Genomic DNA, 55990 nt, shown 5'->3' with positions numbered 1-55990 from the left:
CGTAAGGCAGCGCTGTGGCGTGATTGCTTTGCTTGCGGATTCGCGACGTGTCGGAACGCGATCGACTGGACACATGACCGGTCGACAGTTCCAACGGGTCTGGCTTCGAGATGCCGCCAACCGCGACGCCGAACGGAAGCGGATTCAGCGGTTGGCCGTGTTGAGGTACGCGCCACTCCCGCCCTCCGGCGCGACACGCGCGGAAGGGCGGGGCAGGACCCCGGCCGTCAAGCCGGCAACGCGAACCGCGTAACGGCGTCGCGCAGCGCTTCGGCCTGGTCGCGCAGCGAATGCGCGGCCGCCGCGGCTTCCTCGACGAGTGCCGCGTTCTGCTGCGTGACCTGATCCATCTCGCCTACCGCACGGTTGACCTGCTCGATGCCCGCGCTCTGCTCGCGCGATGCATGACTGATCTCGTCGAGGATCTCGTTCACGCGCCGCACCGACTGCACGATCTCGGCCATCGTCTCGCCCGCGTTCGTGACGAGCGTCGCGCCGTGCTCGACGGTTTCGTTTGATGACTCGATGAGCGACTTGATCTCCTTCGCTGCCGTGGCCGAGCGTTGCGCGAGCGAGCGCACCTCGGCCGCGACCACCGCGAAGCCGCGGCCCTGTTCGCCCGCGCGCGCCGCTTCGACGGCCGCGTTCAGCGCGAGGATGTTGGTCTGGAACGCGATTCCGTCGATCACGCCGATGATGTCGCCGATCTTGTGCGAGCGGTCGGTGATCTCGTTCATCGTGCGCACGACATCGTCGACCACCTCGCTGCCGCGCGTCGCGACTTGCGCGGCCTGACCGGCGAGCGTGGCGGCCTGCGCGGCGCTGTCCGCGTTCTGCTTCACGTTCGCGGTCATCTGATCCATGCTCGACGCGGTCTGCACGAGCGCGGCCGCCTGTTCTTCGGTGCGCTGCGACAGGTCGGTGTTGCCCGACGCGATCTCGCTCGCGCCGACGTTGATGTTCTCCGTGCCCATCCGCACGCGCGACACCATGTCGATCAGTCCGCTCTGCATCGTGTGCAGCGCATGCAGCAGGCTGCCGCGGTCGTCATGCTTGACGTTCACGCGCGCGGTCAGGTCGCCCTGTGCGATGCGCCGCGCGGCGTCGAGCGCCACTTCGAGTTCGCCGCCGAGGTTCGCGCGCACGCTTTTCAGCACGAGCACCATCACGGCGGTCGCGATCGCGCCGAGCACGGCCGTCATCGCGAGCCAGCGGCCGACGCTCGCGAGCACGGCCGACCGCACGTCGTCCATGTACATGCCCGTCACGAGATACCAGTCCCACGGCGCGAAGCGCTGCACCGCACTGGTCTTGTCCTGCGGCTTGTCGGCACCCGGCTTCGGCCACAGATACTCGACGAAACCCTTGCCGCCTTCCATGTTGCCGGCCTTCACGATCTCGACGAACAGATGCTTGCCGCTCGGATCCGCGAAATTCGACACGTCCTTGCCGTTGAGCTCGCTCTTGATCGGATGCATCACGATCACCGGCTTCGAATCGTTGATCGAGATGTAGCCGTCGGTGCCGTAGCGCATCGCGGCGATCGCCTCGAGCGCCTTCTGCTTCGCGTCGGCCTCCGGCAATGCATTCTGTTGCGACAGCTTGTAGTAGTGGTCGGCGACGTTCGTCGCCTGCGCGACCAGCGACGCAAGCTGATCGCGGCGGTCCGTGATCATCGACGCGCGCGTCTGCCACGCGCCGATGCCGGCGATCACGAGCAGACCGAGCCACAGAATGACGATCATCGAGGCGAGTTTCTGATTCAGGGAAAGGGTGCGCATGGGTAGTGAGGTCGGTCGGTCGAACAGGCGCGCCGGAACGGCGTGACGGGATAACTCGTTGACGGCATGCAACGAACGTTGCCGTAGGCGGGAAATCCCTTAGAAACGGCAGCGGCCCGATACCGGTGAGCGCGGTGCGGGCATCTATGCATATACATATTCGGCGTCGCTATACTGTCGGGCGATGGCGCGCCGTGCCCGACGGTCGGGCGCACGGCGGCGAACGAACCTGAAAGGAGGCAACGATGCGAATTCTGGTGGTGGGGGCCGGCGCGGTCGGCGGATACTTCGGCGGCCGGCTCGCGGCGGCGGGGCGCGACGTGACGTTCCTGGTGCGCGACGGCCGCGCGGCCGCGCTCGCGCGCGACGGGCTCCTGATTCGCAGCCCGCGCGGCGACCTGACGCTCGCGAACGTGCAGACGGTGCGCGCGAGCGACACGGCCGGGCCGTTCGACCTGGTGCTGCTGAGCTGCAAGGCCTATAGCCTCGACGATGCTATTGCATCGTTCGCGCCATTCGTCGGGCCGTCGACGCTGATCCTGCCGATGCTCAACGGGATGCGCCACCTCGACGTGCTGCGCGAACGGTTCGGTGCCGCGCAGGTGCTCGGCGGCCTGTGCGTGATCGCGGCGACGCTCGATCGCGAACAGCGGGTCGTGCACCTGAACGACACGGCAGGGCTGTCGTTCGGCGAACTCGCCGGCGGCGAATCGGCGCGCGTGCGCGCGGTGGCCGACGTGCTCGGCGGCGCGGGCTTCGATGCGACGCTCAGCGACGACATCGCCTCGCGGATGTGGGACAAGTGGGTGTTCCTCGCGACGCTCGCGGCGAGCACGTCGCTGTTTCGCGGTTCGATCGGCGACATTCTGGCCGCGCCGGACGGCCGCCGCCTGCTCGAGACGATGCTCGACGAATGCAGCGCGATCGCCGCGCACAACGGTTACCGGCCCGATCCCGCCGCGGTCGAGCGGATGCAACGGATGGTGCTGACGCCGTCGCCGCTGACCGCGTCGATGCTGCGCGACGTCGAAAATCGCGCGCGGGTCGAAGCCGATCACGTGATCGGCGACCTGCTCGCGCGCCGAGACCCGCAGGCGGCGGATGCGTTGTCGCTGCTGCGGATCGCGTACAACCACCTCAAGACGTACGAGGTGCGCGTAGCGCGGGAAGGCGCGGCGGCGTAGCCGCGGCAGCGGCCGTGTCGTTTGTCAGGGCGAGTGCCGGAGCAGGCCTGATGGCGCGGGCGGATGCCGGCTAGACAGGATCCTTGCTTGGCGGTCCGTTGGGTTGCTGCGGATTGTCGTGAGGATGCCCCGGTGGCGGCGGTGACAGCGGATCGTCTTCCGGATCGCGGTTCGGGTCGGCCGGGGGCTCGGGCATCGGGGTCGTGTGGTCCATGGGGAACTCGCGCAAGGCGTGACGGCGGTGGCGCGGCGGGCGCGTCTCGTCTCCGTTATAGGCAATCGGACGGCTGTTTGCCGGGGGATTCTCGCGGCGGCATGCGGATTGCCGGCGACAGGCGAGCCGCTGCAGGTATCGCGCCGGATCGCGCGCAAACAGCGCCACGATGCGGGTGCGGCCGGCGCGCGCCGCGGTCAGCGCAGATCGGCGGGCGTATCGACGTCGCGCAGGATGCCGGGATCGTCGACCTCGAGCAGGTTCACCGGCGCGCTGGCGAACAGCGCGCGGGCGCCCGTATCGCCGTCCAGCGCGGCGAGCGCCTCGTAGTGGTGCGCGGCAAAGCCGACCGGATGGCCGCGCACGCCGCGGTGCACGGGGGCGACGATCGATGCATCGTCGGCGTCGAGGGCGCGTGTGACCGCTTCGTAGGTGGACGCAGCGATCCACGGCATGTCGCCGAGCGCGACCAGCCAGCCGGGCGCGTCCGGCGAGGTGCGAACACCGGCTGCCAGGCTCGCGCCCATGCCGCGCATCGCGTCGGGCGCATAGACGACCTGGCAGCCGGCGTCGTTCAGCAAAATCGCGAGTTTTTCGGCGCCGGGACGCACGACGGCGATCACCTCGGCCGTGGCCGCCGCCAGATGACGGGCGGCGGCGACCGCAACCGGCGTGCCGTCGGGAAGCCGCGCGAGCAGCTTGCTGTGCAGACCGCTTGGGTCGAAGCGTTGACCGAGACCGCCGGCGAGCAGGACGCCGGTGGCGAGTGACGCATAGGACATCGGCGCGGGGGGAGGGAAGGCAGGTGGCCCGATTGTGCGGGAGCGGGCGGGGATCGGCAAGTGCGGATGTTACCGACGCGGGGGCGTTGTCGTCGGAAAGAATGTCGGCGGGCGCGTTCGTCGAGCATGGTTTCCTCGACGGGGCCGTTTATGGAGTGCGATTCTCGTTACATCACGGTTCAATCGCGGTCGCTGAACGGCCAATGCCGCTAGTCCGACGGGTAATACGTGAAGCGGGTGCGAGGTAAAACCTCGATCGGTCATGGACGGCTTCGCGTGATCGCCGTCATCGGTTCCGTCAGACGAATCGTCTGTCGAGTGGCATGCGGATGTGTCGGTGTTGCGATTCGGCCGACGTGCCCATGACCGTCACCAAAGTGTCTTGACGTGCGCGTATGCACGGATCTTTTCGTCACGGGTGACGAGCGGCGCACCGAGCCGGCGCGCAGTCGCGACGATCATGCGGTCGGCTGGATCCTTGTGAAAAGTGCCGGGCAGCGCGGTGGACCTCGCGGCGATGTCGGCGTCGACCGGCACGAAGCGCATGCCGTCGATTTGCGCGACCGTCGCGAGCCACGCATCGACGTCCATCGTCAATGCGAGGCGCTCGTTGCGCACCAGCATCGCGATTTCCCATGCGGAGATCGCGGACGCAGCGAGTGCGCCCTCGCCGCGCGCGCGATCGATCGCGCTTCGCGCCTTCTTGCTGAGCGACGGATCGCCCGCCACCCACCACACCAATGCATGCGTATCCAGCACGATCACCGCGACGCCTCCCAGTCATCTTCCGCAATCGGATCGAGAGGATTGTCGTAGCGCATGACCGAGCCGCGCAATATGTCCAACGGCTGAGCCTCGCGTGCGTGATACGGCCGGATCTCGAGCGTTGGCTTGCCGTGGTCGGTGACGATCAGGCTTTCTCCCGACGCCTCGACGAGCCGGAAGTATTCGAGCGCGCGAGCCTTGAATTCGGATTTCGATACGGGAGCGTGCGGCATCATGATATGAGCATGGTCATTTGACGATGGTCATTTTAGTTGTCGAGATGAAGTGGTGCAAGTAGCGTAGTCGGCCTTCCTGGCCGAGTGGGGCGGCGCTGGGCGAGTTGCCGCCCTACGCATCCGCCCATTTCCTCAACAGGTTGTGATAAATCCCCGTCAGGGAAATGACCATCGGATCCTTCGCGCCTTTTTCCGCGGAAAGCGCCTGAATCTGCGTATCGAGCTGAAACAGCAGCGTGCGGTCGCCATCGTCGCGCACCATGCTCTGGATCCAGAAGAACGACGCGACGCGCTCGCCGCGCGTGACCGGCGTGACGTGATGCAGGCTCGACGCCGGATACAGCACGAGATCGCCGGCCGGCAGCTTCGCGCGATGCACGCCGTACGTATCTTCCACGCACAGCTCGCCGCCGTCGTACGCGTCCGGTTCCTCCAGAAACAGCGTCGCCGACAGATCGCTGCGCACGCGGAAATCCGTGCCGCGCAGCAGCCGGATCGCGTTGTCGACGTGCGTGCCGAACGTCTCGCCGCCTTCATAGCGATTGAACAGCGGCGGAAACACCTTCAGCGGCAGCGCCGCCGAAAAGAACAGCGCATGCCGGGCCAGCGCATCCTGGATCGCATCGCCCGCCGCGCGCGCGACCGGCGAGCCTTCCGGCAACTGCCGGTTGCGTTTCGCGAGCGCCGACTGCGCGCCGGACGTCGCGTTGCCGTCGACCCAGTCGGCGGCACCGAGCATCTCGCGGCATCGCGCGACCTGTGCCTTGGTCAACACGCCGGGGATATGAAGCATCATGATTCGGATTCCATGCCGTGTGACGGCAACTGCATCGCCGCCGCGCGCAACGCATCGAGCGGCGACGACGCGAGATAGGCGCGCATCTTCGCGACGAACGCGGGGGTAGCGGTGGCCGGCACGCGCGCGAGCCAGACGAGGGCTTCGTCGACGCGCCCGCGCTCGGCGAGCAGTCGCGCATGGTTGAACTGGCCGCGAAAGTCGCCGGCCTCGGCGGCGCGCCGATAGTGGTCGAACGCGGCGTCGGCATCGGCGGTCACGACCCAGCCGTCCTCGTAGAACCCGCCAATCAGGTTGATCGATTTCGCATGGCCGAGCGCGGCCGCGCGGCGAAACCAGTCGAGCGCGGCCGCGCGATCCTCGTCGATGCCGTTGCCGAGCGCGAGCGCCGTCGCGTAGTTGTACATGCCCCAGTCGAGCCCGGCCTGCGCGGCGAGCCGATACCAGTACACGGCCACCGGCGCGCATGCCGCCGTCCCCCAGCCGAACTCGTAACAGCGGCCGAGCATGTTCATCGCCATCGGGTGACCGGCCCGCGCCGCGTGCCGGAACCAGCCGCATGCGGCGGCCGGATCGCGCGCGACGCCGTGCCCGTCGAGCAGGTACTGGCCGTAGACGGCCTGCGCGTCGACGATCCCGTTATCGGCGGCCGCCGCGACCCACGCGGCGGCGCGCTCGGGCGGCCCGGCCAGAATGTCGGCGAACGCGCGCGGCGACACTGACGCGAGCGCCTTCAGCGAGACGGTTTCCATCGATCAGTAGCGTGCGTTCAGCGTGACGAACGCCGAGCGGCCCGGCGCGATCGACGCATAGTGCGCCGGATACGCCTGATCGAAGTACGTGCGGTTGAACAAGTTGTTCACGTTCAGCTGCAGGTCGAGCTTCTTGTTGATCCGGTATTGCGCCATCGCGTCGAAGCGCCAGTACGACGGCACCGCACGCAGGTTCGCGGGATCGCCGAACACTTCCGACATGTAGAACGCGCCGCCGCCGACAGTGAACTTCGGCGTCACGTCGTAGTTCGACCACATCGTCAGGCTGTGCTTCGGCGTATTCGGGAAGCGGTTGCCGTCGTTCGCTGCATCCTTGCCGTTGTCGCGCAGCTCGCTCTTCATGTACGTATAGCCGCCGAACACCTGCCACTGCTTCGTGATCTGCCCGGCGACGCCGAGTTCGAGACCCTGCACGCGCTTGTTGCCGACCATCGCGTACTGGTTGTTCGGCAGCGTCACGCGCGCATTCGTCGTGTCGATCTGGAACAGCGCGGCGGTCAGCGACAGCTTGTCGTTCAGCACGTTCCACTTCGTGCCGAGCTCGATGCTGCGGTTCTTCTCGGGGGCCATCTGATCGGCGTTCGGGCCGACGCCGCCGCGGCCCGGCGTGAGCGACTGCGTTTCGCTGCCTTCGCCGAGCAGCATGCCGGCCGGCGTCGACGACGTCGCATACGACGCGTAGATGCTGCCGTTCCGCGCGGGCTTGAACACGAGGCCGGCCTGCCAGTTGAAGAGCGTGTCGTCGCGCGTGTAGGTCTTGCCGCCGTTGGCCTTGGTGTCGGTGAAGCGGGTCGAGTAATCGTCGACGCGCACGCCGGCGTTCACCTGCCAGCGCGGCGTGAGCTCGATCGTGTCGAAGCCGTAGATCGACTTGGTCGTGGTGCGTGCATGCGCATAGTCGTTGTTGCGCGTGACGGAGCCGGCCCACGGATCGTTCGGATCAGGCGACCACAGGCTCGTGCAGTTGTAGCCGGACGGCGCGCCGATGCCTTTCTGGCAGATGGTGCCCTTGTCGGTCGCGACCGTGTACGAATCGCGCTTGCCCCATTCGCGCGTCAGCTCGATGCCGGTCGTGAAGCTGTGCTTGAACGGGCCGGTGCGGAATTCGCCGAACAGTTCGGTCAGGTTCGCGAGGCTGTTGATCGAGCTGTCGCAGTTGTTGTTGCGGCGCCAGACACGGCCGTTGACCACGTTGCCCTGGCTGTCGTCGGGCTGCGTCCAGATGTAGTCCTGCGTCGATTCCGTGTAGCGCGTGGTGTTGCGCACCGTCAGATTCGACGTGATGTCGTGCTCGATCTTGATCGTGCTGATGTCCGAGGTGGTCTTGCGGAAGTCGCGGTCGATCAGGCCGTAGAAGTTGTGACGGTCGACCGGCGCCGGATAGATCGTGTCGACGTTCGCGGGCTTGTTCGACGTCGTGTAGAAGTACGGAATGCCGCCGTCGGGCATGTCGTCGGTCGACAGGTGGTAGTAGCTCGCGGTCACGCGCGTCGGCGTGCCGAGGCCGAACGCGATCGACGGCGCGACGCCCCAGCGCTCGTTGTTGACGGCGTCGCGGCCGGCGACGTCGTTGTTGTGGCTCATCAGGTTCAGGCGGAACGCGGCGTGATCGGCGAACTGCCAGTTGCCGTCGGCGGTGAAGCGGCGGTAGCGGTCGGTGCCGAGGCCCGCGCTCGCGGCGGCCGTCGTGCCGAGGTGCGGCGCCTTCGTGATCAGGTTGATGCTGCCGCCCGCGCCGCCGCGGCCGCCGTACGCGCCGTCGGAGCCCTTGGTGATCTCGACGCGTTCCGTGTTGAAGATCTCGCGCGTGGTCGCGCCCGTGTCGCGCATCCCGTCGACGAACATGCTGCCCTGCGTGTCGTAGCCGCGGATGAACGGGCGGTCGCCGAGCGGGTTGCCGCCTTCGCCGGCGCCGAACGTGATGCCGGGCACGGTGCGCAGCGCTTCGGTCAGCGTCGCCGCGCCGCTGTTCCGGATCAGTTCCTGCGGGATCACGGTCACCGACTTCGGCGTGTCGACGAGCGGCGCGGTGAATTTCGCGGATGCGGAAAAGTCGGCCTTGTAGCTGTGCTCGGCCTTGCCCTGGACCTCGATCGGCGCGAGATGGCCTTCGGTGCCGACCGGGGCGGATGGCGGCGTGCCGTCGGCGAACGCCGGGCTCGCGGCGAGTACGCTGCACAGGGTGGTGAATTTGCCGAGCTTCTGCTCGTCAGGACGGGACTTCATGGTGCGCTTCGACCTCGCAGTATGGCCCCGGGAACGACGCGCTACGGAAATGTGCATGCCGCCCGGAATTATTACGATTTGTTTTCAGGCGGCATTCTATGTAATTTCTTTTTAAATGAGAAGCGTTCCTGTTCGCATTTGCGAGGAGAATGTTGACGAATGTGGCGGAGGGCTGCCGAGCGCGTGGGGGCCGCGGCGATGGCCGAATGGCCGAGTGGGAAAGGCGTGTCGGGCGATTTACAGTGATCGGGTCTTCACTCGTCCAAAATGACAGCAAGGTGATAATATGACTGCATTGAAAGCAAATGTAGTGAGGCGCATCATGCCTGTGATCACTGTTAGAAACCTGCCCGACGAGGTGCATCGCGCGCTTCGAATCCGTGCTGCACAACATGGCCGCAGTACCGAGGCCGAGGTGCGCGATATCCTCGAGCAGGCCGTTCGGCCCGGCGGACGTCCCAGGCTGGGAACGCTGCTGGCGGAGATCGGGAGAGAGGCCGGCGGCATCGATTTCGAGGTTCAGCGCGATCAATCGCCAACCGATCCGATGAGCTTCGAATGATTCTGGTCGATACCAACGTCATTTCGGAGCCGCTGCGACGCGAACCGAGCGCGGCCGTGATCGAATGGCTCGACGCGCAAAACGTCGAGACGCTGTTTCTTGCCGCGATCAGTCTGGCCGAGATGCGATTCGGCGTGGCCGCGTTGCCGGAGGGGCGCAGGCGAGACTGGCTGCACCAAAACATCGAGCAACGCGTCGTGCCGTTGTTTCGCGGGCGGATTCTGCCGTTCGACGATGCGGCCAGTGACGCATATGCGAGCCTACGCGGGAAGGCGCGCGCCCTGGGGCACACGATGGCGCCTGCCGATGGCTTCATCGCTGCAACCGCCGCAGCCAACGGGTTGATCGTGGCTACGCGCGACGTCGCACCGTTCGAAGCAGCGGGCCTGCGCGTGATCGATCCGTGGGCTCGCTAACTTCCGGCCGGTCGCCTCGATATCACCCGCGCCGAAAATGAAAACGCGCCGTGCAAGGCGGCGCGTCGTGCGTTGCTTCGGCGCGCGGCGCTCGATCTTCAGCAATCTCGAGTCTGGCCGCGCGACACTGGATGCGGGTCAATCGATTCCGTGAAACACCGCATCCTCCGGCCCGAGGTACGCCGGCGGGCGCCACGTCGCATCGCGCATCGAATGCTGGACGAGATTCTCGACGCCGAGCAGCACCGCGAAGATCGCCATCCGCACCGGAATGCCGTTGTCGGTCTGCCGGAAGATCGCGAGTCGCGGATCGCGGTTCAAGTCGACCGACAGGTCGTTCGCGCCGGGCCGGCTGTCGCGCGGCAGCGGGTGCATGATCAGCGTTTCGGGCTTGCAGACGGAGTCGACGAGCGCCTGGTTGATCTGGAAATCCGGCGTATAGCCCTCGAACGACTCGTCGGTGAAGCGCTCCTTCTGGATCCGCGTCGCATAGACGACGTCCGCGCCGCGCAGCCCGCCCGCGAGGTCGTTCGTCTGCTCGATCACGTGGCCGTTCGTCGCAATCTGGTCGATGATGTACGCGGGCATTTCGAGCGTCGGCGGCGACACGAGCGTGAACTTCAGTCCGCGGTACAGCGCGAGCAGCTTGACGAGCGAATGCACGGTACGGCCGTATTTCAGGTCGCCGACGAGCGCGATATGCGCGCCGTCGACGATCTTGCCGAGCCGCGAGAACTCGCGCTGGATCGTATAGAGATCGAGGAGTGCCTGGCTCGGGTGCTCGCCCGGGCCGTCGCCGCCGTTGATCACCGGCAGGTTGGTCGCGCGCGCGAATTCGGCTACCGAGCCTTTCTCCGGGTGGCGGATCACGAGTGCGTCGACGTAGCCGGCCATCACGCGGCTCGTGTCGTAGATCGATTCGCCCTTGGCCATCGACGAGAACGTGAAACCGGTCGTGTCGCACACCGAGCCGCCGAGCCGGCAAAAGGCCGCGCCGAACGACACGCGCGTGCGCGTGCTGGCTTCGAAGAACAGGTTGCCGAGCACCGCGCCCTCGAGCACGCGCGAGATCTTGTGGCGGCGCGCGATCGGCTGCATCACGTCGGCGACGCGGAACAGCGCCTCGACCGAGTCGCGCGAGAACTGGTCCACCGAGATCAACTGCGGCTTGCCTTCGAACAGGAATTGCTTTGCGAGCTCCTGTTTGTCTACGCTTTGCGTATAGTCTCCGCCGTCCGGTGCCGAGCGCTCGACGATTTCCGACACGAAGCGTTCGACGATCTCGGGCATCCCGCGCGATTCCTGCGAGTCGTCGGGCAACAGCCACGTGTCGAGCGCGCGGCGGCTCACGCCGATGCGGTTCGCGAACGCTTCGCGGGTCATGTTGAGGCGGCGCATCGCGTCGCGCAGGAAGGCTTGCTGGGGAACGGTCATCGGGGGCACCTGATGGGAATATACGCGGTGCGTATATTAGTTCGCGCGCCGACGAAGTCAAGGAAAATCTGTGCGACCGGCCGTGTCGTGCTCGGGCGCTGGCGCGGTCGGCACTGGCGCACGGCGGCCGTCTCCGTATAATCAGGTCAGGCCCCGTGTCCTGCACGCCGCAGGGCACCACGCCGCATACGATTCGCCCGGTCGGGCATGTTGACTCGAAGGAGAATGAGCATGACGCGTACGATTGCTGCAGTGCTGCTGGTGGTGACCGCCGCGCTCGCCGGTTGCAATACCGTTGCAGGCATGGGGCAGGACATTTCGAAGGGTGGCCAGGCAATCAGCGATACGGCTGAGAAGGCCAAATAAGCTGCCGGGTTCCGGAATGCAGAAGGCGCCGGGCCGTCCCGCGATTGCGGGGCGGCCCGGCGCCTTTTTCACGGTGCGTGGTGCGTGGTGTGCGGTATCAGGCGGTTTCCACGAACGCGTAACGGCCCTCGACCTTGCGCGGCGTGAACCAGCCGAAGTCGGGGAACAGCCGGTTGCGGACGAACCAGACGTAGCCGACCAGGATGACCGTCACCCCGAGGGTCGGCAGCGCGGTCGACGGATCGCGGCCGAGATCGGCGATGGTCTTCGGTACCTGCAGCAGCGACAGAATGATGAACGCGTGATATGCGCCGACGCGATGGGTCGCGAAGCCCCAGATGAACAGCAGCGACAGCGGCACCGTCAGTGCGAGGAACAGCGCCGCGGCGCCGATGCTGAGTGTGTCCACCAGGATGAGATAGGCGAGTGCGACGCTGATCACCAACTGCGCGACGCCGAGCCCGATCAGGACCCGCGTATGCACCTTGTTCTTCCTGCACAGCTCGGGGTCGGGGCGCGACGCGATCAGGCGCGCGAGCACGCGATCCTTGAGGCCCTGTCCGGCCAGCTCGGCCAGCACGTCGGCTTTCCTCGCACCCGCGGACAGCAGCGCCGCGATTCTTGTCTTGGCTTCCTTCTTGTTCATGATGATGCGAATTATTGTTCGGTGGTTGTCAAATGGCCCGGCCACGCGAATATTGCATCTTGTGCGACGGTGCGCAACGATTTTGCCGCGGGCGGATACATTCCTACAGTCGCCGCGCACGCGGATCAATCGGTAGCAGTCGACGTGGATGCCGCTGGGCGCGCTGGCGACCTCGACCGTGAGTCCGTTGCGCATGCCGGCGGCTCGCGCCGCCGCGTCGCGCCCACCAGCATTCCCGCGACGACGAGCGCGATGCCGAGGAGTCGCGTGCCGCCCAGGGTCTCGCCGAACAGCGCGACCGCGAACAGCACGGCCGAGACCGGCGCAACCGCCGTGAACAGCGCGGCTTCGGTGCCGCTCGTGCGCGCCGAACCCGCATACCAGCACAGATAGCCGAGCACGGTCGGCACCAGCGCGTAGTACACGATCGCCGACACCGCGCCGACGTTCCAGTTCGTCGCGAGCGCGTGCCATTCGAACGCGGCCGGCACCAGTGCGAGCACGAAGCCGAGGCCCGACATCGCCGTCGACAGCGTGAGCGGCGGCAACGGCGCCGACAGCCGCCGGTTGAGCAGGATGAACACGGCCTCGCATGCGACGGCCGCCAGCACCAGCGCGTCGCCGGCGAGCGTCCGGAGCGACGGCATGGCCTGGCCGGGCGCGAACGTGACCAACAGCACGCCGGCGGTGGCGAGCGCGGCCGCGCTCCAGTCGCGCCGCGTCTGCCGCTCGCGCAGCACGACCGCCGCGATCAGCGTCGACATCGCCGGCAGCGTGCCGAGCATCACGCCCGCATCGACCGGCGACGACAGCTTCGTGCCGCTGATCAGCAGCACCGTATAGCCGACCCCGCCCGCCGCAGCCTGCACGACCAGCAGCACGGCGTCGCGTGCGGAGAGCCGCGGCCATCGCAGCCGCTGCGCCCGCATCAACGCGAACAGCAACGGGGTTGCGATCAGGAAGCGCAGCGCGGTGGCGGCGAACGGCGGCAGGCCGCCGGCCGCGAGGCGGCTCGCGATGACGGTGCTGCCGACGCCCGCCATCGCGGCGGCGAGATAGAGATAGCCGATCAGTCGTGTTTTCATGTGCCGCATGGTCGCGTGCGGCGGCGCGGGCGTCTTGAACGAAATTGCAGCGGCGCCGGCGAGCGGAGCGGGTGAGGGGAAGGGTATTGCGCTCGGTGTCCCCGGATGACCGGTGGCACCGCCATCAAGCGTCATCGTTGGTGCTGAACGGCGGCGATCGGCGACGTCGCGCCACGGCGGCGGCCGTGCCGGGACCGTGACGTCCGTCAGCCGGCCTGCGTGAATCGTCCCGGCGTGATCCCGAACTGGCGTGCGAACGCGCGCGTCAGGTGGCTCTGGTCGGCAAAACCGGCTTCGGCCGCGGCATCCGCGATCGGCCGGCCGCTCGCGAGCAGTGCCCGCGCCAGCCGTGTGCGCGACTGCACCAGATACGCGTGCGGCGTGATGCCGAGTTCGCGCGCGAACCCGCGCAGCAACTGGAAGCGGCTCACGCCACTCAGGCCGGCGAGTTCGGCCAGCGAGACGGGTGCGGCGGGCGCCGCATCGAGCCGCTCGCGGGCCACGCGGATCGCCGGCGCGACGCCGGCGGCCGGCAGCGCCCGGTTCGAATGCCGCGCAAGCAGCCCGGCGACCAGTGTCACGAGCGCCTCGTCGCGGGCGAGCGGCATGGTATCTCCTGCGACGATTCGAGCATGCAACCGGCCGAACGCGGCCGCGAGCCGCGCGTCGCGCACGGCCGGATGCGCGAGCTCGACGCCGCCGACGCCTTCTTCCGCCGCGACGCCCGCGACCAGCGCCGGCGCGAGGTACAGCATCCGCCAGCGCCGGGCCGTGCGCGTCCCGATCGGCATGCCGTCGTGCATCTCGCCCGGATTGACCATGATCGCGTCGCCGGCCAGCGCGTCGACCTGCCCGCGGCCGCTCCAGGACCGGTGCGCGCCGCTGACGATCACGCCGACCCCGAATTCGTCGTGCGCGTGCCGCGGAAACGTGCGGTCGGACTCGAGGCTGATCGCCTCGATGCCTTCATCGGTCCGTCGGTAGTGGGTGACACGGTGCATGGGGGCTCCTCGCGCCGGCAGCGGCGCGGATCACGTGCACTGTAGCGCGTTCCGGCGGCGCGCGCCCTTCATCCTTTTGGCCGATACCGTTCGGCGCGTGCAGCCCGCACCATGTGCACATGAGCAGCGTACACGGCCCGCCGGGCCTGAAGCTGCGCGGGAGACGGCAGGTGGAACGACAGGATCCGGTATTCATTCAGGTTGGCGCGCTCGCGGACGGCTTTGCGCCGGACGCGAACATCCTCACGCCCGTGAACGCGCTCGTCGGGCGGTCCCTGGCCCTTGGCGACGCAACGGGCGCATGGCGCGTCTATACGTTCGAGGCGGGTGCGCTGCAATGGTGCGATGCGGCGACCGACACGGGCGGCCGTGCGCCGTGCCGCGTCACGCGGCTGCGCGACGACCTGTACTTCGTCGACTACATCGATCCGGTGGCGCGCGCGACGTCCGTCAGCCTCGTGATCGACGTCGGCCGCGGCGTGTGGACGTCGGTGATCGGCACGCTGCCGACCGAGGCCGACACGCATGTCGACGCGTTCACGCGCGTCGCGCGCGGGTTGCCGCTGACTGGCGTCGACGCGGCATTCCGGCACGGCACGCTCGGCGGCCATGCGCAGCCGGGCCCGTTGCATGGGCCCACGCGCGAACTGATCGGCAAGCGGACGATGTATCGCTACAGCCCGACCGAATGCTACGAGCACATCTACCTGAACGAGAACTTCTACGCATGGCAGTGCCTGCAGGGCGTAGAAGGCGGGCTGGCGGACGTGGATCGCTGCCATTACTTCAGGATTGCCGATGAACTGTATCTGTTCGTGTGGCGCGAAAAAGTGGTGCCGACGCTCGGCGTCGTGCTGATCGACCTCGCGCAACGCAAGACGGACGGCAAGATCTTCGGCTATCAGGGCGGCGACTTCGGCACGTTGTCGAACTTCCCGATCGGTGCGCATGCGCAGGTGCTGAACGAAACCGTGCATCCGCTCGGCGGCGAGGCGCAATGATGAGCGCCGTGCCGGGCAGCGCCCGCCTGCGTGCGGATTTCAGCGGACGCGTCGTGCTGGTCACGGGCGCCGCGCAGGGGATCGGCGCGGCAATCGCGCGCCGTTTCGCGGAATCCGATGCATTCGTCGCGCTCGCCGATCTCAACGGCGATGCCGCTGCCGCGCAGGCGGACGCGCTCGCCAGTGCGGGCGGCGACGCGCGCGCGTATCGCGTCGACGCCGCGAGCCGCGACGAACTCGGCGCGCTCGTCGCGGCGGTCGAGCGCGACGGCGGCCGGCTCGACGTCGTCGTTCACAACGCCGCGTACTTCCCGCTGACCCCGTTTGCGCAGATCGACGAGCCGATGCTCGAACGCACGCTGTCGGTCAACCTGTCGGCGCTGTTCTGGCTCGCGCAGGCCGCGCTGCCGGTGTTCGAGCGTGCGGGAGCGGGGCGGCTGCTCGTCACGTCGTCGGTGACCGGGCCGCGCGTCGTCTATCCGGGGCTCGCGCACTACGCGGCGTCGAAGGCCGGCGTGAACGGCTTCATCCGCGCGGCGGCGCTCGAACTCGCGCGTCGCAACGTGACGGTCAACGGCGTCGAGCCGGGGATGATCCGCACGCCGGCCGCCGGCAATCTCGGCGACGCGTCGGTCGCCGCGCAGATCGCGCGCGACATTCCGCTCGCGCGGATGGGCGAGCCGGAGGACGTCGCGAACGCGATGCTGTTTCTCGCGTCGGCCGATGCGGCGTACATCACCGGGCAGACGATCGTCGTCGACGGGGGCGCGACGCTGCCGGAGAGCGGGGCCGTGCTGGGCGACGGGTAAGCGGAGCGTGCGCGATCGTGCGATCGCGGCCGTCGAATGTGCCGGCCGCGGTGTCGTCGGCCAAGCCGCGCACCGTCGCGGCTACAGCCAGCCGTTGCGGATGAACTCCACGATCGAGTATCGGCGAGGTTCGAGTTCGTGCTGCCGGACGGTCTCGACGATCCGCGACACGCCGTCCGCGTAAGGCGACGCGCCGTACACGCGCGATTCGAACTGCAGGCTGCATGCGCCATCCTCGATGCGGATCCGGTGGAACGCATGGCGGCCGAGCTGATCGTCGGGAATCTGCAGGGCGTCGCGCTGTTCGTCGGGGTCGCGCACGGAGCGGATGTCCTGCGCCGGCACGCCGAGCGACTGGCCGATGCCGACCGCGGTGCCCGGCACGGACGTCTTGCCGGCCTGGTGCGACTCCGTCACGCTGATGCGGCAGTCGCGAAACAGATGACCGCTGGTTTCCAGCATGCTCATGAACTTCAGCATCAGGATGTTCGTATTCGGACAAAGCACGACGGGGAAGTCGTGCGATCCGGTTTCGAGCTCGGAGCCGGTGGACAGCTCGACGAGCGGCGAGCCCGTTGCGCGGCAGAATTCGATCGCGGCAGGTAGCTCGCGGCCGGATCCGGCGTGCACGACGATCGAACGCGTCTCGGTGCGTGCGGGGTCCGACCAGGCCGTCACGCGACAGGTTGCGGGGTCGAGCCGGTGCGAGCCGAGCAGTTCGGTTGCCAGCTTGCCGGTGCCAACGACGAGTACTTGCATGGGATAGACGGGTTGAGGTTCGGGTTTCGTTACGGAAACGGCGCGGGCCGTTCAAGGACCCGGCGCGATCACGGGGCACCGCGCGGCGCACCGTGTTCGCGCATTATGCCCGGCCGTCGGCTGTCCGCTGTCCGCTGTCCGCTGTCCGCCGTCCACCGCCCACCGCCCACCGCCCACTGCTCACTGCTCACTGCCCACTGCCCACCGTCCACCGTCCACCGTCCACCGCCCACCGCCTAACGCCTACCTCCTGCCGTCCACCGTCATGCGCGGTGCGCGCCTTCATGGCTGCGGATCAACCGAGCGGCTGCGTTGGCGGTGACGCATTTATCGCCGTGCGCACGCGGCATGAACGGCGCTACGCTGTCGAAACGGTGGCCACGCGCGTCCGTGTCGGTACCGGCATCGCCCCGAACCACGTATCATCCAACCCCCTCGACCCAGGAGAGCACATCGATGGAACACGACCTGAAAGGCAAGGCAGTCGCGATCACCGGCGGATTCGGCCATCTCGGCGTCGCCACGGCCGCCTGGCTCGGCCAGCGCGGCGCGCGCGTCGCGCTGATCGGCCGCGGCGCGCCGCCGGACGCGCAGGCGTTGCCCGGCGTGCCGGCCGATGCGCTGCGCATCGGCGGCATCGACCTCGTCGATCCGCAGGCGGCTGCGCGCGCCCTTGAAGCGGTGAATCGCGAATTCGGCCGGGTCGACGCGCTGCTGAACATCGCGGGCGCGTTCGTCTGGCAGACGATCGCCGACGGCGACGCGGCCACGTGGGACCGCATGTACGAACTGAACGTGAAGACGGCATTGAACGCGTCGAAGGCCGCGCTGCCGTATCTGGTGACGAGCCGGGCTGGCCGCATCGTCAACATCGGCGCGGGCGCGGCGTTCAAGGCGGGCACCGGGATGGGTGCCTATGCGGCCGCGAAGGCGGGCGTCGCGCGGCTCACCGAGGCGCTGGCGGCGGAACTGCTCGATCGCGGCGTGACCGTGAACGCGCTGCTGCCGAGCATCATCGACACGCCGCCGAACCGTGCGGACATGCCGGATGCGGATTTCACGCGCTGGGTCCGGCCCGAACAGCTGGCGGCGACGATCGGGTTCCTGCTGTCGCCCGACGCGCAGGCGATCACCGGCGCATCGATTCCGGTGAGCGGTCGCGTGGCGTAGTCGGGAGCGGGTTATCGCATTCGAGTGCGGCGGCGGGGCATGCGAAATCGCGCACGCGAGATTTCCGCGATCGTCGCGATTTCGATCAGATCCGGCCGTCGCCCTGGATCGCGGCCATCGAGAGGGCGCCGAACGGCGCCCGGCGTTCCGGCGGATTCACTGCTTCGGCCATGGCGCGATTCCTGTCGGTGCGGGATGCGCGGCTGCGCCCGGTGCGTGCCTGCATGCCGCTGACCATCACCGTATACTGGGCGTTCCACACCATATGACTGAAGCCGTGACCAAGCCTGCCTCCGCGGATACGCTCGCCGACGATCCGCGTCCGACCCCGCCCGAACAACCCGAACTGGAAGACTGCTGCAACAGCGGCTGCTCGCCGTGCGTGTTCGACCTGTACGACGAAGCGCTGGCGCGCTATCGCGTCGAGCTGGCCGAATGGGAAGCACGGCACGCGCAATTCAAGCATCACCAGTGAGCCCGCCGCCGGCAAGCGGGCGCGCATGCCGCGATTCGCTGCCGGGGCGGGCTTCCCTGGCCGGCGTCGTCACGCGATGGCGCGCCCCCGCCGATGCATCGGCCCCAATGCGGCCGACAACGCGACGCACGCCAGCAGCACGGCCGCCAGCGCCCACATCGCCGTCCTGAACCCCTGCACGTAGTCGAGCGCACGCGGCTGCGCGCCGAGCCGCGCGAAGAACAGCCCGCCCAGCGTCGCGGCGCCGACGGCCGCGCCAATCTGCAGCATCGCGGTGACCATGCCGGATGCGACCCCGGCGCGCGCCGCGTCGACTTCCGCGAGCACGATCCGCACGACCGACGGCAGCACGAGGCCTTGCCCGATGCCGATCGCCGCGATGCCCGCGTAAAAGCCCGGGCCGGGCGCATGATCGCCGGCCAGCGCGGCGGCGGTCGCGACGCCGGCCGCGAGCATCGCGAAGCCGAGCGTGAGCACGCGATAGCCGCCGAACCGCTCGACGAGACGCGGCATCAGCAGCGGGCTCGCGAGAAAGCCGATGCCGAGCGGCAGGATCGCCAGCCCCGACGCGAGCGGCGACCAGTTCAGGCAGCCTTGCAGATAGATGCCGTAGCTCAGGAAGAACGCGCTCAGCATGTAGAACAGGAACGCGAGCGTGAGCCCGAGCGCGACGACCGGATTGCGCAGCAGGCGCACGTCGAGCAGCGGGTCGCGGCCGCTGGCGAGCCGGCGCGCTTCGACCGCCAGCAGCGCGCCGAGCATCGGCAGCGCACCGACGACGCACGCGATCATCCACAGCGGCCAGCCCGCCTCGCGTCCGTGCGTGAGCGGATAGACGAGCATCAGCAGGAACAGCGACAGCAGCACCGTGCCGGGCACGTCGATGCGCTGGCCGCGCGGTGGCCGGCTTTCCGGGATGAAGCGCCAGCTGCCGAGCAGCGCGAGGATGCCGATCGGCACGTTGACCAGGAAGATCGCGCGCCAGCCGAGCCCGAACGGATGCAGGTCGATCAGCGCGCCGCCGCCGAGCTGGCCGATCACGGCCGCGAGGCCGAACACGAAACCGTAGAAGCCCATCACGCGCACCTGCTCCTGCGGGCTGAACACGCTGCGGATCGTCGCGAGCACCTGCGGCGCGAGGATCGCGGCGAACAGGCCCTGCAGCACGCGGCCGCCGACCAGCACCGCGCCGCTGCCGGCGAGCCCGCACAGCGCCGACGCGACGACGAACCCGGCCATCCCGATCATGAACATCCGCTTGCGGCCGTACAGGTCGCCGAGACGCCCGCCGGTGATCTGCACGACCGCGTTCGCGCACGCGTAGGCCGACACGACGAGCTGCAGCTCGGCCGGCCGCGCGCCGATGCCGTCGCGGATGGCCGGCAGCGCGAGATTCACGATGAAGTAGTCGAGCGGCGGCAGAATGGCGCCGACCAGCAGGACCACGAGCGCCCAGCCGTGATGGCTGCGCGGCGGTGTCGCGGCAGCCGCGCCGGCCGGCGCGCAACGGGCGAGGGTGTTGTCGGTCATGAAAGGAAATCCGGAAGAATGGCGGCCGCAACGCATGCCGAATCCCGTGGAAACGGGTTCGGCGGGCCGTTGAACCGATATTCTGCGGACCGCCGATGAATCGGAAAAGCGGGAATTGGTGGTAGCATCCATCGGGTTATTCGATGGATGGAGGGTGCGATGCGCGGTTTCGATCTGGATCAGTTACGCACGTTCGCGGCGGTGGCGGATGCGGGCAGCCTTACGGCGGCCGCGCCGCTGCTGCATCTGTCACAGTCGACGGTCAGCGAGCAGGTGCGCAAGCTCGAGTCGCGCGCCGGCGTGCCGCTGTTCGTGCGCAGCAAGCGCGGCGTCGAGCCGACGCCGGCCGGCGCGCGCCTGCTGCAGCATGCGCGGCGCATCGTCGCGCTGAACGAGGCCGCGTTCGACGAAGTGCGCGGACAGGCGATCAAGGGCGAATTGCGCGTCGCGATCACCGACTACTACCGGACGCATGAAGTCGCGGGCCTGCTCGCGCGGTTGCGGGAGTGCTACCCGCAACTGAGCCTGCATGTGAGCGCGATGAAGAGCGCGGAGATCGAAGCTGCCCATGCGCGCGGGCAGATCGATCTTGGCGTCGTGATGAACCTGTCGAGCGGCCCGTTCCGGCCCGCGTCGGCCGATACGCGCTGGGTGCTGCGGCGCGAGCCGCTGTCGTGGGTCACGTCGCCCGCGCTCGCCGAGCAGTTGCCCGAGCCGTTGCCGCTCGTGCTGCTGCCGGACGACTGCATGATGCATCAGATCGCGGTGCGCTCGCTCGACGAGCAGCACGCGCCGTACGTGCTCGTGCACAGCGCGTCGGGCGTCGCGGGGCTGCAGTCGATGCTGGCGGCGGGGCTCGGCGTCGGCTGCCTGTGCGCGTCGGCGATCGGCGAGGGCCTCGTGCGGCTCGGCGCGAAATACCGGCTGCCGACGCTGCCCGACGCGGTGTTCTCGCTGACGCCGCCGATGCCGGGCGAGCGCGAGACGGTCACGCAGGCGCGCGAGGTGCTGTCGCGGCAGTTGCTGATGTAAAGCGTGAAGCACGCTTGCGCGTCGGCGCAGCGGCACGTATTCGACGGGAGTCGGTACCGATGAAAATATCGAGAGATTTCGGGATCGTCGTTCGACGCGCGGCGCTGGTCGAGAAAGACGTCGACCTGTCCGCGCTCATGCGCGAATTCAATTTCGCCGACTGTTTCGACGAGTCGGACCGGCTGGTGTCGCTCGGCCCGTTCTTCGGCGGCGACGCCGTCGATGCGTGCATGAGGTCGCTCGAACGGCGCGGGCTGGTCTACTTCGACGATTTCTTCATCGTCGAGCAAACGTATCCCGGCTGGTGCGAGCTGGAAGCGTTCTGAACGTTGCGTAGCAGGGGGCGATACGCATGAACGACGAACTGAAAAGCGAGATGGCCGCGCGATTGGCGCACGCGCTCGAGCGGGTGATCGACGAGCGCTCGCTGATCCGTTTCCTGCGCGTGCTCGGCCATGACTGGCACAAGGAGCGCCAGCTCGAGGCCGACTTGCCGCCGGCGCCGTATGCGGCCGCCGCGCTCGGCTGGGAAAACCGCTCGATCGGCGAGTACCTGGAGGCGATGGTCGACTGGGCCGAGGCGTCCGAGGAGGGGCTGCGCTGCTACGACCTGCCCGACAACCCGTGGCGGCGCATGGCCGACATCCTGTTCGCCGGCAAGATCCACGAATAGCGCGCGCCGCGGCGATTCGCGCGTGCGGCGGGCGGGAACGGCCTAGTCGGCCGTCCCTTCGGCATACGCACGCAGCCCGTTCGCCAGCGCATCGAACACGGCCCGGCAACGCGGGCTCGTCCGCAGATCCTCGTGCATGACCATCCAGGTTTCCAGTTTCGTCGCGGGCCCGTCCGGCAGCACGCGCACGAGCCGCGCATCGCGCTGCGCGAGCCGGTTCTGGCAGAAGCCGATCCCGTAGCCCGCGCGAATCATCGCGAGCTGCGCGAGATTGCTGTCGGTGCGCAGCGCGAACGCATCGCGGTTCCACAGCGGCATCCCGCGCCCCGCCGCGCGGATGAACGGCGTGACCGTATCGAAGCCGATCAGCGCGTGATGGGCGAGTTCGTCCGTCGATGACGGCGTACCGTTGCGCGCCAGGTAGTCGTCGCGCGCATGCAGCCCGACTTCCAGCGCGCCGATGCGCCGCGCGACGAGCGCCTCCTGCGCGGGCGGCGCCATCCGCACCGCGATGTCGGCCTCGCGATTCAGGACGTCCTGGATGCGGTCGGTCGGCACCAGTTCGATCACGAGCCCCGGATGGTCGCGCCGCAACTGCGCGAGCATCGGCGGCAGCACCTCCACCGCGATCACGTCGCTGGCCGAGATCCGCACGGTGCCGCGCACGCCCGCGCCGTGGCTCGCGGCCGCGCGCTCGAACGCGGCCGCCGCGCTGCGCAGCGCCTCGGCATGGCCGCGCAGCGCCAGGGCCGCCTCGGTCGGCAGCAGCCCCGACGGCGAGCGCGTGAATAGCGTCTGGCCGAACGCGGCTTCGAGCGCCGCGACGTGGCGGCCGGCCGTCGGCTGCGTGATGCCGAGCGCGCGCGCCGCGCCCGACAGCGAGCCTTCCGTCAGCACGGCGAGGAAGGTGCGGTAGCGTTCCCAGTTCAGATCGATGGCCATGCATAAATGTATAGCCGATGCATCGGGTTAGGCAATTCCTTGTTAGGCTGCCTCGCGCCAGAATGGGTGCTGACAACGGTTCATTCACGGAGAACGGCAATGACGGCGAACGCAGGCGGGACGCAACGACAGGCACTCGTGCTCGGCGCGAGCGGAGGTATCGGCGGCGAGGTCGCGCGTCAGTTGCGCGATGCCGGCTGGCAGGTGCGCGCGCTCAAGCGCGGGCTCGACGCCGAGACGGTGGAGCGCGACGGGATCGCGTGGCTGCGCGGCGACGCGCTCGACCGCGAGGCGGTGGTTCGCGCGGCGCGCGGCTGCAGCGTGATCGTGCATGCGGTGAATCCGCCCGGCTACCGGAACTGGTCGACGCAGGTGCTGCCGATGCTCGACAACACGATCGCGGCGGCGACGCTGGCGCAGGCGACCGTCGTGCTGCCGGGGACGGTCTACAACTATGGCCCCGACGCGTTTCCGGTGCTGCGCGAAGAAGCGCCGCAGCATCCGGTGACGCGCAAGGGCGCGATCCGCGTCGAGATGGAGCGGCGGTTGCAGGCGGCGACCGCGCAGGGCGTCCGGACGATCATCGTGCGGGCCGGCGATTTCTTCGGGGCGCACGCGGGCAACAACTGGTTCGGGCAGGCGCTCGTCAAGGCCGGGCGGCCCGTCGCGGCCATCAGCGTGCCGGGCCGGCCGGGCGTCGGCCATCAATGGGCGTACCTGCCGGACGTCGCGCGCACGATGGTCGAGCTGCTCGAGCGGCGCGACACGCTGGCGCCGTTCGCGCGCTTCCACTTCGGCGGTCACTGGGACGCGGACGGCACGCAGATGGCGCAGGCCGTACGCCGCGTCGCGCAGCGGCACGGGATGCGCCCGACGGTGCGGCGTTTCCCGTGGTGGCTCGTGTGGGTCGCGGCGCCGTTCGTCACGACGATGCGCGAGATGCTCGAGATGCGCTATCTGTGGCGCGAGCCGCTCCGGATGGACAACGCGCGGGTGACGGCGGTGCTGGGCCGCGAGCCGGTGACGCCGCTCGATACGGCGGTGGAGGCGACGCTGGCCGCGCTGGGCTGCTTGCGATGACGGCGAGCGCTCAAGGCGGGTGACGGGGCCGCGTGCGGGTCATGTTCTTTATTGCCTGCGCACCCGCCACCGTCCTTTACGCGACAACCGGCAATACCTCGACCTCGTACCGGTGCCGCAGGCTGCGCCCGAGCACCGGATCGTGGAGTTCCATCTCGAACGCGTCACCGTCGCCCATCGCCGCGATCGCGCCGTGTACGGCGACCGTGCCGCCGAACATCGCGCAGCGCGCGGGCATCGTGCGCCGGTCGTCGAAGCGATGCCACAGCGCGGCGGGCGCAAGCAGCCCGCTGACCGCGCCGTGCTGATACGCGATGCGGCTGCCGCCGGGTTTGATCCACCACGAACGCATCTCGATCGCATCCCAATGATCGGCGACGTCCGCATGACGCCACGCCTCGCGGCCGAGTGGTTTCGCGCACACCTGTTTCGACACCGCGACGCCGTAGGCCTCGACTTCCCGATCCGTATGATCGGAGCCGACCGTCACCAGCGTGCCGACCGGGCTGTCGATCAGCACGCACTCGATCTCGCCGCCCGAGCGTGCGCCGAGCACGCCGATCGACGGCGCCTGCGTGAGCAGCGCGGACGACACGCGATAGAAACACGGCGTGGCCGACGGCGGCGCGACACCGAGCGCCGCGAGTTCGTCGATGTGCGCGCGGATCGCAGCCGGATCGCGGCCGGCCCAGCCGGCGATCACGACACGTTCGATCTCGACGTCGACCTGGGCGGGCGCGCCTTGCAGGGACATCACGTTGAACGACAGGGCTTGCATGCGGGTATCCGTTCGAAGTGCGAATGAGTGAAACGACCGGCGGGGATGTTCAATCCGCGAGCGGCCGGTGCGCGGTCTCGCGCGCGGCCAGCAGCGCGATCGACGTGACGACGAGCGCCGCGGTGACGTACAGCGATACGGCCGTCGTCGTGCCCGTCTGGCGGAACAGCGTGGCGATCACGAGCGGTGCGAAGCCGCCGCCGGCGATGCCGGCGAGCGTGTAGGCCAGCGACGAGCCCGCATAACGCACGCGGGTCGGGAACTGTTCGGTGACGAACGCGCCTTGCGGGCCGTACATCACCGCATGGATCACGAGGCCGATCGCGACCGCCGCGACGATCGCGCCCGGCCGCGCCGAATCGAGCATCGCGAAGAACACGAACGCCCACACGATCCCGGCGATCGCGCCGGCGAGGTATACCGGACGGCGTCCGAAGCGGTCCGACAGCGCGCCGAAGAACGGCACCGCGAGCGCGTTGCAGGCCGTGCCGATCATCACGGCCGTCAGCGCGACCGGGCGCGACAGGTGCAGCACGGTCGTCACGTAGGTCAACGTGAACACGACGATCAGCGCGTACAGCACGTCGGAGCCGATCCGCGAGCCGCCGGCGATCAGCAGGCGCCGCCAGTGACACTTCAGCACTTCGGCGACAGGCACGTCGGCGGTCGCGTGGGACTCGGCGAGCTGCTCGAACTGCGGCGTTTCGTCGACGCCGCGCCGCAGCCAGAAACCGAATACGACGAGCAGCGCGCTGGCCGCGAACGGCACGCGCCAGCCCCACGACAGGAAGGCGTCGGACGTGGTGGAGAGCGTCACGAGCGCGATGCAGCCGGTGCCGAGCAGCGTGCCGAACGACGGGCCGATCTGCGTCCACGACGCGGACAGTCCGCGCCGTTTCTGGTCGCCGTGCTCGACCGACAGCAGCACCGCGCCGGCCCATTCTCCGCCGAGCGCGACACCCTGCACGAAGCGCAGCGCGACGAGCAGGATCGGGCTCAGGATGCCGGCCTGCGCATAGGTCGGCAGCGCACCCATCAGCGCGGTCGTGACACCCATCAGCACGAGCGTGAGCATCAGCACCGCGCGGCGGCCGATGCGGTCGCCGAGGTTGCCGAACACGAAGCCGCCGAGCGGACGCGACACGTAGCCGACCGCATAGGTCGAGAACGCGAGGATCGTGCCGGCCAGCGGATCGACCGACGGAAAGAACAGGTGGTTGAAGACGAGCGCGGCGAGCGTGTTGTAGATCGTGAAGTCGTACCACTCGAGCGACGTGCCGATCATGCTCGCGGTCGCGAGTCGGCTGTTGCGGACGCGGCGGGGCGCGTGGGCGGCGGGCTGGGCGAGAGTGCTCATGGTGTCGGGCATGTCGTGAAGAAGGACGGGGGTGACGCGCGGGGACCGATGCGCGGGCCGCGTGTGGATCACGGACGGCGCGGCCGGTGGCGGCGTCGGCGTTCAGGCCGGCAACGCGGCGGCGGCTGGTTTTGCTTGGGCGTCGCGACTGGCGGCCGGCAGCGGCGCGGCGGCGCGCCACAGCAGGTCGAAGGTGCGCACGTCGTCGTGACCGGCGATCGCGGCGGCGACACGGCGCGTGGCCGCGGCATCGCTGCCCTCGATCAGCACGAGCGCGTCGGCGGCCGGACGCGCGGCCGCATCGGCGCCGATCGGCGCGGACAGGTCCGGCGCGGTGCGGAACAGCCGGGCCGCGTGGATGCCGGGTTCGTGCAGCGCCGCGTCGAAGCGCTCGCGCAGGTGCGGCACGTCGACGCGCTCCGGCGGCAGCACGAACAGCGCGAGATGCATGCCTTCGCCGTCGCCGGCCTCGATCGTCAGGTCGCCGACCCGCCGCTGCGTGCCCGTCATCCGTTCGAAGTTCGCGAGCGACCACGCGGTCTGCTGCGTGAACGCGCGCCGGTACGCGTCGCTATGGAATACGTCGAGCGTGTCCGTCACGTACAGCGCGAGGTACTTGCGCGGGCCGCCGTCGGTCGCGCGAAACCGCCGCGCATGCGTGAAGCCGGGAATCGCGACACGCTCCTGCATGTGCTCGCGGTCGTACCACGCGTTGAAATCGGCTTCGTGCGCGGGATCGATGTCCGTCCAGACGCAGAGCTGGCCGTGCGGAAGGGAAAGGCGGGACATGGCGGGTTCCTTGTGACGGGGTGTGTCAGGAACCGCAGTGTCCCGAAGACGGGCCGCACCCGTCCAACAAGAAAACAAATTCGCGGTGAACAGGTTTTCTTATGAGCGACGCGGGCGGCGTTTCGCCGGGGGGGCGGGCGACGCGGATTGGAGCGTGCGTTTTGCCGAGGCGGGTCGGGCTTTTTTCGCCGAGCGGGCGGGGGACTTGTCGACGATGTCGGCCTCGGCCTTTGCCGATGCGGCGGGCTTCGCATGACTGGAAGCCGCCGGCATCGCGCGCGCGACTTCGCTCGCCAGTTCCGCGATGCGCGCGGCGACCGGCAGCCCCTGCGTGCGATACGACGCGACGAGCGGCAGCGCGGGGAATTCGGGTTCGACGTCGAGCAGTTCGAGCGCGCCTTCCTGCAGTTCGCGCCCGATGATCGCAGGCGGCAGCGCGGCCACGCCGAAACCGTCGGCGACGAGCCGGATCATCGCGGCGACCGACGTGATGCAGTTGATGCTGGCCGGCCGCTCGACGGCCGCGAACAGCCGCTCGATCGTCGCGTGCGGGCCCGAGTGGCGCGAGAAGCTGATGATCGGGTACGCGGCAAGCCGCGCGACGTCGAGCCGTTCGCCGCCGAGCCCGAGACGCGGGCTCGCCGCCCAGCGCACCGGGAATTCGCACAGCGGCAGGTTCGTGAAGTCGGGGCCCGGCACCGGGTCGGTCTGCAGGATCAGGTCGACGCCGTCGGTGCTCAGCAGGCGGATCAGGTGCAGGGTCGTGTCGCTGGTGATCTCGACGTCGAGGCGCGGATAGCGCTCGCGCAATTGCGCGATCAGTGCCGGAAACCAGCTGTGGACGATCGACTCGATCACGCCGATCCGGATCAGCCCCGCGTCGCTCGCCGCGTCGATGTCGCGCCGCATCTCGCTGTCGAGCCGCACGATGCGTTCCGCGTACGCGAGCATGCGCCGCCCCGCGGGCGTGAGCGTCGCCGAGCGCGTGTTGCGGTCGAACAGCCGCACGTCGAACGCTTCTTCCAGCGACGCGATGCGGCTCGACACGGCCGCCTGCGTCGTGTGCAGTTTCTCGGCCGTGAGCCGGAAGTTCTCCAGCTTCGCGAGCCAGACGAAGGTTTCTAGAAACCGGATGTTCATGGAATTCCGATCGGTGAGGCAGGGCCGCGCAGGGGCGGCGGGATCGGTCGATGTTAGCGGATTTCCGGGGCGGGAAGCGTGCGCGGCGTGGTGCATGCGCCGGGCGAAGGGACGGGCGGTCGCGTGCCGGCGGGCGAGCGCGGCCGCCTGTCACGATGCGCGCGCGGGCGATGCGTCCCCGTGCAGTGAAGATGCGTGGTGCGGGCGGCGTATCCCCATGCATCAAAGCGTGTCGAATGCGAGGGTCGGCACGTCGACGACCGTTGCGCCGCCGTCGGCGACGAGCGTCGCGCCCGTTACGAACGACGCATCCGGTGATGCCAGGAATGCGCACACGGCCGCGATCTCGTCCGGATCGGCCGCGCGCCGCAGCGGCACGTCGGCGCTCACGCGGGAATACGCGCCGTCGAGCGTGTCGCCGTATGCGGACATCAGCGGTTCCATTTCCGCATCGGCCATCGGCGTGCGGACCCAGCCCGGGCACACAGCGTTCGCGCGCACGCCGTGCGGCCCGTAGTCGCGTGCCAGCGATCGCGCGAGCCCGAGCAGCGCATGCTTGCCGACCGTATAGCCGCATACGCCGGGCCCGGCCGCGAGCGCGGCGATCGACGCGACCAGCACGATGCTGCCGCGCTGCGCGATCAGGTCGGGCAGGCACGCGCGTGCGCTGACGAACGCGGTGTCGAGGTTCGCATGCAGCGCGTCGCGCCATTGCGCGTCGTCGGTTTCGTCCGCGCGGCCGAGACCGTGGCCCCCCGCGCACGCGACGAGCGCATCGACGGGGCCGAACCGCCCGGCGATCTCCGGCACGAAGCGGGCCCAGTCGGCCGTGCTCGCGGCGTCGCCGGCGAGCGCGAGGCCGCCCGTCTCGGCGGCGAGCGCGTCGAGCGGCGCGCGGCGCCGCCCGATCAGCACGACGTGATCGCCGCGGGCGGCGAAGCGGCGCGCGCACGCGGCGCCGATGCCGGTGCCGGCGCCGGTGAGCACGATCGTGCGGGGTTGCGGGTGCGTCATGTCGTTCTCCGGAAGGGCGTTCCGGTCACTTTAGGCGGCACGGATGAACGCCGGTATCAGCCGAAAGGATGAACGTGAATGAGTAGCGATGGCCGGCGATGACGTAACGCCGCACGGCGAGGCGCCCGCGTTTCTGCCGTTCCGGATCCGGGGCGAGCGTGCACCCGCCCGCCGGGGGAGCCGACTGATATTCGGACGCCTGACCAGTCCGGAATCCGGACGTCCCGAGGTTAGCCGCCTACCCGAAGCAACCCGCTTCATCCGATGGGCGCCCCGCCTGGCTTGACCGGGGCGCGCCGACCGGCCGGATCCACCGAATGGCACGGTTGTTGCCTCCTTGCAGATGAGCCGACGCCCGGGATCGAACGATGACCCCGTTCGAACCGGAGCGCGGCTCATCACGACTTCAATCATTGGAGACATCACCATGGAAGGACTTTCGCAAGTCCAGGTCTTGGGCATCGACGCGGGCGGCACGATGACCGACACCTTCTTCGTGCGCGAGGACGGACGGTTTGTCGTCGGCAAGGCGCAAAGCAATCCGGAGGATGAATCACTCGCGATCTTCAACTCGTCGCAGGACGCGCTCGCGCATTGGCAACGCGACGTCGACGACGTCTATCCGGAACTGGTCACCTGCGTGTATTCCGGCACTGCGATGCTCAACCGCGTCGTGCAGCGCAAGGGGCTCGACGTCGGGTTGCTCGTCAACAAGGGCTTCGAGCACGTGCACCTGATGGGGCGGGCGATCCAGAGCTACCTCGGGTACGCGCTCGAAGAGCGCATCCACCTGAATACGCACCGCTACGACGAGCCGCTCGTGCCGTTGTCGCGAACCCGCGGCGTCACCGAGCGTACGGACGTCCAGGGCGAGATCGTGATTCCGCTGCGGGAAAACGAAGTGCGGCAGGCTACGCGGGAGCTCGTCGCCGCCGGTGCGAAAGCGATCGTCATCTGTTTTCTTCAGTCGCACAAGAACGCCGCGAGCGAGCGCCAGGCGCGGGACATCGTGCGCGACGAGCTGGCTGCGCGCGGCGTCGATCTCCCGGTGTTCGCATCGGTCGACTACTACCCGCAGCGCAAGGAAAGCCACCGGATGAACACGACGGTGCTCGAAGCGTATGCGGCCGAGCCGTCGCGGCAGACGCTCAGGAAAGTCAGCGACCGCTTCCGCAAGCACGGCGCGAAATTCGACCTGCGCGTGATGGCGACGCACGGCGGGACGATCAGCTGGAAAGCGAAGGAACTGGCGCGCACCATCGTGTCGGGGCCGATCGGCGGCGTGATCGGCTCGAAGCTCCTCGGCGAGGCGCTCGGCTACGACAACATCGCATGCTCGGACATCGGCGGCACGTCGTTCGACATGGCGCTCATCACGAAGGGCAAATTCGCGATCGCGTCCGACCCGGACATGGCGCGCCTGGTGCTGTCGCTGCCGCTCGTCACGATGGATTCGGTCGGCGCGGGCGCCGGCAGCTTCGTGCGGCTCGATCCGTACAGCGGGGCCATCAAGCTCGGGCCGGACAGTGCCGGCTATCGCGTCGGCACGTGCTGGCCCGACAGCGGCCTGACGACGGTGTCCGTCTCCGATTGCCATGTCGTGCTCGGCTACCTGAACCCGGACAACTTCCTCGGCGGCCAGATCAAGCTCGACGTGAATCGCGCCCGCGAGCACATTCGCGTGCAGATCGCCGAGCCGCTCGGACTCTCCGTGGAGGATGCGGCGGCCGGCGTGATCGAGCTGCTCGACCTGCAACTGCGCGAATACCTGCGCTCGAACGTCAGCGCGAAAGGGTACAACCCGACCGAATTCGTGTGCTTCTCGTATGGCGGCGCGGGGCCGGTTCATACCTATGGCTACACCGAGGGCCTCGGCTTCAAGGATGTCGTCGTGCCGGCGTGGGCGGCGGGCTTCTCGGCATTCGGCTGCGCGTGCGCGGATTTCGAGTATCGCTACGACAAGAGCGTCGATCTCGCGCTGCCGCAGCTCGCGTCCGACGCCGAGAAGGCGCAGGCCGCGCAGACGATCCAGAAAGCCTGGGCCGAACTGACCGCCAAGGTGATCGACGAGTTTCGCATCAACGGTTTCGGCGAGCGGGACGTGATATTGCGGCCGGGCTTCCGGATGCAGTACATGGGCCAGCTCAACGACCTCGAAATCGAATCGCCGATCGCGGGCGCGTCCGGTGCGGACGACTGGGACAAGATCGTGACGGCCTTCGAAGAGACCTACGGCCGCGTGTACGCGAGTTCCGCGCGCTCGCCGGAGCTGGGTTTCTCGGTCACGGGCGCGATCATGCGCGGCATGGTCGTCACGCAGAAGCCGGTATTGCCGGAAGACGCCATTGCCGGCCCCACGCCGCCGGCGGACGCGCGTATCGGCACGCGGCGTCTGTATCGGCACAAGCAGTGGCATGACGCGGTGATCTGGCGAATGGAGTCGCTCAAGCCGGGCAACGAGATCGCGGGGCCCGCGATCATCGAATCCGACGCGACGACGTTCGTCGTCCCGAAGGGCTTCGCCACCACGCTCGACAAGCACCGCCTCTTCCATCTCAGCGAAGTCAAGTAAGGAGACATGCGATGAACATGATGTCCAGCCAGGAAGTCGGCTTCGCCGATCTGCTGAAGAACGGCCAGACGCTCAAGCAGTTTCGCGACGGCATTCTCGAGCGCACCGCGCAAACCGGCCATTACAACGGGCTCGAACGGCTCGAGCTGCGCGAGCGCGATCCGATCCGCTACGAGAAGATCTTCTCGAAGCTGCGCGGCGGCCTCGTGCATGCGCGCGAAACGGCCAAGAAGATTGCCGCGAGCCCGATCGTCGAGCAGGAAGGGGAGCTGTGCTTCACGCTCTACAACGCGGCGGGCGATTGCGTGCTCACGTCGACCGGAATCATCATCCACGTCGGCACGATGGGCGCGGCGATCAAGTACATGATCGAAAACAACTGGGAAGCCAATCCGGGCATTCAGCCCGGCGACATGTTCACCAACAACGACTGCTCGATCGGCAACGTCCACCCGTGCGACATCGCAACGATCGTGCCGATTTTCGCGCACGGCAAGCTGGTCGGGTGGGTTGGCGGCGTCACGCACGTGATCGATACCGGCGCGGTGACGCCGGGATCGATGTCGACGGGCCAGGTGCAGCGTTTCGGCGACGGCTACATGATTACGTGCCGTAAGACAGGGGTGAACGACACGCCGCTGCGCGACTGGCTGCACGAGAGCCAGCGCTCGGTTCGCACGCCGAAGTACTGGATTCTCGACGAGCGCACGCGCATCGCCGGCTGCCACATGATCCGTGATCTGATCGAGGAAGTGATCGACGAGGAGGGCCTCGACGCCTACGAGAAATTCGGCTTCGAGGTGATCGAGGAAGGACGGCGCGGGTTGCAGACGCGCCTCAAGGCGATGACGCTGCCGGGCAAGTATCGCAAGGTCGCGTTCGTCGACGTGCCGTACGACCATCCGGACGTGCAGACGTCGTCGGCGTTTGCGAAGCTCGACTCGATCATGCATTCGCCGGTCGAGATGGAGATCCGCAAGGACGGCTCGTGGCGTCTCGATTTCGAAGGCGCGAGCCGCTGGGGCTGGCACTCGTACAACGCGCACCAGGTCGCGTTCACGAGCGGCATCTGGGTGATGATGACGCAGACGCTGGTGCCGACGCAGCGCATCAACGACGGCGCGTATTTCGGCACCGAATTCCACCTGCCCAAGGGCGCGTGGATGAACCCGGACGACCGCCGCACCGGACACGCTTACGCGTGGCACTTCCTGGTGTCGGGCTGGAGCGCGATGTGGCGCGCCCTGTCGCAGGCGTACTTCAGCCGCGGCTATCTCGAGGAAGTCAACGCGGGGAACGCCAACACGTCGAACTGGCTGCAGGGCGGCGGGATCAACCAGGACGGCGACATCCATGCGGTGAACAGCTTCGAGGCGTCGTCGTGCGGCACCGGCGCGTGCGCGATCAAGGACGGTCTGAATCACGCGGCCGCGATCTGGAACCCCGAAGGCGACATGGGCGACATCGAGATCTGGGAGATGGCCGAGCCGCTGCTGTACCTCGGCCGCAACGTGAAGTCGAATTCGGGCGGCTACGGCAAGTACCGCGGCGGTTGCGGATTCGAGACGCTGCGCATGGTCTGGAAGGCGCAGGACTGGACGATGTTCTTCATGGGCAACGGCTACATGAACAGCGACTGGGGCCTGATGGGCGGCTACCCGCCCGCCACCGGCTACCGCTTCGAAGCGCATCGCACGGGCATCGAGGAGCGCATCGCGCTCGGCGAGAGCCTGCCGCTCGGCGGCGATACGAATCCGGACCTGCCGGATTACGAAAACCACCTGAACGCCGGCGCGATCGTCAAGCGCGACCAGCAATGCATGACCACGGAGGACTGCTACAGCAACTACGATCTCTACCTGAACTATCTGCGCGGCGGCCCCGGCTTCGGCGATCCGCTCGACCGCGAGATCGACGCGATCGAACGCGATCTCAACAACGCGGTGCTGCTGCCCGAATACGCGCAGAAGGTCTATGGGGCGGTCGCGACGCGGGATGCCAACGGCATCTGGACGGTCGATCCGCAAGCGACCGCGCTGCGGCGCATCGAGATCCGCAACGCGCGGCTCGCGCGCTCGCAACCGACCCGCGAATGGATGAAGGGCGAGCGCGAGCGGATCCTGCTCAAGCATGCATCGACGCAGGTGCGGCACATGTTCGCGACGAGCTTCGGTCTGTCGACGAAATTCGAGCAGCAGTTCCGCGCGTTCTGGGAGTTGCCGGACACGTGGACGCTCACCGAGGACGAGCTCGACGTGCCGACCTACGGCTCGAAATTCCGCATGGACCTGTCGAAGATGCCCGACGTCAATACGGTGGTGCTGGTCGAGGAGTGAGCCGGACCCTGCGCACTATCACCCACATGGAGGACTGGAGATGTCTACCTACACCAAGGAACAGATCAGGAACATGGTCGACGGCAAGCTCGACTGGGACACCACGTTGCGCATGCTGTCGATGCCGAAGGACGGCGAGCGCTTCCGGATGTACGTCGATGCGCTGCAGCAGAAGCTCGGCTGGAAGGACCGCATCGTGTTGCCGCTCGGCCCGCACCTGTACATCGTGCAGCAATGGGCGACGAAGCACTGGGTCACGCAATGCGACTGCGGCCATGTGTTCTGCGATTACCGCGACAACTGGAAACTGCACGCGAACATCTTCGTGCGCGAATCCGAAGAGGCGATGGACGAGGTCTACCCACGCTTGATGGCGCCCGATACGCAATGGCAGGTCTATCGCGAATACTACTGCCCGACCTGCGGCGCGATGCACGACGTCGAGGCGCCTACGCCGTGGTACCCGGTCATTCACGACTTCGAACCCGACATCGATGCGTTCTACGCGGAATGGGTGAAGCTGCCGGTTCCGGAGCGCGTGCAATGATCTGACGTTTGACGCTGTCCGCGGGCTCGGCGTTCGCCGGCCTCGCCTCGGCTTCATGCGCGGAAAGCGTTCGATTTCCGGCCGTTCGATTTTCGAACGGCCGGTTTCTTTTCGGCCACCGGTTCTCGACGGCGTGCCGCGCCGCGCGACGACGCGCGGGCGACCGCTTGCTGGCGCGCGCATTGCTTGCAGTGATTGGTGTCCGGACGGACGTCGAGGCGCCGGGACGGAGTACGATAGTCGCTACGCTCGCCGCCGGCTGCGGTCGGGCGCCCCACAAAGTCGACAAAATGGCCGCTGAGACGGCCGTGCGGTTGGTGCCGTCACGACACCGCCAGGAGACAGACATGCAACAGAGAGGCACGCCGATGGACTGGTTTCCCAGTCCACGCCATGACGCGAGCATCATGGCCGCATGGGAGCATCTGGTGACAGGCAGCGAGTGGCGTTCGCCCGACGTACGCGGCGTGGTCGACGATTCGTGGCAGCGCTGTCTCGTCAGTCGCGTCGATCCCGGCGTCGACCGCGCGCCGCCGCCGCTCGATGAAGACGGGCTCGTGCAGTGGCGCACGTCGAACCGTCGCCTCGTCGATGCCAGTCTGCCGCTGATGCAGCACACCCGGGATTTTCTTTCGCAGACGGGTACGGTAATGCTGCTGGCCGATCCGAGCGGGATGATCCTCCAGCAGGAGGGCGACATGCGGATCGTCGAGCCTGCGCGCGAGGTCGGCCTCATTCCGGGCTGCGAGTGGACCGAGCTGAATTGCGGCACCAATGCGATCGGCACCGCGCTCGCGCTCAGGCAGCCGGTCCAGATCCATGGCGCGGAGCACTTCTGCGCGGGCATCAAGCGCTGGACCTGCTCGGCGACCGTCATCCAGGATCCGCGCGACGGGCACGTATTGGGCGTGATCGACATTTCGGGGCTCGCGCAGACCTACAACCCATACAGCCTTGCGCTCGCGGTATCGCTTGCGGGCCGCATCGAAAGCCGGCTCGCGAAGGAGGGCATGGCGCGCCGTCTGAGCCTGCTCGACCGCTGCGCGTCACGCTTCGGTGCGTCTTCCTCCGATGCGGTGATCGTCGTCGACGAACGCGGCCGACTCGTCAAGGCCAACGCGCAGGTCGTTCCGGTGTTGCGCCGGCTCGGATTCGATATCCGGTGCGACGCGGCGTTCGCGCTGCCCGAACTCGAGCACTACGCGGGCGACGGCCGCCTGTCGGCGAGTGCGCCGGCATGGCTGTCGCGCAGCCACATCGAAGCCGTGCGTGACGGTGCGGACGTGCTCGGCTACATGATCGTGACGCCGGGCATCACGAATCCCCGCGGCGCCGTTCCGATCGCGCGCGGACGGGAACGGCACGGCGGTGAGCCGCGAGGGTTCGAGCGTATCGTCGGCGACAGCGCCGCATTGCGGGCGGCCGTGAATCGTGCGCGCCAGCTCGCGCCGTCCAGGGTGCCGGTGCTGCTGCTTGGCGAAACCGGCGTCGGCAAGGAACTGTTCGCGCAGGGTATCCACCAGGCGAGCGATCGCGCCGACGGTCCGTTCGTTGCGCTCAACTGCGGCGGGTTGTCGAGAGACCTCCTGGCCAGCGAGTTGTTCGGCTACGCGGAAGGCGCATTTACCGGCGCACGCAAGTCCGGTGCGGCGGGCAAGATCGAAGCGGCCGATGGCGGCACGCTGTTTCTCGACGAGATCGGGGAAATGCCGCTCGATATCCAGCCGCACCTGCTGCGCGTGCTGGAGGAGAGCGAAATCTATCGCCTGGGCGAGAACACGCCGCGCAGGGTGAATTTCCGGCTGGTCGCGGCGACGCACCGGGATCTGAAGGACGCAGTCGCGAAAGGCCGGTTCCGGATGGATCTGTACTACCGGATCGCGGTCACGACCGTGTCGATTCCGAACTTGCGCGAGCGCGGCGAGGACCTGCCGGCGCTGATTGCGCATTGGCTCGGGCATCTGTGCGAGTCGTATGGCCTCTCCCCGAGGTCGTTCGACGACGATGCGTATGCACGCCTGTTGCGCTATCCGTGGCCCGGCAATGTGCGCGAGCTGCGGAACGCGATCGAGGGGGCGCTGCTGTTGTCGGACAGCCCGGTGATAAAGGCCGACAAGCTGCCTGCCGAGATCGGCGCGGGGGCGCCGATCGATGCATGCGCCGCGCGGGCCGTCGACGCGCTCGCGCCGGATGCGGGCGACTCGTTGAAGATGGCCGAGGCGGAATCGATCCGTCGCGCGCTTGCGCGTCATGCCGGCAATCTGACGAAGGCAGCGAGTCAACTCGGCATCGCGAAGAGCACGCTCTATGAAAAGATCCGCAAGTACCGCTTGCTCGAAGCAGTGAGCGACGTTCGTCGAGGTCACGCGAAGTAAGTCGCGGCAGGCCTGGCCCGGCGGCAGACGGGCAAGCCTGGTTCTTCCGCCGGTCATCTCGTCCTCCCGGGCCGCACGCGCCGTCATTTTGCAAAGAATGACGATGTCGCCGGTCCGGTCGCTCTATGCTCCTTATTTTGCGATAAGACGCCAAGGTCGGCAAAATGGCGCGTGCGCCAGCCTGTCGTCCGGGTGCCGCGTGCGTCGTGTAACGGCGGGGCGGCGCGGTACTGCATGGTGCCGCGCCACTGACCGGGCGGTGCCGCCGTGCGATGGCGCGCCGGACGCTGCACGTCGCAACGGGAATCAATCGTCTGCCGGGGGCTGTCCGGTCAGCACAACGACAAGGAAGGGAGGGGCCGGCAATGAGGCTGGACGACGAAAGAGAAAGCGTGAACGTCGAGGATCGACGCGGTGGCGGCGGGTTCGGCGGCGGGCGTGCGACGATCGGCATCGGCACGATCGTGGTCGCGCTGGCCGCATCGTATTTCTTCGGGATCGACCCGCGCGTCGTGCTCGAAGGCGCATCGGCGCTGCAGGGCCGCCAGCAGCAGGCGCAGCCCGCGCCCACGCAGCACCAGGGCGCGCCGGCGAACGATCCCGGCGCGGTATTTACGCGCAAGGTGCTCGGCAATATCGAGCGCACGTGGACGGGCGTCTTCAACACCCAGTTGCATGCGCAGTACGAGGCGCCGAAGCTCGTGATGTTCACGAACTCGACGCCGACCGCGTGCGGCACCGGCCAGACCGCGATGGGGCCGTTCTACTGTCCGGGCGATCGCAACGTGTACATCGATCTCGGCTTCTACGACGAACTGCGCAAGCGCTTCGGCGCGGGCGGCGATTTCGCGCAGGCCTACGTGATCGCGCATGAAGTCGGCCATCACGTGCAGAACCTGCTCGGCATTTCCGACAAGGTCGATGCCGCGCGCCGCCGTTCGAGCGAAGCGCGCTCGAACGCGCTGTCGGTGCGGATGGAACTGCAGGCCGACTGCTTCGCCGGCGTGTGGGCGAACAACGCGCAGCGCGCGAACCAGCGGCTGATGGAGCCCGGCGATTTCGAACAGGGGCTGAAGGCGGCTGCTGCGATCGGCGATGATCGTTTGCAGCAGCAAGGCCAGGGCTATGTCGTACCGGAGAGCTTCACGCACGGCACCAGCGAGCAGCGCGTGTACTGGCTGCGGCGCGGGATGGAGTCGGGTGAAGTAAGCGCCTGCGACACGTTCGCCGCGAACGCGCACTGACGCGGACCCTGACTGACAGGATGCGGCGCACACGCTGCCGCGCCGCCGTTTCGCGGCTGCGCGTGCGGCCGCTCCGCAGGTTTCGCTGATCATTCCGATCGTGCCCGATCGGCGCGCGCGATGTCTCGCGCCACCCTCGACGTCCATTCTCGACTGCACGGCTTGCGGCGCATGCCTACGCGACGCGGATTCTGTCGTCGGGTCGCCGCCGGCGCGTGCGATGACTCGCGTCACCCTCGACAGCCATCATCGTCCGAACGGCTCGTGGCGCAAGACTTCCCGTCGCAGGCTCCGTTGTCGCGACATGGCCGGCAGCTTCGTCATCCGCCCCCTGCGGACGAATTGCCGATTTGTGCTCACCGGCCCATTTCGGCGCGGGTAGGCTGGCCCGACCTTCGACGCGTTCGGCCGCCGGCCGCTCCCATCATGCCGACCTCATCCGCTTCCGCCGACCACGAAGCCGCCGACTGGCAGCGCGCGCTGCGCGCGTGCGTCGATGCGTTCGACGCATTTGCGAGCCCGTCCGCGACCGTGTTCTACCGGCTCGACCTCAGCGGCGAGCCGGCCGATTTCGAGCTGTTCGGGATGCCGGAGGCGATGCATCGCACCTACATCGCGCGCTACCGGATGCTCGACCCGCTGCACCCGTCGCGCTGCGCGGCAGGTGAACGTGCGGTCGTGACGCTCGCGTCCCAATTGCCTGACGAAAGACGCGATGCGTCCGCGTACTGGACCCGTTTCCTGCGACGGCACGAGGTGGCCGACGTCGTCGAGATCTGGCTGCGCGACGACGCGGGCCGCACGGTCGGCGCGTTTTCGCTGCTGCGCTTCGGGACGGGCGACGCGGACGGCAACCGCACGGCGGGCCGGTTCGCATCAGGCGAGATCGACGCGCTGGCACGGCTGCAGCCGGTCGCCGAAGCCGCGCTGGCCCCGCTGCTGCGCGCGCGGCGCGGGATTCACCGGATCGGCTGCGAGGAGCGGTTGACCTACCGCGAGGAGCAGATCGCACGACTCGTACGCGACGGCCGCTCGAACAAGGAAATCGCACGCGATCTCGCGCTCGGCCAGCCGACCATCAAGACACATCTGATGCGCATGTACCGGAAGCTCGGCGTGTCGAACCGCACCGAGCTGGTCGGCGCGTTGTTCCTGTAGCTTTTCCGCATCCGCATCCGCATCCGCATCCGCATCCGCATCCGCATCCGCATCCGCATCCGCACCGGCACCCGCACCCGCGTCCGCATCCACGTCCACGTCCACGTCCACGTCGCACCGATCGCACCGCATCGCACCACGCCACACCGCGCCATCGATCCGACGATAACGCGACGCTCGCACCCCGCCATTCCACGTTCCCGAGTCACCCGCGTTCCGGTCCCGCACGCGCTTGCCAATTTGCGCTCACCGGGCGCGATCCCCCGTCGATACAGTGGTTCGACACCCGCATGCCGAAGCGCACGCGGCCCAGTCATGACAATCATCGAGACGCCCATGAGCACCACGAACTTCGTCGCGGTCAGCGACACCGTGCGCACCTTCGTCGCACGCGACTTCGGCCTTTTCATCGACGGCGCCATGCAGCGCGCGCACTCGCCCACGCGGCTCGACGTGTACGACCCGGCGACGGGCGAGCGGCTCGCGACGGTCGCGGATGCCGACGCGCACGACGTCGACCGCGCGGTCGCGAGTGCGAAGCGGGCATTCGACACCCGCGTGTGGAGCGGGCTGCGCCCGGCGGACCGCGAGCGCATCCTGCTGAAGCTCGCCGACCTGATCGAGGCCGACGCCGAAACGCTCGCGCAGCTCGAAACGCTGAACCAGGGCAAGTCGATCCATGTGTCGCGCGCGATCGAGGTCGGCGCGAGCGTCGAATACGTGCGCTACATGGCCGGCTGGGCGACCAAGATCACCGGCCAGACGCTCGACGTGTCGATCCCGTTCCCGCCCGGCGCCCGCTATACGGCCTATACGCGCAAGGAGCCGGTCGGCGTGGTCGCGGCGATCGTGCCGTGGAATTTCCCGCTGATGATCGCGGTGTGGAAGCTGATACCGGCGCTCGCGGCCGGCTGCACGATCGTGCTGAAGCCGTCGCCGGAAACGCCGCTCACCGCGCTGCGCCTCGCCGAACTCGCCCTCGACGCCGGCGTGCCGCCCGGCGTGTTCAACGTCGTCACCGGCGGCCGCACGTGCGGCGCCGCGCTGTCGAGCCATCCGTCGATCGCGAAGATCTCGTTCACGGGTTCGACTGCGACCGGCAAGCTGGTCGGCGCGGCTGCCGTGCAGAACATGACGCGCTTCTCGCTCGAACTCGGCGGCAAGAACCCGATCGTGATGCTCGACGACGTCGACGTCGCGCAGGCGCTCGACGGCGTCGCCGCCGGCGCGTTCTTCAACCAGGGGCAGGTGTGCGCGGCCGCGTCGCGCATTTACGTCCATCGCAGCAAATTCGCGCAGCTCGCGGACGGCCTCGCGGGCGTCGCGCAGTCGATGAAGCTCGGCGCGGGGCTCGATACCACCGCGCAGATCAACCCGCTGGTGTCCGCGCTCCATCGCGACAAGGTCGTCCAGCACATCGAAGGCGCGCGCCGCGCGGGCCTCACGTTCCTCGCGGGTGGCACGCCCGCCGACGACCTGCCCGGCTACTACGTGAAGCCGGCCGTGATCGCCGATCCGCATCCGGACAGCGCGATCGTGCGCGACGAAGTGTTCGGCCCGGTGATCGTCGTCGTGCCGTTCGACGATGCGGCCGACGCGGTGCGTCTCGCGAACGCGTCGCCGTACGGCCTCGCCGCGAGCATCTGGAGCAACGACCTGAAGCGCGTGATGAACCTCGTGCCGCAGATCGAGGCCGGCACCGTGTGGGTGAACTGTCACATTCCGCTCGACCCGTCGATGCCGTTCGGCGGCTACAAGCAATCGGGCATCGGCCGCGAGTTCGGCCAGTACGCGATCGAAGGCTTCACCGAAACCAAATCCGTCTGCATCGCGCACTGACGCGCGGCGCCTGCTCCGAACACCACGAACCCCGCGAACAACCCGAAAACCTCGAACCCCGACCCCGGACGGTCGAGGTTCAAACGATCCGAAAGTGGAGATTGCAATGAGCTACAACGAAGCGAAATTCTGGCACCCGATGCTGCACCCGAACGAAATGAAACAGCGCAAGCCGATCCGCATCGTGCGCGGCGACGGCTGCTACGTGTTCGACGAAACCGGCAAGCAGCTGGTCGACGGCGTCGCGGGCCTGTGGAACGTGAACGTCGGGCACAACCGCCAGGAAGTGAAGGATGCGATCGTGCGCCAGCTCGACGAACTCGAATACTTCCAGCTGTTCGACGGCATCTCGCATCCGCGCGCGGAAGAGTTGTCGAAGAAGCTGATCGACATGATGGAGCCGGAAGGGATGCGCCGCGTGCTGTACAGCTCGGGCGGCTCGGACTCGATCGAGACCGCGCTGAAGATCGCGCGCCAGTACTGGAAGGTGCGCGGCCAGGCCGACCGCACCAAGTTCATCTCGCTGAAGCAGGGCTATCACGGCACGCACTTCGGCGGCGCGTCGGTGAACGGCAACACGGTGTTCCGCCGCAATTACGAGCCGAACCTGCCCGGCTGTTTCCACGTCGAGACGCCGTGGCTGTACCGCAACCCGTTCACGCAGGACCCGGAGGAACTCGGGCGGATCTGCGCGGAAATGCTGGAGCGCGAGATCCAGTTCCAGAGCCCCGACACGGTCGCCGCGTTCATTGCCGAGCCGGTGCAGGGCGCGGGCGGCGTGATCGTGCCGCCGGCCAACTACTGGCCGCTCGTGCGCGAGGTGTGCGACCGCTACGGCGTGCTGCTGATCGCCGACGAAGTCGTGACCGGCTTCGGCCGCAGCGGCAGCCTGTTCGGCAGCCGCGGCTGGGGCGTGCGCCCGGACATCATGTGCCTCGCGAAAGGGATCTCGTCCGGCTACGTGCCGCTCGGCGCGACGGCCGTGAACGCGCGGATCGAGGACGCGTTCGCCGCGAACGCGGACTTCGGCGGCGCGATCATGCACGGCTACACGTACGCAGGGCACCCGGTCGCCTGCGCGGCCGCCATCGCGAGCCTCGACATCGTCGTGAAGGAAGACCTGCCGGCGAACGCGGCGAAGCAGGGCGCGTATCTGCTGGAAGCGCTGCAGTCGTTCCCGGAACGCTTCGCGGCGGTCGGCGAGGTGCGCGGCAAGGGGCTGATGCTCGCGCTCGATCTCGTCGCGAACAAGCAGACCCGCGAGCCGATCGACCCGCTGTCCGGCTATGCGAACGCGGTCGCGGAAGTGGCGCGCGAGCACGGCGTGCTGGTGCGGCCGGTCGGCACGAAGATCATCCTGTCGCCGCCGCTCGTGATCCAGCGCGAGCAGCTCGACCGGATCGTCGACGCGCTCGCGGCAGGCTTCGAGGCCGTGCCGTTCGCATGAGGCCGTGACGGCATGAGCGCATGACGCCGAACCGGCGGTGGAGGGCGGGATAACCCGTTCGCCACCGCCGGTTTGCCGATTTGCGCTATGACCGGATTATTTTGCCTGCGTATTTTTTCGACATCGGATCAGGTTTGGATCGACAGGGGCCCGGGTGCCGGCGCTTGAGCGCCGCCCCGGGCCGACCGCGAAGCATGGCTCGGAGCGGGCGCCGCAGCGCCGGTTCCGGCCCGAAAAGGGAAGGAGACGAAGATGTCGGGATGGTCTGGAATGACCGGCGCAGCGGGCGACACGCCCGCCGGTGCGTCGGCTGAAGCGGGCGGCGGCACGGTGCTGAAGGCCGGGGCGGTCGGGTTTCCGACCGCGCTGGCGAGCGCCGTCGGCCTCATCATGGCGAGCCCGGTGATTCTCACCGCGACCTCGGGCTTCGGGATGGGCGGCTGGGCGTTCGCGGTCGCGATGCTCATCGCGTTCGTGATGATGCAGGCGCAGGCCACGACGTTCTCCGAAGCCGCCGCGATGCTGCCGACGGCCGGCTCGGTTTACGATTACCTGTCATGCGGGCTCGGTCGCTTCTGGGCGATCACCGGCACGATTTCCGCGTATTTCCTCGTGCACGTGTTCGCCGGCACGGCGGAGACGATCCTGAGCGGCATCATGGCGCTCGTGAACTTCGAATCGCTGAACGCCGCGCTCGAGAAGCACAACAGCTCGTGGCTCGTCGGCGTCGGCCTCGTGGTCACGTTCGCGATCACCAACATCATCGGCATCAAGGTGTTCAGCAAGCTCGAGATCGTGCTGACGGCCGGCATGTGGCTGTCGCTGATGATCTTCGGCATCCTCGGCCTCGCGGCCGCGCCGGCCGTGCATCTCGACGGCTGGTTCGGCGGCTCGGAAGTCGGCACGTCGGTGCCGGCCGTGCTGTCGCTGGTCGGGATGGCGATGTTCATGTTCGTCGGCTGCGAGTTCGTTACGCCGCTCGCGCCGGAAATGAAGGCGCCGGGCCGCACGATTCCGCGCGCGATGGCGCTCGGCCTCGTTGGCGTCGCGATCTGCATGTTCCTGTACGGCGCGGCGATCCGGCGCCAGGTCGCGAACGTGCCGGTGAGCCCGGACGGCCTCACGCACCTGCTCGACACGCCGGGCGCGATTCCCGCGTTCGCGCTGCAGGTGCTCGGGCCCTTCGGCCGCATCTGGTTCGGCATCGCGTTCCTGTGCGCGGGCGCCGCGACGATCAACACGCTGATGGCCGGGCTGCCGCGCATCCTGTACGGGATGGCGATCGACGGCGCGCTGCCGCGCTGTTTCGCGTATCTGCATCCGCGCTTCAAGACGCCGGTGGTCGGCATCGTCGCGTCGGCGATCGTGCCGATCTTCCATGCGTGGCTGATCAACGGCAACCTCGACAGCATCCTGCACCTCGTGCTCGCCGCGACCTGCGCATGGGGCACGGCGTACCTGCTCGTCACCGCGTCGGTCGTGATGCTGCGCATCCGCCGCCCGGACCTGCCGCGCCCGTACCGTTCGCCGCTGTTTCCGCTGCCGCAGATCGTGTCGAGCGTCGGCATCGTGCTCGCGATCTGGTACATCACGCCGCCCGGCATGAATGCGCGCGACATCTACGTGCCGTTCGGCGCGATGCTCGGGCTCACCGCGCTGTACGCGCTGTTCTGGACGCTCGTCGTGCAGCGCCGGCATCCGTTCAGGCCGGTGCCGGTCGAGGAAGTGCTGCGCAACGAGCACGTCGCCTCGTGAGGGCCGCGCTCGCCCGCTGGCGCGCGGCGCCCGACGCACCGCCGCCCGGCCACCGGCCCGGCGCGATCGCCGCGCGCGTGCTGGCCGACCTCGGTGCGGTGCGCGACGCGAACGGCGGCGCGGCCGAAATCCTGGCCCGGCTTCCGAACGGCGTGCGCGTGAGCGTCGAAGAACGCGTCGACCGCCAGTTCCTGATGCATACGGTCAGCGTGCAGGTGTCGATCAGCGCGGACGGCCCGGCCGCGCAGGGCCTTGCACGCGTGCTGCAGACCGGCTGGCTGCGGCGCGCCGGCATCGCGGCCGCGCCCGAGCCGGGAAGCGACCCCGGATTCGCGCGGACGGTGGCCGCACTCGCCGCGCAGCCGTCGCTCGCCGACGCGCTGCGCCCGCTGCACCTGACCGACTGCACGATCGCCGCGCGCGACGGCCGCTGGACGCTCGCCGTCGTGCCGTTCGGCGGCAGCGAGGTCGTGAACCGGATGCCGTCGTTTCGCCGCTACGTGCGCGTGACCAGCGAGCAGGCCGCCGCGCTGTCGGCGGCCTGTCTTGCATTCGAAACTGCACTACGCGGAATTTTGCGGGGGTAAGCTGTGGCGCTGCGTGCCGTGCGGCCGCAGCGTGGAATCAGGGTTTTACCGGAGATGCCGATGCTGTTCCAGTCACGCTCACACGAAGACGTGCATGACCACGGGCTCGCGATCGCGGGTTGGCATCAGGTCTACCGCCAGATGACGCCGGGCCGCTTCAGGGGCACCGTCACGCAGGTGCTGTACGACGACTTCCATTTCTTCCGCGAGACGACCAACCGGCGTGTCGCGCAAACCGGCCTCGCACCGGCCGGGCGCACGTCGCTCGCGGTGCCGCTGTCGGTGCCGCTCGCCGGCACGTTCCAGAGCCAGCCGGTCGACGGCTATGCGCTGCTCGCGCTGCGCGCCGGCGAGGATTTCGAATTCCATACGCCGGAAGGGATGGGACTGGTCGGGATCAGCGCGGCGTCGGACATGGTCGACGAGCTCTGCGAGGCCGAATTCGGTGCGGCCGGCGCGCGCAAGCTGCGGCACGTCACGCGGCTGTCGGACGCACAAGGCGTCGCGCTCGGCGCGCGGCTGTCGTCGCTGATCGATGACGCGCAGCGCAACCCCGGCTGCCTCGAATACGCGGCCACCCGCAAGATGTTCCGCGACACGATGCTCGGCATGTTCCTCGATGCGCTCGAGCAGGGCATCGGCGTCGAGCGCCGCGACATCACGCACGCCACCTACAGCGATATCGTCAGCCGTTGCGAGAAACACCTGCGCGACCGGCCCGAGGAACCCGTCACCGTGCTCGAGCTGTGCCGCGCGCTGCGCTGCAGCCGCCGCACGCTGCAGACGAGCTTCCAGCGCGTCGCCGACGTCACGCCCGTCGGCTATCTGCGCACGATCCGGCTGAACGCGGTGCGGCGCCTGCTGCGCACGACGTCCGCGCATCAGCTCGGCGTCGGCGAGGCCGCAGCAAGCTGGGGCTTCACGCATCTCGGCTATTTCGCGCGCGAGTATCGCGACCTGTTCGGCGAGCTGCCGTCGCAAACCTTGCGCCCCGAATGACGTCTTCGCATCGCGACGGTGCCGCCGGGCGCCGCCGCGTGTCGCCCGTTCCGTTCGTTTCACCATTTGCTGATTTGGGATAGGGGTCCCGAATTTTCGCTGGATAGAGTCCTGTCACCGAAATCGACAACACCATCGGTTCGCACTGCGAATCGATGACAACAGAGGGACGGGACATGAAGATCGGACGAAGACTGGCCGCGGCCGCGGCCACGCTGGGTTGCATGCACGCGCACGCGCAGACCTCCGGCAGCGTGACGCTGTACGGCACCGTGGACACCGGCGTCATCTATTCGACGAACCAGCAGTTCACGCGCGCCGACGGCAGCACGGGCGGCGGCCATGCATGGCAGATGGGCGGCGGCAACCTCGTGCCGTCCCGCTTCGGATTCCAGGGTGCCGAGCCGCTCGGCGGCGGGCTCGACGCGGTGTTTTCGCTCGAACAGCAGTTCCTGTCCGCGAGCGGGCAGGCGCTGCAGGGCGGCACCGCGTTCAGCCGGCAGGCGTGGGTCGGGCTGCGCCAGGATGCGATCGGCACGCTCGGCCTCGGCCGGCAATACGACTCGTACACGGACATGCTCGGCGCCTATGTATCGAGCAACAACTGGGCGACGCCGTACGGCTCGCACCTCGGCGACGTCGACAACCTGAACGCCGCGTTCAACTTCAACAACGCGGTGAAGTTCACCAGCGCGGATTTCAACGGCCTGACGTTCGGCGGCACGTTCAGCTTCGGCGGCCAGGCCGGCGACTTTTCCGCGAAGCGCGGCTATGCGGTCGCCGCAACCTACACGCGTGCGCCGGTCGCGTTCTCGGTCGGCTATCTCGACCTGCACCAGCCGCTCGACGCGGCGCTCGGCGGCGCGAGCGGCTATATCGGCGACTTCGCGTGCAGCAATCCGGGCGCGATGTACTGCCTGCTGCAGGACGCCGGCTCGATGCGCGCGTTCGGCGCGGGCGGCTCGGTGACGCTCGGCGCGGCGACGCTCGCGCTGACCTACACGCACACGCGCCTCGGCGACAGCCGCTATTTCTCGACCGGCGCGCAGCCGCGCACGCAGGCGTTCACGTTCGACATCGGAGAATTGAACGCCACGTACATGTTCACGCCCGCGCTGCAAGGCGGCGTCGCGTACATCTTCAACGCCGCGCACACGGACGGCCGCGGCACGACGCGCTTTCACCAGGTCAACGTCGGCACGAACTACAGCCTGTCGAAGCGCACCGCGCTGTATGCGGTCGCGATCGGCCAGATCGCGAGCGGCACGGGGCTCGGCACCGACGCGAACGGCAATGCGGTGAACTACGCGCAGATTCCGGTGCTCGCGAACAGCAATTCGAGCCGGCAACTCGCGGTGATGGCCGGGATTCGCGTGAACTTCTGACGGCACGCACACGGTGGCACGGGCGGTGGGCGGGGCGGGCGGCCGCACCGTCGGCCGCTTTCGCCGCGTGCCACAAATTCTTAACGATCGACGTGAACAATGGCGTTCGCTTCAGGCCGCCCGAAGCGTCGCCCGCGTTGCACACGTGTGCAACGCCCGGCGGCTCGCCACCACGCCGATCGAGAGAGACCACATGACCCTGCTGAGCCGCCTGCGCGCGCTGTCCGCCGCCGTTGCGCTGTCCCTTGCCGCCTCGCACGCCTTCGCGGCGGACCTCGTCATCGCGGGCCGCGACGACATCTACGGCAAGGGGCTGGCCGACGCCGTCGCCGGCTTCACCAAGCTGCATCCGGGCACCGACATCGAGTTGCTCAAGCTGCCGAACGCGAACCTGTACCAGAAGCTGAAGCTGTCGATGCGCGAAGGCACCGGCACGTACGACCTCGTGATGATGGACGATACGTGGGCACCCGAATTCATCGGCAACGGCTGGCTGAAGCCGCTGCCGTCAGCGCTCGCCGACGCCGATCTCGTGCCGTCCGCGGTCGCGCTCGGCCGCAACGCGGCGGGCGCGCTGTACGCGCTGCCGATCGTCGGCAACGTCGAGATGTTCGCGTACCGGAAGGATCTGCTCGCGAAGTACCAGCTGCAGCCGCCGCGCAACTGGGACGACGTGCTGAAGATCGCGCAGACCATCGGCGGCGCGGACAAGAGCGTGTCGGGCGTCGTGTTCCGCGGCACCAAGGGCAACCCGGTCGTGACGGGCTTCCTGCCGATCCTGTGGGCCTACGGCGGCGACGTGTTCGACCGTGCCGGCAACGTGACGATCGATTCGCGTGAGTCGCAGGCCGCGCTGAAGACTTTCCTTGCGCTGAAGACCGCCGCGCCGAAGGACGTCGACGTGTACGGCGCCGCCGAGGTGCGCGACGCACTGCAGCGCGGCACGGCCGCGCAGTCGATCGAGGTGTGGCCGGCGTGGATCCCGGCGCTCGACGATCCGAAGCAGTCGCGCGTGGTCGGGCAGATCGCGCTGCAGCCGCCGCCCGGGCAGACGGCCGGCCCGGCGCCGATGCTCGGCATCTGGCAGATGGGCATTCCGAAGGATGCGCCGCACGCGAAGCTCGCGCAGGATTTTCTGGCCTACCTGAGCTCGCGCGACACGCAAACGCGTCTCGCCGGGATCGGCATTCCGCCGACGCGCCGCAGCGTGTTCGCCGATCCGGCGCTGGTGCGCCAGTACCGCTGGTACCCCGATCAGCTGAAGGCGCTCGAGGCCGGCCGTGCGCGGCCGCGCGTGAAGGACTGGCAGCAGGTCGAGAGCATTCTCGGCGACCAGCTGCAGCTCGCGCTGACCGGGCAGGCCACTCCCGACGCCGCGCTGCGCCAGGCGCAGCAGAAGATCGCGCAGGCGATGGCCGCGGCCGGCAAGTGACGGCACGCCGCCACGCATCGTCCGGAATCCGCGCATGAAAGCCCTCGGCCGCAGCCTGCCGTTCGTCGCGCTGCTCGGGCCCGCGCTGCTGGTGCTGGCCGCGCTCGCGCTGTACCCCGTCGCGCAGGTGCTGATCGACTCGTTCTGCCAGGTCGACTACACGGCGGGCCGTCGCGCATTCGCGGGGCTCGCGAACTATCGCGCGGTGCTCGGCGACGACGCGTTCGCGGCCGGTTTCGGCAATACGCTGCGCTTCACGATCGCGGCGTCGCTCGTCGAGGTCGGGCTCGGCTTCGGTCTCGCGCTGCTGTTCGTGCGCGCGTTTCCGGGGCGGCGCATTGCGCTGCCGCTCGCGATCCTGCCGATGATGCTGTCGACGCTCGTGTGCTCGGCGATCTGGCGCAACTGGCTCAACTTCGACGGCTTCCTGAACGCGCTGCTCGCCGCGTTCGGCGTCGAAGGCGTGCGCTGGCTGTCCGATCCGCATCTTGCGTTGTGGTCGCTCGCGCTCGTCGACGTGTGGCAGTGGACGCCGATGGCGTTCCTGATCGTACTGGCCGGGCTGCAATCGATCCCGCAGGAACTGTACGAAGCCGCGCGCACCGATGGCGCGAGCGAATGGCAGTGCCTGCGCGACATCACGCTGCCGCTCGCGGCGCCGCAGATCGGCCTCGCGCTGCTGCTGCGATCGATCGACACGTTCAAGCTGTTCGACAAGGTCTACGCGCTGACGGGCGGCGGCCCCGGCAACGCGACGCAGACGCTGTCGACCTACATCTACGACACGGGCTTCCGCTTCTTCAACGTCGGGCCGGCGAGCGCCGCGTCGGTGCTGATGCTCGCGGCGTCCGCGCTGCTCGTTTCGGGGTACGTATGGCAGACGGTTCGCAAGCGGCGCGCATGACGGCGCGATCCGCGTACCTCGCGCACGCGCGAAAGGGTGCCGCGTTCGCGCATGCCGCGCCGTTGGCGCTGCGCATCATTGCGCTCGCGCTGTTGCTGCTGCCGTGCCTGTGGATGGCCGGCGCGGCGTTCATGCCGACGCTCGAACGCCTCGATCATCCGCTACGGATCTGGCCGGCTGCACCGACGTTCGAGCATTTCGCGTCGGTGTGGTCGAACGGTATCGGCGCGCCGCTCGCCAATTCGCTGCTGGTCGGGTTCGGCACGACGCTGCTCGCGCTGACGCTCGCGTTTCCGGCCGCATACGCGCTCGTGCGGCTGCGGTTTCCGGCGCGGCTGGATGTGCTGTTCCTGATGCTCGTGCTGGCCTTGAAGCTGATGCCGCCGATCACGATCGCGGTGCCGCTGTTCGCGCTCGCGAAGCGGTTGCATCTGCTCGATTCGACGCTCGGGCTGATGCTTGCTTACCAGATCTACGCGCTGCCGATGGCGATCTGGATGCTGCTCGCGTTCGTGCGCGACGTGCCCGTCGAATACGAGGAGGCCGCGTGCATCGACGGCGCGGGGCTCGCGCGGCGGCTCGTGCAGATCGTGTTGCCGCTGTGCGCGCCGGGGCTGATCGCGACCGCGATCTTCGTGTTCATCGCCGCATGGAACGAGTTCCTGATCGCGCTGCTGTTCGTGTCGACGCCGAGCCGCTTTACGCTGCCGCTCGCGATTGCCGGTTACGTGACGGAGAACGGCATCGACTGGGGCGACCTGATGAGCGCGGGGCTGCTGGCGTCGCTGCCGACCCTTGCGGTGGCCGGCTACGTGCAGCGCTACCTGCTGCGCGGCTTCGCCGGCGGACTGAAGTGACACGACGCGTTACGCGCAGCTATGCCGCGCCACGTGCGTAACCGGCACGACCCGCGTGCGCGACGCGCCGTCGAACGTCTGGATCCGGTCGGCGAGCAGGTCGACGGCCGCGTGCGCGAGGCCTTGCGTGTCCTGGCGCAGCGTCGAGAGCCGGTAGGCGTCGTATGCGGCGGCGGGGATGTCGTCGAAGCCGATCACGCGCAGGTCGTCGGGCACGCGCAAGCCGAAGGCGTCGCGCGCGGCGTCGATCATGCCGAGCGCGAGCAGGTCGGACGAGCAGAACACACCGTCCGGCCGCTCGCCCGTCGCGAACAGTTGCCGCGCGGCGTCGAGGCCGCATGCGTGCGTGTCGGAGTCCGTATCGATCACGCGGACGAGCGCCGCATCGTACGCGTCGCCGTGTTGCAGCGCCTGCGCGAACGCCTCCGCGCGCGCGCGTGCGCTGTAGCTCGCGGTACGCGGCCCGACGAACGCGAGCCGGCGCGCGCCGGCCCGCACGAGCCGTTGCGCCGCATGGACGGCGCCCGTCGCGTTGTCGCTGACGACGACGTCCGCGCCCGGCAGGTTCGCTTCGCGGTTGATCATCACGACGGGAATCCGGTGGTCGAGATACTGCTGCGCGACCGACAGCGGCGGCGAAGCGGACGTCATCACCAGGCCCGCGATCCGGTAGCTGAGCAGCCGCTCCAGCGATTGCCGGACCTGATGCGGATCGTCCGCATTGGTCACGAGCGGCGTGAACGCGCGCTGCCCGAGCGCGGCCATCAGGTCCGACAGCAGCCGTGCGCGGAACGGATTCTCGAAACCGGCCGTCACGACGCCGATCATGCTGCTGCGCTGCGTGATCATGTCGCGCGCGATCAGGTTGACCTGGTAGCCGAGCGCACGCGCGGCCGCCATCACGCGTTCGCGCGTCTCGGGCGCGATGCTCGCCGTCGGCGAGAACGCGCGCGACACCGCGGAGCGCGACACGCCGGCCCGCACGGCGACATCCGACGCGGTCACCCACGTCTTTCTTTCCTTGTCAGTCATCGATTCATGATCCCTTCGCGACACGAAGCCTCCACGCCGCTGGCCGACTGGATGTCGGCGCTCGACGACGCGCGGCCGCTGCATACGCTGACCCTACCGGGCAGCCATGACACCTGTGCGTATACGGTCGACGATCCGCTCGTACGCACGCAGCGCGCGCCGCTCGATGCGCAGCTCGCGCATGGCGTGCGGCTGCTCGACATTCGCTGCCGGCACCGGGGCGATACGTTCGACATCCATCACGGCGGCATCGCGCTCGGCCTGTCGTTCGACGACGTGCTCGCGGACTGCACGCGCTTTCTCGATGCGCATCCGCGCGAATGCATCGTGATGTCGGTGAAGGACGAATGGCCCGCGCATGCGTGCACGCGCAGTTTCGACGCGACGTTCGATGCGCATTGCGCGCGGCATCCGCGGCTGCGCTGGCATGCGGGCCGCGCGCTGCCGGCGCTCGGCGATGTGCGCGGCGCGATGGTGCTGTTGCGGCGGTTCCGCAGCAGCCGGCCGCTGGGCATCGACCTGACCGCGTGGCCCGACAATGCGACGTTTACGATCGATCATCCGGATGCGGCGTTCGTGATCCAGGATGAATACCGTGTGCCTGTCGCCGGGTCGATCCACTACAAGTGGCGTGTGATCGATGCGCTGCTGAGCCGCATGCCGTCGCCGGAGAGCGGGCGCTGGGCGATCAATTTCTGCAGCGGCACGGGGATGGGCGCGAATCCGTCGGTGGTCGCGCGCGGCGACGGCAGGGTAGTCGGGATTCAGGCGCGGCTCGCGGCGCGGTTGCGTGAAACGCGCGGTCCGTGTGGCGCGATGCTGCTCGATTTCTGCGACGACGATGACTGGGCGCTGGTGCGGGCGTTGGTCGAGTGTAATGAGGATGGGCCCGTGGTGGGTGGCAGGCGCAGGCTAATGGGTTGTTAGCGCATTCGCATTGAAGACCGCGAACTCGCCGACAGTCAGGACCCAACCTTCCCAACCATAGATCGGAATGCGATGACGCTCGCAATAGTCAATGCATTCGAGCGCGGCGTCGAGCGGAAGCACGATCTCGCGACGAGAAATCGACAGTGCGGCAAGTGCCGCGGGAATTTTCTCGAGTTGCGGCATTGCAGGTCTACGGAGAACGGGATGGTGTGCGATCGACGGACTACCGCGTCGCGATCGCCACCGCCGCACCCGCCATCGCGGTCGCGCTCGTGCGGTTCGCGACCCGCTTCGCGCGTGCCGACGTCAGAAATGCGCGCGCACGCACCGCGAGCAGCGACCAGAAGCAGTCGGCGAGGATCAGGATCGCCAGCATCGTGCCGACCAGCTCGGCCCACGCGAGCACACCGACATGCGTCAGATCGACGATCGTCGGCAGCAGCGCGAGATAGAACAGCATGATCTTCGGGTTGCCGAGCGTGACCAGCGTGCCCGCGACGAACATGCGCCACGGCGACTGCCCGCGCGGCAGGTCGCCGGCCTGCGTGTCGGTCGGCGCGGTCCACATCTTCCACGCGAGGAACAGCAGGTACGCGACGCCGAGCAGCTTCAGCACGAGCAGGCCCGTCTCGAACGTGCGTGCGAACGCCGACAGCCCGGCCACCGCCAGCGTGAGCCACAGCGCCTCGCCGATCCACATCGCGGCGAGGAACGGCAGCACGTCTCGCACGCCGTTCGTCAGCACGCGCGCGACGAGCGCGGCGACGCTCGGGCCGGGCGTGCCGGCGGTGACGAGCAGGGCGATGGCGAACACGGCGAGCGCGGACAGCGTCATGGCGAACCTCGTGGGCAAGGCGTTCGAAAGGTATGAAGTTTCGATTATAGTGACGGCCGTTCCTGCCTGCCTACCTCGTCGTGATGACAGTATCGATCCGGATTCGTCCCGCCACGCGGGAAGACGCGGCCGCGATGGCCGCCGTGGAAGTGGCCGCCGCCCAGCGCTTTCGCGACATCGGCATGTCCGACATCGCCGAAGGCGAGCCGACCGATGCGGCCGACGTGCTCGCACGCATCGACGACGGCCGCGCGTATGTGGCGACGGACGAAGCGGGGGGCTGCGTGGGTTTCGCGTTCTACCGGCTGCTCGATGCGCAGCGGCTTTATCTGGAGGAACTGGACGTCGCGCCGTCGCATGCGGGGCAGCGGATCGGCGCGCGCCTGATTGAACGGATCATGACACGCGCCGCGCAAGACGGCATCGCGCAGGTCGTGCTGTCGACGTTTCGCGACGCGCCGTGGAATGCGCCGTACTACGCGCGCCTGGGCTTCGACATCATCGACGACGCATCGCTCGACGACACGCTGCATGCGGTCCGCGCGCATCACGTCGCGCGTGGGCTCGACGAGACGCAGCGCGTGTTCATGCGCGCGGACGTGTGCGCATGAACGTGCCGCCGGCCGTCATGCCGCGTCGCTGAGCGCCGGGTAGTCGGTGTAACCCGTTTCGCCTTCGGCGTAGAACGTCTCCGGCACCGGCTTGTTCAGCGGTGCGCCGAGTTCGAGTCGACGCGGCAGGTCCGGATTCGCGATGAACAGCTTGCCCCACGCGATCGCGTCGGCGTGGCCGCTCGCGAGCGTGTCCTGCGCCGATTCGAGCGTGAACTGCTCGTTCGCGATCAGCGGGCCGCCGAACGCCTCCTTCAGACGCGGGCTCAGCTGGTCGCCCGAATACGATTCACGCGTGAAGATGAACGCGATCTTGCGGCGGCCGAGTTCGCGTGCGACGTAGCCGAACGTCGCGGCCGGATCGGAATCGCCCATCGTGTGCGCGTCGCCGCGCGGTGCGAGGTGCACGCCGACACGGCCCGCGCCCCACACGTCGATCGCCGCGTCGACCACTTCGAGCAGCAGGCGCGCGCGGTTCTCGATCGGGCCGCCGTACGCGTCGGTGCGCAGGTTGGTGCTGTCCTGCAGGAACTGATCGAGCAGGTAGCCGTTCGCGCCGTGGATCTCGACGCCGTCGAAGCCCGCCTTCTTCGCGTTTTCCGCGCCCCTGCGGTACGCGGCGACGATACCCGGAATTTCATCGATGTCGAGCGCGCGCGGCGTCACGTACGGACGCGGCGGCCGCACGAGGCTCACGTGACCGCCCGCGGCGATCGCGCTCGGCGCGACCGGCAGGTCGCCGTCCAGGAACACCGGATCGGAAATCCGGCCGACGTGCCAGAGCTGCAGCACGATGCGGCCGCCCGCCGCGTGCACGGCCTGCGTCACGCGCTTCCAGCCTTCCACCTGTTCGTCGGACCAGATGCCCGGCGTGTCCGCGTAGCCGACACCCTGCGGCGTGACCGAAGTCGCTTCGCTGATGATCAGGCCGGCCGATGCGCGCTCGGCGTAATAGCGGGCCATCAGGTCGTTGGGCACGCGCGCGCTGCCGGCGCGGGCACGGGTGAGCGGCGCCATCACGACGCGGTTCGGTAGAGTCAGGTCGCCGAGGGTAACGGGATCGAACAGGGTAGGCATGGAGGTAACCTCTTCACGAAAGGCGGGATGGCCGTCGCGTCGTGCGCGACGGGTGGCCCGCATGTCCTGGGTCAGAGTTCGCGACGCAGGGCGTCGAGAAATGCGTCGATGACGGCCTCGTTGCGCTGGAAGAACGCCCACTGGCCGATCCGCGTCGACGTCACGAGCCCCGCGCGCTGCAGCGTCGCGAGGTGCGCGGAAACCGTCGACTGCGACAGCCCGCAGCGCGCGTCGATCTGCCCGGCGCAGACGCCGTGGTCGTACGGCAGCGTCTGCTCCGGGAAATGCGCGCCCGGCGTTTTCAGCCAGACGAGGATTTCCCGGCGCACGGGGTTCGAGAGCGCTTTCAGGATCGCGTCGATGTCGAGTTCGGTCGGCATGGAAGGGCGTGGTGTTCTGGGCATACGGGTATCGTCGATGGGCGAATCATATATCGTAAAATAACGATACGTGTGAAGGCACTGATGGAAGTGGGGTTGTTGGTCGGTCGGACTTCAGCGCGTCACCCGTTCCCGTACTGCGCGAACAGCCACCGCCGCATCGCATCGAGCGCTTCCGAGTGCGCACTGGCCTGCGGAAAGACGACGTAAAACCCGAGCGACATTGGAAACGAAAAATCGAACACGCGCCGCAGTCGGCCATCCGCGATATCGCGTTCGACCAGCGGCTCGCTGGTCAGCGCGATGCCCTGGCCGGCGACCGCGGCGTCGATTGCGAGCAGCGATTGGCTGAACCGCGGCCCTTTCGTCGGATCGGCCCGGCCTTTGCCGCCGAGCTTGTCGATGAACTCGGGCCACAGATCGTGCGCGTCGTGCAACAGCACATGCTTTGCGAGGTCCGCGGGCGTCCGGATCGGCGAGCCGCTGTCGAGCAGTTTCGGGCTGGCGACGGCAAAGATGTCGAGCGGAAACAGCAACTCGGCGACCAGGCCGGCCGGGAACGGCGGCTTGCTCAGTCGAATCGCGATGTCGACGCCGTCGGCCCGGAACGACGCAAGCCTTTCGTCGGCGATCACGCGCACTTCGATGTCGGGATGCAGCCGGCCGAAGTCCGACAGGCGCGGAATCAGCCACTTCGACGCGAACGACGGCGTCGTGCTGACCGCCAGAACCGTCGGGCGCTGCCCGAGCGCGTCCGTGGCGTCGGAGATGATCTGCAGCGCACGCTGGACCGACGAAAAATACTCGAGCCCTTCGCGCGTCAGCGCCAGCCCCCTGGGCAGCCGCCGGAACAGCTGAACCTCCACGACGTC

General features: G+C 68.3%; 54 protein-coding genes and 1 pseudogene (1 of these 55 cut by a window edge). 29 read left to right on the top strand and 26 right to left on the bottom strand.

What is annotated here, in order from left to right; all coding sequences use genetic code 11:
- Nucleotides 1–227: 227 nt before the first annotated feature.
- Nucleotides 228–1781: a methyl-accepting chemotaxis protein gene (locus DID98_RS10490; protein ID WP_124489075.1), complete on the bottom strand. Its 1554-nt coding sequence runs from the start codon at nucleotides 1779–1781 to the stop codon at nucleotides 228–230.
- Nucleotides 1782–2026: 245 nt separating this feature from the next.
- On the opposite strand from DID98_RS10490, the gene panE reads away from it, so the two are divergent.
- Nucleotides 2027–2965, top strand: a complete 939-nt coding sequence (gene panE / locus DID98_RS10485; RefSeq protein ID WP_124523667.1) for a 2-dehydropantoate 2-reductase — start codon at nucleotides 2027–2029, stop codon at nucleotides 2963–2965.
- Between the two features lie 411 nt (nucleotides 2966–3376).
- On the opposite strand, the gene DID98_RS10480 is transcribed toward panE, so the two are convergent.
- The 6 genes from DID98_RS10480 to DID98_RS10455 form a co-directional block, all read right to left on the bottom strand.
- Complete coding sequence (locus DID98_RS10480; RefSeq protein WP_124523732.1) at nucleotides 3377–3961, bottom strand: NTP transferase domain-containing protein; 585 nt, start codon at nucleotides 3959–3961, stop codon at nucleotides 3377–3379.
- A gap of 369 nt (nucleotides 3962–4330) precedes the next feature.
- Nucleotides 4331–4726, bottom strand: a complete 396-nt coding sequence (locus tag DID98_RS10475; protein ID WP_044846647.1) for a type II toxin-antitoxin system VapC family toxin — start codon at nucleotides 4724–4726, stop codon at nucleotides 4331–4333.
- Nucleotides 4723–4962: a type II toxin-antitoxin system Phd/YefM family antitoxin gene (locus tag DID98_RS10470; protein WP_011659184.1), complete on the bottom strand. Its 240-nt coding sequence runs from the start codon at nucleotides 4960–4962 to the stop codon at nucleotides 4723–4725. The genes DID98_RS10475 and DID98_RS10470 overlap by 4 nt, the downstream gene beginning before the upstream one ends.
- A gap of 112 nt (nucleotides 4963–5074) precedes the next feature.
- Nucleotides 5075–5758, bottom strand: coding sequence for a Fe2+-dependent dioxygenase (locus DID98_RS10465; RefSeq protein WP_124523669.1), 684 nt, complete (start codon nucleotides 5756–5758; stop codon nucleotides 5075–5077).
- Nucleotides 5755–6510, bottom strand: coding sequence for a tetratricopeptide repeat protein (locus DID98_RS10460; protein WP_124489071.1), 756 nt, complete (start codon nucleotides 6508–6510; stop codon nucleotides 5755–5757). The genes DID98_RS10465 and DID98_RS10460 overlap by 4 nt, the downstream gene beginning before the upstream one ends.
- Before the next feature lie 3 nt (nucleotides 6511–6513).
- Nucleotides 6514–8757 carry a TonB-dependent siderophore receptor gene (locus DID98_RS10455; RefSeq protein WP_124523671.1) on the bottom strand — a complete coding sequence of 748 codons (2244 nt, stop codon included), beginning with the start codon at nucleotides 8755–8757 and terminating at the stop codon, nucleotides 6514–6516.
- A gap of 322 nt (nucleotides 8758–9079) precedes the next feature.
- Between DID98_RS10455 and DID98_RS10450 the strand changes: the two genes are divergently transcribed.
- Together DID98_RS10450 and DID98_RS10445 are read left to right on the top strand one after the other, a co-directional pair.
- On the top strand, nucleotides 9080–9319 hold the full coding sequence (locus DID98_RS10450) for a FitA-like ribbon-helix-helix domain-containing protein (RefSeq protein ID WP_124523734.1): 240 nt from the start codon (nucleotides 9080–9082) through the stop codon (nucleotides 9317–9319).
- Complete coding sequence (locus tag DID98_RS10445; protein WP_124523672.1) at nucleotides 9316–9735, top strand: type II toxin-antitoxin system VapC family toxin; 420 nt, start codon at nucleotides 9316–9318, stop codon at nucleotides 9733–9735. The genes DID98_RS10450 and DID98_RS10445 overlap by 4 nt, the downstream gene beginning before the upstream one ends.
- 138 nt (nucleotides 9736–9873) lie before the next feature.
- On the opposite strand, the gene DID98_RS10440 is transcribed toward DID98_RS10445, so the two are convergent.
- Complete coding sequence (locus DID98_RS10440; RefSeq protein WP_124523674.1) at nucleotides 9874–11169, bottom strand: aspartate carbamoyltransferase; 1296 nt, start codon at nucleotides 11167–11169, stop codon at nucleotides 9874–9876.
- A 231-nt stretch (nucleotides 11170–11400) separates the two neighbouring features.
- On the opposite strand from DID98_RS10440, the gene DID98_RS10435 reads away from it, so the two are divergent.
- The gene (locus DID98_RS10435; protein WP_059449563.1) at nucleotides 11401–11535 is read left to right on the top strand and encodes an entericidin A/B family lipoprotein; all 135 of its coding nucleotides are present in this window, start codon (nucleotides 11401–11403) and stop codon (nucleotides 11533–11535) included.
- A 97-nt stretch (nucleotides 11536–11632) separates the two neighbouring features.
- Here DID98_RS10435 and DID98_RS10430 read toward each other — a convergent pair whose 3' ends face one another.
- The 3 genes from DID98_RS10430 to DID98_RS10420 form a co-directional block, all read right to left on the bottom strand.
- Nucleotides 11633–12181 carry a permease gene (locus tag DID98_RS10430; protein ID WP_124523736.1) on the bottom strand — a complete coding sequence of 183 codons (549 nt, stop codon included), beginning with the start codon at nucleotides 12179–12181 and terminating at the stop codon, nucleotides 11633–11635.
- Between the two features lie 125 nt (nucleotides 12182–12306).
- Nucleotides 12307–13266 carry a DMT family transporter gene (locus DID98_RS10425; RefSeq protein ID WP_124523676.1) on the bottom strand — a complete coding sequence of 320 codons (960 nt, stop codon included), beginning with the start codon at nucleotides 13264–13266 and terminating at the stop codon, nucleotides 12307–12309.
- 206 nt (nucleotides 13267–13472) lie between these two features.
- Nucleotides 13473–14267 (bottom strand): AraC family transcriptional regulator, encoded by a 795-nt coding sequence (locus DID98_RS10420; protein WP_124523678.1) that lies wholly within the window; start codon nucleotides 14265–14267, stop codon nucleotides 13473–13475.
- Between the two features lie 170 nt (nucleotides 14268–14437).
- Here DID98_RS10420 and DID98_RS10415 point away from each other — a divergent pair, with 170 nt between their 5' ends.
- A complete protein-coding gene (locus tag DID98_RS10415) occupies nucleotides 14438–15268 on the top strand; it encodes a molybdenum cofactor biosynthesis F family protein (RefSeq protein ID WP_124523680.1) in 831 nt (276 codons plus the stop codon).
- Complete coding sequence (locus DID98_RS10410) at nucleotides 15268–16077, top strand: SDR family oxidoreductase (RefSeq protein ID WP_124523738.1); 810 nt, start codon at nucleotides 15268–15270, stop codon at nucleotides 16075–16077. The genes DID98_RS10415 and DID98_RS10410 overlap by 1 nt, the downstream gene beginning before the upstream one ends.
- Before the next feature lie 81 nt (nucleotides 16078–16158).
- Here DID98_RS10410 and DID98_RS10405 read toward each other — a convergent pair whose 3' ends face one another.
- Nucleotides 16159–16836 (bottom strand): dihydrodipicolinate reductase C-terminal domain-containing protein, encoded by a 678-nt coding sequence (locus DID98_RS10405; RefSeq protein ID WP_124523682.1) that lies wholly within the window; start codon nucleotides 16834–16836, stop codon nucleotides 16159–16161.
- 456 nt (nucleotides 16837–17292) lie between these two features.
- On the opposite strand from DID98_RS10405, the gene DID98_RS10400 reads away from it, so the two are divergent.
- Nucleotides 17293–18006: an SDR family NAD(P)-dependent oxidoreductase gene (locus DID98_RS10400; RefSeq protein ID WP_124523686.1), complete on the top strand. Its 714-nt coding sequence runs from the start codon at nucleotides 17293–17295 to the stop codon at nucleotides 18004–18006.
- Nucleotides 18007–18094: 88 nt separating this feature from the next.
- Here DID98_RS10400 and DID98_RS10395 read toward each other — a convergent pair.
- A pseudogene (locus tag DID98_RS10395) lies at nucleotides 18095–18178 on the bottom strand (RidA family protein); the annotation flags it as partial.
- Nucleotides 18179–18283: 105 nt separating this feature from the next.
- On the opposite strand from DID98_RS10395, the gene DID98_RS10390 reads away from it, so the two are divergent.
- Nucleotides 18284–18481 (top strand): oxidoreductase-like domain-containing protein, encoded by a 198-nt coding sequence (locus DID98_RS10390; RefSeq protein WP_409333436.1) that lies wholly within the window; start codon nucleotides 18284–18286, stop codon nucleotides 18479–18481.
- 69 nt (nucleotides 18482–18550) lie between these two features.
- On the opposite strand, the gene DID98_RS10385 is transcribed toward DID98_RS10390, so the two are convergent.
- Entirely contained in the window at nucleotides 18551–20011 is a 1461-nt protein-coding gene (locus tag DID98_RS10385; protein WP_124523690.1) for an MFS transporter, read from the bottom strand.
- Nucleotides 20012–20170: 159 nt separating this feature from the next.
- Here DID98_RS10385 and DID98_RS10380 point away from each other — a divergent pair, with 159 nt between their 5' ends.
- The 3 genes from DID98_RS10380 to DID98_RS10370 are packed head-to-tail and all read left to right on the top strand — an operon-like array spanning nucleotide 20171 to nucleotide 21716.
- Entirely contained in the window at nucleotides 20171–21043 is an 873-nt protein-coding gene (locus tag DID98_RS10380) for a LysR family transcriptional regulator (protein WP_044846723.1), read from the top strand.
- Between the two features lie 59 nt (nucleotides 21044–21102).
- Nucleotides 21103–21369, top strand: a complete 267-nt coding sequence (locus DID98_RS10375; RefSeq protein ID WP_124524213.1) for a hypothetical protein — start codon at nucleotides 21103–21105, stop codon at nucleotides 21367–21369.
- A gap of 26 nt (nucleotides 21370–21395) precedes the next feature.
- Nucleotides 21396–21716 carry a hypothetical protein gene (locus DID98_RS10370; protein ID WP_124489058.1) on the top strand — a complete coding sequence of 107 codons (321 nt, stop codon included), beginning with the start codon at nucleotides 21396–21398 and terminating at the stop codon, nucleotides 21714–21716.
- A 42-nt stretch (nucleotides 21717–21758) separates the two neighbouring features.
- Here DID98_RS10370 and DID98_RS10365 read toward each other — a convergent pair whose 3' ends face one another.
- Nucleotides 21759–22658: a LysR family transcriptional regulator gene (locus DID98_RS10365; protein ID WP_124489057.1), complete on the bottom strand. Its 900-nt coding sequence runs from the start codon at nucleotides 22656–22658 to the stop codon at nucleotides 21759–21761.
- Nucleotides 22659–22757: 99 nt separating this feature from the next.
- On the opposite strand from DID98_RS10365, the gene DID98_RS10360 reads away from it, so the two are divergent.
- Nucleotides 22758–23738, top strand: a complete 981-nt coding sequence (locus DID98_RS10360) for an NAD-dependent epimerase/dehydratase family protein (protein ID WP_124524214.1) — start codon at nucleotides 22758–22760, stop codon at nucleotides 23736–23738.
- Nucleotides 23739–23814: 76 nt separating this feature from the next.
- On the opposite strand, the gene DID98_RS10355 is transcribed toward DID98_RS10360, so the two are convergent.
- The 5 genes from DID98_RS10355 to DID98_RS10335 form a co-directional block, all read right to left on the bottom strand.
- Nucleotides 23815–24516, bottom strand: coding sequence for a DUF2848 domain-containing protein (locus DID98_RS10355; protein ID WP_124524215.1), 702 nt, complete (start codon nucleotides 24514–24516; stop codon nucleotides 23815–23817).
- Nucleotides 24517–24565: 49 nt separating this feature from the next.
- Nucleotides 24566–25885 carry an MFS transporter gene (locus tag DID98_RS10350; protein ID WP_044846663.1) on the bottom strand — a complete coding sequence of 440 codons (1320 nt, stop codon included), beginning with the start codon at nucleotides 25883–25885 and terminating at the stop codon, nucleotides 24566–24568.
- Nucleotides 25886–25975: 90 nt separating this feature from the next.
- Nucleotides 25976–26662, bottom strand: coding sequence for a DUF4286 family protein (locus DID98_RS10345; RefSeq protein WP_124524216.1), 687 nt, complete (start codon nucleotides 26660–26662; stop codon nucleotides 25976–25978).
- A gap of 99 nt (nucleotides 26663–26761) precedes the next feature.
- The gene (locus DID98_RS10340) at nucleotides 26762–27802 is read right to left on the bottom strand and encodes a LysR family transcriptional regulator (protein WP_124523701.1); all 1041 of its coding nucleotides are present in this window, start codon (nucleotides 27800–27802) and stop codon (nucleotides 26762–26764) included.
- Nucleotides 27803–28024: 222 nt separating this feature from the next.
- Nucleotides 28025–28816, bottom strand: coding sequence for an SDR family NAD(P)-dependent oxidoreductase (locus DID98_RS10335; protein ID WP_124523703.1), 792 nt, complete (start codon nucleotides 28814–28816; stop codon nucleotides 28025–28027).
- A gap of 427 nt (nucleotides 28817–29243) precedes the next feature.
- Between DID98_RS10335 and DID98_RS10330 the strand changes: the two genes are divergently transcribed.
- The 15 genes from DID98_RS10330 (at nucleotide 29244) to DID98_RS10260 (ending at nucleotide 50253) form a co-directional block, all read left to right on the top strand.
- Nucleotides 29244–31388: a hydantoinase/oxoprolinase family protein gene (locus tag DID98_RS10330; RefSeq protein ID WP_185500298.1), complete on the top strand. Its 2145-nt coding sequence runs from the start codon at nucleotides 29244–29246 to the stop codon at nucleotides 31386–31388.
- Between the two features lie 11 nt (nucleotides 31389–31399).
- The gene (locus DID98_RS10325; RefSeq protein WP_124489050.1) at nucleotides 31400–33724 is read left to right on the top strand and encodes a hydantoinase B/oxoprolinase family protein; all 2325 of its coding nucleotides are present in this window, start codon (nucleotides 31400–31402) and stop codon (nucleotides 33722–33724) included.
- A gap of 40 nt (nucleotides 33725–33764) precedes the next feature.
- Nucleotides 33765–34271, top strand: a complete 507-nt coding sequence (locus DID98_RS10320) for an acetone carboxylase subunit gamma (RefSeq protein ID WP_034180969.1) — start codon at nucleotides 33765–33767, stop codon at nucleotides 34269–34271.
- 347 nt (nucleotides 34272–34618) lie between these two features.
- A complete protein-coding gene (locus tag DID98_RS10315; RefSeq protein WP_260426321.1) occupies nucleotides 34619–36646 on the top strand; it encodes a sigma-54-dependent Fis family transcriptional regulator in 2028 nt (675 codons plus the stop codon).
- A gap of 365 nt (nucleotides 36647–37011) precedes the next feature.
- A complete protein-coding gene (locus tag DID98_RS10310) occupies nucleotides 37012–37890 on the top strand; it encodes a neutral zinc metallopeptidase (RefSeq protein WP_124489049.1) in 879 nt (292 codons plus the stop codon).
- 426 nt (nucleotides 37891–38316) lie between these two features.
- Entirely contained in the window at nucleotides 38317–39048 is a 732-nt protein-coding gene (locus DID98_RS10305) for a LuxR C-terminal-related transcriptional regulator (protein ID WP_124524218.1), read from the top strand.
- Nucleotides 39049–39384: 336 nt separating this feature from the next.
- On the top strand, nucleotides 39385–40887 hold the full coding sequence (locus DID98_RS10300; RefSeq protein ID WP_124523707.1) for an aldehyde dehydrogenase family protein: 1503 nt from the start codon (nucleotides 39385–39387) through the stop codon (nucleotides 40885–40887).
- Nucleotides 40888–40993: 106 nt separating this feature from the next.
- Entirely contained in the window at nucleotides 40994–42334 is a 1341-nt protein-coding gene (locus DID98_RS10295; protein ID WP_044846672.1) for an aspartate aminotransferase family protein, read from the top strand.
- Between the two features lie 252 nt (nucleotides 42335–42586).
- Complete coding sequence (locus DID98_RS10290) at nucleotides 42587–44089, top strand: APC family permease (protein ID WP_124523709.1); 1503 nt, start codon at nucleotides 42587–42589, stop codon at nucleotides 44087–44089.
- On the top strand, nucleotides 44086–44676 hold the full coding sequence (locus tag DID98_RS10285; RefSeq protein ID WP_124523711.1) for a DUF3156 family protein: 591 nt from the start codon (nucleotides 44086–44088) through the stop codon (nucleotides 44674–44676). The genes DID98_RS10290 and DID98_RS10285 overlap by 4 nt, the downstream gene beginning before the upstream one ends.
- 60 nt (nucleotides 44677–44736) lie before the next feature.
- A complete protein-coding gene (locus DID98_RS10280; protein ID WP_044846726.1) occupies nucleotides 44737–45675 on the top strand; it encodes a helix-turn-helix domain-containing protein in 939 nt (312 codons plus the stop codon).
- Between the two features lie 176 nt (nucleotides 45676–45851).
- Nucleotides 45852–47060: a porin gene (locus DID98_RS10275; protein WP_124523713.1), complete on the top strand. Its 1209-nt coding sequence runs from the start codon at nucleotides 45852–45854 to the stop codon at nucleotides 47058–47060.
- A gap of 193 nt (nucleotides 47061–47253) precedes the next feature.
- Nucleotides 47254–48492, top strand: a complete 1239-nt coding sequence (locus DID98_RS10270; protein ID WP_124523715.1) for an ABC transporter substrate-binding protein — start codon at nucleotides 47254–47256, stop codon at nucleotides 48490–48492.
- Nucleotides 48493–48526: 34 nt separating this feature from the next.
- A complete protein-coding gene (locus DID98_RS10265; RefSeq protein ID WP_124523717.1) occupies nucleotides 48527–49396 on the top strand; it encodes a carbohydrate ABC transporter permease in 870 nt (289 codons plus the stop codon).
- Nucleotides 49393–50253, top strand: a complete 861-nt coding sequence (locus tag DID98_RS10260; protein ID WP_124523719.1) for a carbohydrate ABC transporter permease — start codon at nucleotides 49393–49395, stop codon at nucleotides 50251–50253. The genes DID98_RS10265 and DID98_RS10260 overlap by 4 nt, the downstream gene beginning before the upstream one ends.
- Nucleotides 50254–50262: 9 nt before the next feature.
- Here DID98_RS10260 and DID98_RS10255 read toward each other — a convergent pair whose 3' ends face one another.
- Nucleotides 50263–51285: a LacI family DNA-binding transcriptional regulator gene (locus DID98_RS10255; RefSeq protein ID WP_124523721.1), complete on the bottom strand. Its 1023-nt coding sequence runs from the start codon at nucleotides 51283–51285 to the stop codon at nucleotides 50263–50265.
- Nucleotides 51286–51291: 6 nt separating this feature from the next.
- On the opposite strand from DID98_RS10255, the gene DID98_RS10250 reads away from it, so the two are divergent.
- The gene (locus tag DID98_RS10250) at nucleotides 51292–52212 is read left to right on the top strand and encodes a phosphatidylinositol-specific phospholipase C (RefSeq protein ID WP_185500297.1); all 921 of its coding nucleotides are present in this window, start codon (nucleotides 51292–51294) and stop codon (nucleotides 52210–52212) included.
- On the opposite strand, the gene DID98_RS10245 is transcribed toward DID98_RS10250, so the two are convergent.
- The gene (locus DID98_RS10245) at nucleotides 52198–52398 is read right to left on the bottom strand and encodes a hypothetical protein (RefSeq protein WP_124523723.1); all 201 of its coding nucleotides are present in this window, start codon (nucleotides 52396–52398) and stop codon (nucleotides 52198–52200) included. The genes DID98_RS10250 and DID98_RS10245 overlap by 15 nt on opposite strands.
- A 40-nt stretch (nucleotides 52399–52438) precedes the next feature.
- Entirely contained in the window at nucleotides 52439–53050 is a 612-nt protein-coding gene (locus tag DID98_RS10240) for a LysE family translocator (RefSeq protein ID WP_044846680.1), read from the bottom strand.
- Nucleotides 53051–53133: 83 nt separating this feature from the next.
- Here DID98_RS10240 and DID98_RS10235 point away from each other — a divergent pair, with 83 nt between their 5' ends.
- Entirely contained in the window at nucleotides 53134–53661 is a 528-nt protein-coding gene (locus DID98_RS10235; RefSeq protein ID WP_124523725.1) for a GNAT family N-acetyltransferase, read from the top strand.
- 15 nt (nucleotides 53662–53676) lie between these two features.
- Here DID98_RS10235 and DID98_RS10230 read toward each other — a convergent pair whose 3' ends face one another.
- The 3 genes from DID98_RS10230 to gcvA all read right to left on the bottom strand — a co-directional run.
- Nucleotides 53677–54738, bottom strand: a complete 1062-nt coding sequence (locus tag DID98_RS10230) for an alkene reductase (RefSeq protein ID WP_044846682.1) — start codon at nucleotides 54736–54738, stop codon at nucleotides 53677–53679.
- Nucleotides 54739–54809: 71 nt separating this feature from the next.
- On the bottom strand, nucleotides 54810–55118 hold the full coding sequence (locus DID98_RS10225; protein ID WP_044846683.1) for a helix-turn-helix transcriptional regulator: 309 nt from the start codon (nucleotides 55116–55118) through the stop codon (nucleotides 54810–54812).
- 122 nt (nucleotides 55119–55240) lie between these two features.
- On the bottom strand, nucleotides 55241–55990 hold the 3' portion of the coding sequence (gene gcvA / locus DID98_RS10220) for a transcriptional regulator GcvA (protein ID WP_124489037.1). Its footprint extends 150 nt past the window's final position; 750 of the gene's 900 nt are visible here — the last part of the coding sequence; its start codon lies off the right edge, out of view — the gene reads right to left on this strand; its stop codon occupies nucleotides 55241–55243.

Origin of the sequence: Burkholderia sp. Bp8984, from assembly GCF_003853755.1 — a bacterium.
In the GTDB taxonomy this organism is placed as follows: domain Bacteria; phylum Pseudomonadota; class Gammaproteobacteria; order Burkholderiales; family Burkholderiaceae; genus Burkholderia.
The sequence above is the reverse complement of the archived record's forward strand: the minus strand, read 5'-3'. Positions and strand labels throughout refer to the sequence as shown.

Bases quoted from the DNA above. Each gene is read 5' to 3' on its own strand.
- DID98_RS10490 (WP_124489075.1), bottom strand. From the start codon at position 1,781: ATGCGCACCCTTTCCCTGAATCAGAAACTCGCCTCGATGATCGTCATT.
- panE (WP_124523667.1), top strand. From the start codon at position 2,027: ATGCGAATTCTGGTGGTGGGGGCCGGCGCGGTCGGCGGATACTTCGGC.
- DID98_RS10480 (WP_124523732.1), bottom strand. From the start codon at position 3,961: ATGTCCTATGCGTCACTCGCCACCGGCGTCCTGCTCGCCGGCGGTCTC.
- DID98_RS10470 (WP_011659184.1), bottom strand. From the start codon at position 4,962: ATGATGCCGCACGCTCCCGTATCGAAATCCGAATTCAAGGCTCGCGCG.
- DID98_RS10465 (WP_124523669.1), bottom strand. From the start codon at position 5,758: ATGATGCTTCATATCCCCGGCGTGTTGACCAAGGCACAGGTCGCGCGA.
- DID98_RS10460 (WP_124489071.1), bottom strand. From the start codon at position 6,510: ATGGAAACCGTCTCGCTGAAGGCGCTCGCGTCAGTGTCGCCGCGCGCG.
- DID98_RS10455 (WP_124523671.1), bottom strand. From the start codon at position 8,757: ATGAAGTCCCGTCCTGACGAGCAGAAGCTCGGCAAATTCACCACCCTG.
- DID98_RS10450 (WP_124523734.1), top strand. From the start codon at position 9,080: ATGCCTGTGATCACTGTTAGAAACCTGCCCGACGAGGTGCATCGCGCG.
- DID98_RS10445 (WP_124523672.1), top strand. From the start codon at position 9,316: ATGATTCTGGTCGATACCAACGTCATTTCGGAGCCGCTGCGACGCGAA.
- DID98_RS10440 (WP_124523674.1), bottom strand. From the start codon at position 11,169: ATGACCGTTCCCCAGCAAGCCTTCCTGCGCGACGCGATGCGCCGCCTC.
- DID98_RS10435 (WP_059449563.1), top strand. From the start codon at position 11,401: ATGACGCGTACGATTGCTGCAGTGCTGCTGGTGGTGACCGCCGCGCTC.
- DID98_RS10430 (WP_124523736.1), bottom strand. From the start codon at position 12,181: ATGAACAAGAAGGAAGCCAAGACAAGAATCGCGGCGCTGCTGTCCGCG.
- DID98_RS10425 (WP_124523676.1), bottom strand. From the start codon at position 13,266: ATGAAAACACGACTGATCGGCTATCTCTATCTCGCCGCCGCGATGGCG.
- DID98_RS10420 (WP_124523678.1), bottom strand. From the start codon at position 14,267: ATGCACCGTGTCACCCACTACCGACGGACCGATGAAGGCATCGAGGCG.
- DID98_RS10410 (WP_124523738.1), top strand. From the start codon at position 15,268: ATGAGCGCCGTGCCGGGCAGCGCCCGCCTGCGTGCGGATTTCAGCGGA.
- DID98_RS10405 (WP_124523682.1), bottom strand. From the start codon at position 16,836: ATGCAAGTACTCGTCGTTGGCACCGGCAAGCTGGCAACCGAACTGCTC.
- DID98_RS10400 (WP_124523686.1), top strand. From the start codon at position 17,293: ATGGAACACGACCTGAAAGGCAAGGCAGTCGCGATCACCGGCGGATTC.
- DID98_RS10385 (WP_124523690.1), bottom strand. From the start codon at position 20,011: ATGACCGACAACACCCTCGCCCGTTGCGCGCCGGCCGGCGCGGCTGCC.
- DID98_RS10380 (WP_044846723.1), top strand. From the start codon at position 20,171: ATGCGCGGTTTCGATCTGGATCAGTTACGCACGTTCGCGGCGGTGGCG.
- DID98_RS10375 (WP_124524213.1), top strand. From the start codon at position 21,103: ATGAAAATATCGAGAGATTTCGGGATCGTCGTTCGACGCGCGGCGCTG.
- DID98_RS10370 (WP_124489058.1), top strand. From the start codon at position 21,396: ATGAACGACGAACTGAAAAGCGAGATGGCCGCGCGATTGGCGCACGCG.
- DID98_RS10365 (WP_124489057.1), bottom strand. From the start codon at position 22,658: ATGGCCATCGATCTGAACTGGGAACGCTACCGCACCTTCCTCGCCGTG.
- DID98_RS10360 (WP_124524214.1), top strand. From the start codon at position 22,758: ATGACGGCGAACGCAGGCGGGACGCAACGACAGGCACTCGTGCTCGGC.
- DID98_RS10355 (WP_124524215.1), bottom strand. From the start codon at position 24,516: ATGCAAGCCCTGTCGTTCAACGTGATGTCCCTGCAAGGCGCGCCCGCC.
- DID98_RS10350 (WP_044846663.1), bottom strand. From the start codon at position 25,885: ATGCCCGACACCATGAGCACTCTCGCCCAGCCCGCCGCCCACGCGCCC.
- DID98_RS10345 (WP_124524216.1), bottom strand. From the start codon at position 26,662: ATGTCCCGCCTTTCCCTTCCGCACGGCCAGCTCTGCGTCTGGACGGAC.
- DID98_RS10340 (WP_124523701.1), bottom strand. From the start codon at position 27,802: ATGAACATCCGGTTTCTAGAAACCTTCGTCTGGCTCGCGAAGCTGGAG.
- DID98_RS10335 (WP_124523703.1), bottom strand. From the start codon at position 28,816: ATGACGCACCCGCAACCCCGCACGATCGTGCTCACCGGCGCCGGCACC.
- DID98_RS10330 (WP_185500298.1), top strand. From the start codon at position 29,244: ATGGAAGGACTTTCGCAAGTCCAGGTCTTGGGCATCGACGCGGGCGGC.
- DID98_RS10325 (WP_124489050.1), top strand. From the start codon at position 31,400: ATGAACATGATGTCCAGCCAGGAAGTCGGCTTCGCCGATCTGCTGAAG.
- DID98_RS10320 (WP_034180969.1), top strand. From the start codon at position 33,765: ATGTCTACCTACACCAAGGAACAGATCAGGAACATGGTCGACGGCAAG.
- DID98_RS10315 (WP_260426321.1), top strand. From the start codon at position 34,619: ATGCAACAGAGAGGCACGCCGATGGACTGGTTTCCCAGTCCACGCCAT.
- DID98_RS10310 (WP_124489049.1), top strand. From the start codon at position 37,012: ATGAGGCTGGACGACGAAAGAGAAAGCGTGAACGTCGAGGATCGACGC.
- DID98_RS10305 (WP_124524218.1), top strand. From the start codon at position 38,317: ATGCCGACCTCATCCGCTTCCGCCGACCACGAAGCCGCCGACTGGCAG.
- DID98_RS10300 (WP_124523707.1), top strand. From the start codon at position 39,385: ATGAGCACCACGAACTTCGTCGCGGTCAGCGACACCGTGCGCACCTTC.
- DID98_RS10295 (WP_044846672.1), top strand. From the start codon at position 40,994: ATGAGCTACAACGAAGCGAAATTCTGGCACCCGATGCTGCACCCGAAC.
- DID98_RS10290 (WP_124523709.1), top strand. From the start codon at position 42,587: ATGTCGGGATGGTCTGGAATGACCGGCGCAGCGGGCGACACGCCCGCC.
- DID98_RS10280 (WP_044846726.1), top strand. From the start codon at position 44,737: ATGCTGTTCCAGTCACGCTCACACGAAGACGTGCATGACCACGGGCTC.
- DID98_RS10275 (WP_124523713.1), top strand. From the start codon at position 45,852: ATGAAGATCGGACGAAGACTGGCCGCGGCCGCGGCCACGCTGGGTTGC.
- DID98_RS10270 (WP_124523715.1), top strand. From the start codon at position 47,254: ATGACCCTGCTGAGCCGCCTGCGCGCGCTGTCCGCCGCCGTTGCGCTG.
- DID98_RS10265 (WP_124523717.1), top strand. From the start codon at position 48,527: ATGAAAGCCCTCGGCCGCAGCCTGCCGTTCGTCGCGCTGCTCGGGCCC.
- DID98_RS10260 (WP_124523719.1), top strand. From the start codon at position 49,393: ATGACGGCGCGATCCGCGTACCTCGCGCACGCGCGAAAGGGTGCCGCG.
- DID98_RS10255 (WP_124523721.1), bottom strand. From the start codon at position 51,285: ATGACTGACAAGGAAAGAAAGACGTGGGTGACCGCGTCGGATGTCGCC.
- DID98_RS10250 (WP_185500297.1), top strand. From the start codon at position 51,292: ATGATCCCTTCGCGACACGAAGCCTCCACGCCGCTGGCCGACTGGATG.
- DID98_RS10245 (WP_124523723.1), bottom strand. From the start codon at position 52,398: ATGCCGCAACTCGAGAAAATTCCCGCGGCACTTGCCGCACTGTCGATT.
- DID98_RS10240 (WP_044846680.1), bottom strand. From the start codon at position 53,050: ATGACGCTGTCCGCGCTCGCCGTGTTCGCCATCGCCCTGCTCGTCACC.
- DID98_RS10235 (WP_124523725.1), top strand. From the start codon at position 53,134: ATGACAGTATCGATCCGGATTCGTCCCGCCACGCGGGAAGACGCGGCC.
- DID98_RS10230 (WP_044846682.1), bottom strand. From the start codon at position 54,738: ATGCCTACCCTGTTCGATCCCGTTACCCTCGGCGACCTGACTCTACCG.
- DID98_RS10225 (WP_044846683.1), bottom strand. From the start codon at position 55,118: ATGCCGACCGAACTCGACATCGACGCGATCCTGAAAGCGCTCTCGAAC.